Below are 57,671 nucleotides of genomic sequence, written 5' to 3'. Positions count from 1 at the left end.
ACGGTAGGGGATAAATGTATTTAACCCGGCATTTTCCATTGCTCAAAATACTTGATAAATATATTTGCAATATTCCGGGCATCATCAATCCCCCGGTGATGGGTACCTGTCAACTTCATGTTTTCGTTTTGCAAGGCATTTTTCATCCCGATGGCTCTTCGTAACTTTTTAAACTTTGCATATTGATGTTTCAGGCTAATATGATTTTCTAACCAACCGGTAGAAAGCCCGTGCAACTGGCAGTCGCTTTCGAATTGTTTCTTATCGTAAAAGCCCCAGGAACATAATACATATTCCTCTTGGCCATAACCTATCCATGTTTGGAATTTTTCGAGAGCTTCTCCAAAATACGGAGCCTGGTCTACATCGTTTTGTCGGATAGAAGTGAGTTCTTTGCAAAAATCACTTAAACGGGGATGTTTCAGTGGTTTGACGAATTGTACGAATTCGGAAACGGTTTCTTTCTGCTCGTTGACCAACACCGCACCGATTTCGATGATCTCATTATGATGTGAGGTTGAGCCTTCCCAACAGGTGGCTTCCAAATCCAGAACTATATAATTCATAGGCTGTGTTTATTTTTTGTCATGGTTTATTCGATAAAATAAAGTGGGCTTTCCCTCCATCTTCCGTTCGCCCAATGCTTTCCTATGAAGTCTTTTTACAAAGATTTATTAAGTTTACATGGGCTTTGTCTGTACTGGCGATCAGGTAGTTGAAAGTTAACTGTTCAAAAGCATATCGAATAATTTTCGGGAGGCTTCTGTGGCATACCCTTTCCCCGTAAATTCAGGTAAAAAAGCGAATAATAAGGGAGGTTGAATCTCCTGAAAGGAGGTCCATAAACCTATATAGCCCACAAAGGTATTGCTATTTTGCTCAAATACCTTCCAAAGTCCCCATTTGTTCTTAGTAAAAGAGCGTTCATTTTCTTCCGGAATCTCCCGGGCCGTCTTTTGAGAAATGATCTGACCGTCCCAAAGAAACTTCCGCACAAAGGGATTTGTGTTGATGGCATGGAAGAGAGTCAGGTCTTGGCTGGTAAAGGGCATCAAGCGCAAATGCTGGGTTTTCATGCCTGCCACTGTTTAATGAAACATGTAGGAGCCGTTTTGTGCAACTGTCACTTTGGGCAAGGTATGCGTATTTTCAAAATGATCAAAGCCATCTTTCAGGTTTTGCCAAAAGCTTGTCAGAGTTTGGCGGGTTGAGTAGCGCTCGCGCAAGGCTTGTAGCTTTTGTTCGTTCAGGCGGGCCGGGAAAATATGCACCGGGATTTTGTGCTGACCATTGTTCTTTGCTTCCACGGCAAAGAGGTATAGTTCTTTGATTTTATCGTCTGTGACCGGGATACAACCAATAGTGATGCAATTTCCATGGATGAAAATATGGTTGCCAAGGCGTTGCTGCACTCCCAGGATTTTGTCCGAGGCATTGGGGTAGTTGATACCTAAGGACAAATAAAATTTACTCCAGGGATTGAATTGGTTGATATGATAAAACCCTTCGGGAATTTGCAAATCTCCCTCCTGTCTTTTCGGACCCAAATTGCCGGATGTAGTGCAAAAATCATAACTAGTGATCAATTGAAACTTCTCATCCGTTTTATTCTTTCCCCATAACTCCAAGCACTTTTCACTTTTGAATGCCCGGATAAAAATTTCCAAATGCTTGCTGTCAAGTCCTTTGTTTTTGAGGAGGGATTTGACCCGGTTTTCTTTTTCCAGATAGGCTGTCCGTACCCGGGAGTATTTCAGTTGTTCTGTTTTAAAACTTGTTGCTTTCCAAAAGAAGAGGCCAGCAAATAGCGTGAATAGGAGAATGCTGATTTTCATTTTTGTATATGTTAGAACAGAAACGGTTCATTTGTCGAGTTTTAAAAGGAAGGGGTTAGTAGTTTAAAAGCGGCAAGTAATAGTCCAACTTGGCTCTGTTTAAGGTTTATTAAGGAAGTAATCGTAAAGATGAAGATTATGAATACTTTTTAATTTTTCTTGCGTGGTATCCCTTTGACTTCAAAGGTTTCGATTCGGAATTTGGCCGAGAAAGTTATATTTTGCCCTTTGAACCACCTTCTACTCATACCCTCATTCCAATCAGGCGAATCTTCTATTATTTTACAAATCTTATTTCTCAACTTTTTGATTTTACAACCTGAACAATCTACATCGGTGATGTTGCCATACTTTTCCCTTGTGAATTTTATTGTTTCCCAACACTGTAAGTATTTCTCAATACGATAGCCTGTTGGCATATAGTAAAAAAAGTAATTTGTAAAACCTTCATACCCTCCTCTATAAGTCGGAAGCCTATCCATTATGATAAAAATTTCAATGGAGTCATCTTCTGTTTCTGCTCTTCTAGTTTGGCTGTAAAGAATATTTGAATAAAGTAAGACGATACCAAAACAAATAATTTTTGTGAACTTCATAAGTGGGAAGTAATCTCTTTTTAAGAAAAACATTTCAAGCACGGTTAGCTTTATAACTACTACTCGTTTCAATTCGAAAAATCATTATCTAAAGGGGTACTTTTGATATATTTTTCGAATTTCCGCCATATAATCCGGACCGATTCCGAAGGCGACTTCTACGGTAACGGCTTCCTTGTTGTGTGAAGCGGGGCGCCATTTGGGTGCTTGGTTGATGGTTCTTTTTATACTTCTTTTCACTGCCCCGGTTTTACATTTAGAGCAATTCATAAAAACCAAACACCCGTTTTTTTTTACTTTAAAATTCACCCGTTTCCAGCATTGTAGATAGTCGCTTATGGCGAACCTTCTTTTGAAAGAATTTTTCAGGCAATATTGCAAAAAGGCTTCTTTACCCTTTACCGGAGCCGGTGGTATTTGCACTTTTGTATATTCTTTTTTAGCCGTAGAATATTGGCTGTATACCAGGTTGGAATAACAAAGTATTATTCCTAATAAAATCGTTTTGATCAGGTACATATTTTTACTGGTTGAATTGCCTAATATACACAAAAGAAGGCATAAAAAAGGGCCTTGTGGTTAAAAGCCCTTTCCATAACGGTATCGTCTTGTTGATTTTTTCAGAAAGTGCTCCTATTCCATGAGTTTGATTTTTAAGCACCAGTCTTGTCGGGATACCCTGTCCTGTCCCGGAAATTCTATTAATTGCAGATTCCCTTTTGGGTCTGTGGTGATGCTTGTGGGCTTGGGTAGCCATTGGCCGGTAATAGGGTTGAACCATTCCACAGAGTATTTCTTTTCTGGAACCAGCTCTGTGATAAGAGGAATTTCCGATTGATTTTCGAAATAAAGGAAGCCAAGCTTTTTTGCCGGGGAAACCAGGAAAAAAGCCCATCCGTCCAGGCCGTCTTCCGGAGCTCCGGGCGCTTTGCAAGGAAGGAGCAATTGGCGTTGAGGAGTACAGTTCTGATAAGCTTTTCCTTCCGAGAGTATGAATTTGCCCAAATAAGGCATTTGGGCTGCGGAGGAATATTTTAAGGCTTCCCAAATATAAGGATGGTCTCCTTTGTGTTTGGGTTCTCCGGTGGTGTTGCCGTCATAACCGCCACTGCCATACATATGCCCTGCCAAGCCACCGGACAATACGCTTCCGTACATTTGTGCCCTGCCAAAGTAGTTATCTCTTTGAGAGTTTACTTCAGGGCGTTCTCCGGCAATGATATTAAAGTACTTGGAATCCAGCCCGGGGTAGTAAGGTTCGAGGTTGGCAGCCGGGTAGGGAGGGGAGAGGTGGTAGATTTTTTCGATCATGGGATAAATACGGTGGTCACGGGGTTTGTTGCCCACGGAATGCATGGTAAGCCAAGGAGCATTATCCCCATGGCCAAAAGCATCGTAGGTAGAACCGTAAATCAGGATAGTATGCGGTTGTCCGTAAGGCAAGCCTCCGTATTTTTGATAGTGAACTTTGAGTGCGTCATTAAAGGTTTCGGCACTGAGTCCGAATTTTAGGGTGATCCAATCCAAGTGAATTCCTGTAAAGATGATATTATAGGCCCCGTACCGGGCAAAAATATATTGTACATATCTGACAAAAGTCTCCGGCCAGTCAAAGTATTTTTTCCAGGAAGGTCCGTGGTCTCTTCTGACCGTTTCCAGAAAGGTCACAAAGCCATGTTGGTGAAGGTACTGGATTTTCTTGTCCAGGTTTTGAAAGTATTCCGGATTCAGTTGATTAAAATCCGCAATCACTTCCGATTTGTCCCAAGGCGCAAAGGGCATGTTTCCCTCTTCGTCATGCATGTCTTTGGCGGTGTTCTGGCCATTCTTTTTCCAGGCTTGCCGCACATAAACGGAATCGGCATTCATATGCCGTTGGGAATAACCGTCTGCTTTCCAATTGGGGAAACAAGCGATCATGGCAATGGTATTGTACCCTTGTTTTTTTCTAAAAGCCAAGGCTTCCTCAAAACTGATTCCTTCTTTGGGTTGGTAGTCAGGGTCCGGTTGGATGCCTTTGAAAGGAAAACGCCAGGTAGATGCCGCCCACCAAGTGTCTCCGATCATGAAATAAGGCGTCCCGTCTGCATATTCCAAGGCATGTCCGTTGGCCGTTGGCCGGAGGAATCCGCGGCGATTATAATTGATCTGTTTGTCGGACTCTTTCCAGTCAAGGGCTTTAAAAGTGCCAAACTGTTGGTTTAAGCCTTCGTCATTCTGATTGGAGCCGCTTCGCCATGTCCATTTGCCCGGAGCTGTAGCCACTACCCTGACCCTGAATTCATTCCCGCCATTCCAAAAGCCATAAATCCTTTTTTGAAATCCCGGCCCTGTTAAATCCACCCAGCATTCAACTTCTGTGTAGGGGCTTTGGTAAGCTTGTTTTGCATACAGGGTAATTTCTTTTACTTCATAAAGGTGCAAGGTATTTCTTTGAGAAGGAGCACGGGCTTGAGACTTGGATTCCGGGAAATAGACAACACAAGAGAAGATGTACAGAAGAATGGTAAGTCGTTTCATGGTGTTTATTTCTGGTGAAGTGTGCTGATGTTCAGAGAGATAAAAGTTACGTTTCCCTCTTTACAAATCAAAGAGGGAAACTGTTGGTTTAACTTAATTCTATTTTTAATACATACGCATAGTTACAGGGTTTTTGATTCTCTAAGGATTCCGGGATTTCGACAATTACTTTTTTGCCGTCATAGCTCCATTGAAGAGGGGTGTCTGAGCCCAACATGTTGATTTTCGACTCTGTACCCAGGAACACCGACTCAATGATGACTTGCCGACCCGGCCATTCATTACAAATGACATATACATATTTTTCATCCTTACTTTGGGTAAACCGGAGGTTGTCTCCTTCATGTGATACCAGCCAGGGTTTGGTTTTATAAATCGCTTCTCCGTTGATTTTTAACCATTCACCGATTTCTTCCAGCCTGGTACGTTGATAATCCGGAAGTGCCCCTTTGCCGTCTAAGTTGACAATCAGTAGCAAATTGCCGTTTTCCGAGACAATCTTGACAAACATCTCGATAAACTCATCCATGCTCAGTACATTCTCATCCGTATCTTGCCAGTTGTAGCCGTAGGACTGACTGATACCGCGAATCTCCTCCCATTTATGTACGATTTTGGGTTGGTTGGATTCCAGGGAGTGGTATTCACTGGAAAAAAAATCTCCCACTCTGAACCGTACCCCTTTTCCCATGCGGTCATTGACGGCCACTTCTTTCCGTCCTGCAGCCTGGTTGTAATAGTAGCTTACGATTTCCGGGGTTTTCATATCCTCAATAGGGGTGTCCCATTCTCCATCAAACCAAATCAAATCGGGGTCGTACAGGTCGATAAACTCATTTGCCTGAGGGATGATATAATCGCTGAAAAAATTGTCGACAGGCTTTTTTCCGGAGATTTTACCTTCCATTTCTTTTTCATCAAACGGTACATAAATGGGAGGCACTCCTTTGTTTTCCCAAATACGCACCATGCTTTCCCCATTCTGGATAACCGGGTATTCCCATTCTTCCAAAGAAAAATAAAAACCGAATTTCAAGCCTCTTTTTTTACATGCCTCTACTATCGGTTTGATCAGGTCTTTTTTAGGTCCCATGTCTTTGGCATCTCTTTCGGTAAAGCTGCTGGGCCATAGGCAAAAGCCATCGTGATGTTTACAAAAGGGAACGACATATTTCATTCCTGCCTTTTCAGCCAGTTGTACCAAGCCTTCCGGGTCGAAATTTTCGGCGGTGAACATGGGAATAAAATCATCGCGATGAAAGTCCTCCCCCCAGGCTTTTTTGTGATAGTCGATCCACTCCTCCTTTCTATACATATCGTGTAAGTACCAATCGGGGTACATAGGGCCATCGTCTTCCCGTTGATGAGCCCAGCCGGGAACCGAGTAAATTCCATAATCGATGAACATTCCGAATTTGGCATCGTCAAACCACTCGGGGCTTTGGTGGGCCCGGATGGATTTTAAAGTAGGTTCATACAACTTTTTAGGAGGCTTGTATTGCTCATTGGGCGTACAAGCAAGTGAAAGAACGAATAATAAGACAACTATTTTTTTCATGATTCATAAATGGTTATTAAGTAGATGATCCATAGTTAATCGCTAAAACCCTTGAAGGTTTTTTGAATAGTGAAAGGCCTTTCTATTGCCGTTTTGTGCTGTTATTGGCTGTCTTCCGCTTCCTTTTCCTTTAAGTCCAATAGACCGACCTGGCCTTTTATGCCGGCCTGCGAAATGATTTCTTGATTTTGTGTATTGTTATTGATCAAGACATTACCCCAGGTTTCCGCCCCATCCGCGCATTGTTCTTTGATGCGGAAAATATCGGGGGCAAAGTTGGATAACACGTTGTCCTGTACCAGAATATGAGAGCTATGGTTATCCAGGAAAATGCCATTGACCGGAAAGTCATCTGCCCATGGGCTTCGGCCATAATCATGGACCCAATTGCGGAGGATTTTCGTCCCGGGTTGAGGACTGAGGGTATAGATGGCTCCTCCGTCATCGTGTAGCTGCATTACATGATGGATATTATTAGACCTGATAAGGTTGTCGCTTAACAAACTCAGGTGGTTACCCCGGTGGTTGCCTATTTGTATTCCGGTGTATCTGCCATAGCGGATTTCATTGGATTCCACTACAAGGTTTTCCACGAAGTGGGCAATTACTCCCATGCCATTGGTGTAATGCAAGCCAATATTTTCAATCAGGTTGTTATCAATGCGATTGTTTTTACAGGCCAAACTATCAGGAGGAGTATGTCGCTTATATGTGTCGATAATAATTCCGTTGGCACTGATCTGATCGAGATGACAAGAAACAATTTCACTGTCTTGCACGCCTTTGTTCCACACAATGCCATTGGCTCCTGCCCCGGTAAAGTGGCAATTTTTAATTTTTAAATTCCGGACAAAGGCCGCTTGTACCAAGCCTGGAAAACCTCTTTTCCCATAATACCCCCTTGCTTGAACTCCTTGATTGGAGAGAACCCCTTCTTTACCGGGCAATGTCCAATTGCCATATGCAAATTGTAAGTTTTTCAATGTGAGATTGTAGACAGGGGCCTTGCCTTTTCCATTAATGGCAAAAAGTGTATTCACCCGGGGGTAAACCACTTCAAGGCTATGGATATCTTCTTTGGGGCGAGGTTTATAGTACAAGGTATTTTCTGCTTTGCTTAAATACCATTCCCCTCCCTGGTCTAAAAATTCAATGGAATTTTCAAAGTAATAGGGTTTGCCGGGTTCCATCATAGAAGGGTACAATTGCAGTACATATTCCCCGGTGGGGGGGAGCGGGGTTATCAAAGCTTTTTCTCCTGTGACTTCAAACGAAGCAAGCTTGATCCGGCTATGAAACCAATGTTGGTGCAAGACCAACTCCACTTCTTGGAAGTCGCGCCATGCACTGATTTCGGAGGCATTGACCCAGATGGTTTGTTTGTCAAACCCTAGCACCCGGTAATAAGGGCCGAAATGCTGATCGTTATCCCGGTTGGGAGTTCTGGCTCTGATGGCCATTTTGCCATTTACATATAATTGTCTGAACTCAGCGGATGCCGGAAGTTTAGCCTTGTAAATCCCCTTTCCGGCTTTTTGCCACTTCGTCACTCTTTGCCCCCCGTAGATGCTGACTTTTTCTCCTTTTATGCCTTCAAGAATAATTGTATTAAGTTCATTCCCCGCTTCTTTTTCAGTGAGGTGCCAGGTTGCTGACAAAGCATATTCTCCTCCATAAAATAAAACCCGGATAACTCCTTCTTCACGTTGATTCAAGGTCCGGAGTTTTTCCGGTAAATCCAGTAAGTTGCCAGGTTGCTCTTTGCCGAATTCCTGACCATTACCGGATGGAGATACATACAAGGTGGTTTGTCCGAAAGTGACCATTCCGTTGAACCATATGGTCAGTGTCAAAAGTATTAATTGCTTTTTCGAGCGGAATGACAGTGGATTAATGAGCTTTCGAATGGAGTTTCTTTTTTTGGGTGAAATCTTATGAAGCTTCATAGTCTCTACCGGGTTGATGAAATAAATGTTGTTGTATTTACTGTTTTAGGAGCTTTCCAACGATCAAGAGGCTGACCGGATACCAGTTGGTTTCGGCGAATTTTTCCGGGTTTTGCATTTTGACTCCCTTCTTCCGAAGTTCTGCGGCTTTGTCAATGGTTTTGTCAAGTACCTTTATTTCCACTTTGTGCACCCCCTCGTGGAGTTCTTTTACAAAGAAATTATGTTTTCGAAAGTCTTTGCACCAGCGGTCAAACCGACTGATTTCCTGTTTTTCTCCATCGATGCTTAGCTCGATGAGTCCGGTTTTTGGACCTACACAATCGTAAAACCCCAGGATATGTCCTTTGAAAGAAAACGTCATCACGGCTCCGGGTTGCCCTTTATACACAAGAGGTGGGTAGCCTCCCACAAACGCTTCAAATTCTCTGTTGAGATCTTGCTCTTCCGAAAGGCTTGTCCAGTCTCCTTGTAATTCGGTTTGCGACACTTCCAGCATACGAGCTTGTTGCCAATGGTCTTTTACATAAGGAGAAGGGAGGAAATACTTTTTTTTCCTGGAGTCTTTACGCATTTCGTTCAGGTATTTTACAACGACACTGGCGTATAAGGGATGGCCCGATTCCGTCAGAGGGTGGTAGTTATCATCGGTAAAAACGATGGTCCGGGCATTCTCCTCTGCGGGGGCGGTGAGGGTTAGCTTGCCTTGGGCATATAAGCGGGCAATTTCCATTCCCATATGAATGGACGGAATGCCATAATGCCGGGCAAGTTCTTCCATGGCTTCCGAAGCAAGATGGGGTTTGCCTTTTGCCAAGTCTTCACAAAAAGGAGTTGCAGTAGTATATACCAGGCAGATATCCGTATGAGGAAGGGCAATCCGGGTTTTGCGAATCAGGCCTTCCATGGAACGGAGTATACTCTCCCGGGTTTCACTGGCATCATTGACGGCAAATTCCACAAAAAGCAGGTCCGGCTTTTGAGAAAGTACATCCCTTTCCATGCGAAAGACACCCAAGCCGGAACCTGTCCCTCCAACCGTTGCATCGACCTGATAGAATGCCGTATGGGGAAACGTCAGTTGGAACCAGTGAAAGGTAAGCGCACGCCAGCCGTTTTCCGCTGCGGTAATGCTGCCGCCAATATACCCGATACGGACTTGCCTTTGATGTTCTATTTTGTGGAAGATATTGGGCAGTCCGTTACGTAGATGAAACTCCTGCATTTGAAAGACCGGATATTCTTCCTTAATACCTGATGCTTGAGAGGTTTGTTGCCCCATTGCTGAAATGTATAGACTTGAGGCGGTCAGGAGAAGTATTGTTTGTTTTATGAAGCATTTCATACTGATGTTGATGCAATGGTAAAATATTTAGAGAAGTCTGGAATTGGCTATTTGGTTGGTAGAACAAATCTTTTCAAACGGATTAAGGTCCATCGGTATCCCTGGTTCAGGTTCCTGAAAAAATAAGTTCAAAACTTCCCCTCCTATATAGAAAAGGGCAAAGGGGGCTGTGAAATCAACGGTTGTACAAGGGTTTGTTCTAGCCCCCTTGCTAATTACCTTTTGTAAATATGCCCCTGACCAAGGAGAGGAAGTTAGTTGATTTATAATTGCAAAAAGCGCTTGACAAGCTTGTTTTTTCTTATCAAGGAAAGGAAGGTTGAAGTGGCTAACATTCTTACTTTTCTCTAATTATAGGTACCGACTTATATGTGTTTTATTAACCACCCAACACTCCCTTTCTCTTGCTTCAAGGGAATTGTAGTTTAATAACCAGGGTTTTGTGTCATGCCGGAAACATCAATCTCATAGAGCGGAATAGGCAACAGATAGTTTCGTTCGGGATAAAAAGTGCGGTCTTCTAGCTTGATGAGTTCGGAAGACCAGGTTACTTCACCGGTGTTATAGTTCAAGGAACCCAAAGGGCTGCCGTATACAGGGCCATTCAGTGCTGTAGCACCGATGTCCCATCGTTTGATGTCAAAGAACCTCAAACCTTCCAAGGCCAATTCTACCCTTCTTTCTCTGCGCACCAATGCCTGGGTGAGGTTGGCGGCAGGTGGTAGTCCCCCTCTGTCTCTCAGTTGGTTAATCAAGGTAAGGGCATAGTCGGTATTTTTGCCCAGTTCTACCGCGGCTTCGGCATAGGTAAGATACATTTCCGCCAGCCGGATGACCTGTACATTGACATCGTACAGTTGGTTGTCAGATAATGAAATCGGTTTGATATATTTTTTGATATTCATTCCTGCCCGGGAGGCATTTCCTTCGTTGTGATAATCAGGGTTTTTACTGCCATCCGGTAGAAATTGATCCAAGGCGTTGTAGTACCTGCCATTCCATTCTTGCCCGGTATAGTTCAAGGTCATGGCCAGCCGGAGGTCGCGGTTGGCAAAAGGTTGATCCGGATCATAGCCGGAAGTAGGGTCGTCAATGGGTTTGCCACTGAGCATTTCATAGGTATCGACCAAACTTTTGGTGCCATTCAGAGTAGACCAACCCCCTTCTGTCCGGGGCATAAATAACTGAGGGAAAAAGCGATTGGGAATGAAGTTTTTGATATAGTTAATTTGTAAAATCGCTTCCTTGTTATTTTCTCCGTTACCCGGTAAAAACAGGTTCCTGTAGTCCGGATACAATTCATAATCCATGTCTATGACTTTTTGCGCATCTTCCATAGCTTCTTCGTACATACCCAGGTACAATTCCAAGCGGGCTTTTAAAGCAAGGGCCGCACCGGCAGTAATATGCCCTCCCGATGCAATGTTATTTTGTGCCGGTAACAGCGTGCTGATCTCTGCTAATTCCTCTAAGATAAATTGATTGACTTCCGCAACAGGCGTTCGTGCAACAATGGCATCCGGTGGCAATATTTTTGTGACCAAAGGAATGTCTCCGTAGAACATGGCTTTGTTGAAATAGTCGTAAGCCCTGAGGAAACGGACTTCGGCTTTGTACTGTTCTTTCAGATCTTCATCCATTTCTACTCCGTCAATTTTTATCAAAAAACTGTTATACTTTCTGATTTTAGTGTACAAAAACCAACGGGCTGTATTGGAGTCGTACCAATTGGGGAAATAGGTAGAAGGCAGGAATTGGCCGTTCCCAAGCAATTGCCAGGCAAAATGCTGATCGTAGGCATTGTCGCTCATGGCATCCAGAAAGATAATGTTACTCCAGGTTTCCCACATATTGTAACATCCGGCCAAGGCCAATTCCGCATCTTCTTCGGTCTTCCAAAAAGTTGCATCGGAAACCTCATTTAAGGGCGATACATCCAGGTAATCCGTAGTACAGGCATTAAGTACGATGATAGCCATGTATATGCATATATATTTTTTCATTGTCATCGGATGTTTAGAAGGTTAGATTGAATCCCATCATATAAAATTTCACTTGAGGGTACCGGTAGTTGGCCGAGCCGCTTGCAGTGGTCCAGTCGCCATACACTTCCGGATCGAAATCCGAAGGAAACGAAGTAATGGTGAACAGGTTTTGTCCGCTTACATAGATCCTGGCTTTGGACAAGTGAATTTTTTCAAGCAGTGTTTTGGGAAGGTTATAGCCAATCTGCAAGTTTTTCATCCGGAGGTAACTGGCATCGTGCACGACAAAAGAACTCATCTGGGCATTGAGATTTCTGGGTCCTCCCAATAAGGTGCGGGGGTAATGTCCTTCTTTTACAATGGCTCCGTTTTCTACAAGGGTACGGTCCAAATGGGCTGCTAAAGCAGAACCTCCGTCGGCAAAAGGCCATTCTATATTACCTCCCAAGGTACGGTATACCTTTTCGGCTCCTTGAAAGAAAGCTGAGAGGTCAAAGCCCTTATAGTCCATGGTAATACTCAATCCGTAGGTAAATTCCGGAATGGTATTTCCCAACACTACCCGGTCGTTGTCATCAATTACACCATTGCCGTCCTGGTCTTTGTATTTCAAGTCTCCGGCTTTCACTGGCAAGCCGGCAATATGCGGTTCTGAATCTGCATCGTCATCCGTCTGATGAAAGCCGATATGTTCGTATCCGAAGTAAGAGTTCCAGGGTTCTCCTTCTACTCGAATCAAACCGCCTTTGGAGGGGTTTGCCAGGCGTATCACTTTGTTTTTATTGTAAGTGCCGTTTACGGAGACACTGTAGTTCAGTTGGCCAATGGCATTTCGGTGAGTCAATAAGACTTCTATTCCCCGGTTTCTCATAGAACCGTCATTGACAGTGGGGGCCGGCAGGCCATACACTACGGATACCGGTACATTGACTAAAATATCTTCGGTAAGGCGGTTGTAGTAATCAAGACTTAGAGAAAGCTTGTTGTTGAAAAAGCCGGCATCTATTCCGATGTTAAATTCGGTGGATGTTTCCCAGCTAATGTCCGGAACATCTGCAACTACTTGGGCGGCACCGCTGTGCATCCCTCCGCCAAAGGGGTAGTTTTGACCGAGGGCAAACCGGGCAATGTAGAGATAGTTGTCGATGTTGTGGTTTCCTAATTTTCCCCAGGAAGTCCTGATTTTCAGTTCTTCCACCCAGTTGATAGCTTTCATAAAACGCTCTTCGGAAACCCTCCAACCAACGGAAAATGAAGGGAAGGTTCCCCAACGGTAATCCGGTGCAAATTTTGAAGAGCCGTCTATCCGGGTGTTGATTTCGAAAAGGTATTTGCCTGCCAGAATATAATTGACCCTCCCGAAGTAGGAAGCGAGCTTTACTTCAAAGGCATTTCCTCCGTTGCGCATTCCTTCAATATCTCCTACATCCAGTTGATTGAGCTCGTTGGACGGAAAGTTATTCCGGAAAGCGGAATTTTCATTGTACTCTTCCGACTGGCTGGAAACCCCCAACATCACTTTGAATTCATGGGCCCGGATGGTTTTTTCATAATTGAGATAACTCTGTAAGTAAATGGTCCGGTTGCGCCTGTTGACATCGGTGACTTGGGTAGGGCCTTGTGTAGTACCGTCTCCATAGTGCACTACCTTTTTATGTCTTTTGTCATCATCCAGACTAAAGTTAGCACCCATTATTCCTTTCAAGGTAAGGCCTTCCATTAAGGTTACTTCTCCGAAAATACTGCCTAAAAAATTGTAGTTTTTTCTTCGTAAATTACTTCCGGCATCTAACCAGGCAATAGGATTGCCATTGGACCAGGCTTGAAAGGTGCCATCCTCATACTTGTTGGCAACAGTAGGCGGGATCATATTGGCCTGTCTGAAAAACTCTCGCACTCCGTTCTGAATGGAAGGCACGGGCTCCAAAAAGTCATTGTGTGTGAGACTGGCATTCAAACCCATGTTCAACCACTTCGTAACTTTATTGTCGAGATTGATCCGCAGGTTGTAGCGTTTGTGATTGCTGACTTCCATAATCCCATCCTGATCAAGGTACTCCAGCGAAATTCTGTATTTTGACATGTCGCTTCCTCCGGAAAGGCTTACATCATGATTGTGATAAAAGCCTGCTTTGGAAAACATTAGATCAACCCAGTCAGTATTAGGGTAGTTAAAGGGATCTTCGCCGGTTTCAAATTTCCGGATTTCATCATCGGTGTATATCGGGGCCTTTCCTTCATTGATATTGGCTTCATTTAACAAGCGGGCATAGTCTGCGGAAGATACGTGGTCGGGAAGCCGGGTGGCTTTTTGCACGCCAAAGCTGGCATTATACGAGATGGTGGGTTTGCCTTTTCCCCGTTTGGTCGTCACCAGTATGACTCCATTGGCGGCCCGGGTGCCGTAAATAGAAGCTGCCGCGGCATCTTTTAACACACTCAGGTTTTCGATATCATTGGGATTGATGGCAGACAAGGCGGCTTGTGTAGACTCCAGCCCGTCAATTAAAATCATGGGGTTGGAATTGTTCATCGTGCCCACTCCCCGGATCAATATATCCACACCTTCCCGCCCGGGCAAACCGGAGCTTTGGGTGATATAGACCCCGGGCATACGTCCTTGCAGTGAAGAGGCGACATTGATCGCCGGCTGGCCTTCCAATTCTTCGGTATTTACCGTGCTGACGGCTCCTGTGAGGTTTACTTTTCTCTGTGTTCCATATCCGACGACCACAATCTCGTCTAGCGTTTTCGTGTCTGTATCCATCACCATATCAATCACTTTCCGGTGATTGATTTCCACTTCTTTGCTCATGTATCCCACAGATGAAAAGACTAATGTGGTTGCATCCTCCGGTACACTTAAGCGGTAATTGCCATCGATATCCGTCACCGTTCCAATGGTCGTTTGCTTTACCAAGATATTGACCCCGGGCAAGGGCTCTCCGCCTTCATCCGTTACTTTTCCTGAAATACTTACTTCTTTTTCCGTGGGCAGTTCTATAATGATTTCCCCGGCTTTTTCTATTGGTTTTACATAGATAATGTTGTCCACCCGTTTGAAAGCCACTCCGGATTGCCCGGAAATGGATCGGAGCAAATCGGCCAAAGACCTTTTCTCTTTCTTAATCGTGACGGTGGTTTTTGGGATTTTGCTTTCGCGGTAAGTAAATTGAAAACCGGTAGCTTTTTCAAGTACCCGGAGAGCTTCTCCGAGTTTTACTTTATCAAAACCTATGGAAGTTGTGATTTCTTCCAGGCTTTCTTTGGGGGAAACTTTGTCGGTGGCAATGGCAAATGAATGAAACAGAACTTGAAACACGATGCTATACAAAGCACATTTATTGATTCTGAATAGAACACCTGGTAAGTTTGTTTTCATGGGGTTAGTTTTTTAAGTAATTTGATATGATCAGAGACATCTAACGCTTTTACTTGTAGAATGAGGCTGTCTAAAAAGCCGAGATATAACCACAAAGGCACTAGGTTGGCCGATTGTAAATCAAAAATTTGTGATTTAGAATCTTCGTGGCATTTTATGTACTTTTGGCTTTTTAGGTAGCTCCTTTCAGCCTTATGCGTTTTTCCTGTTTCCTTAAAAGCGTGACTTTCTTTCGCTCTCCGGCCTCTGTTGCGTCTGGCCTCCATTACAGTATTTTTCCTACTTTAACTGCTGTCATAGATCAGGTTCATGGTTTTCAATTTATGATGACTACATTATCTTGTATTTCAAATTCAAACTCATAGATAAAAGAGAGTCCTTCTAACACATCCTCTAAGGACTTCTTTTGAAATTCACCGGAAACATCTTTTTTCATATCCACTTTTTTATCGATTTGAAACCGGACACCATACCACTTTTCTAACCGTTTGATGATTTCCGCAAAATTTGCCTTCTCAAAATAGAGTACTTTCTCTTTCCAACTAAAAACTGCTTTCGGGTTTTCACAAGGGCTTTTTTCTGTAGTTTTCAGTATTTTATCATAAATGGCCATCTCCATATCTGTCAGAATGATCGTCTTCTCTGATGGTTTTGGCCTGACCGCCACTTTTCCGTTGTTAACAGCCACCTGAATGTTTTCTTCTTCTTGGTAGGCCCGGAGGTTAAAGGAGGTTCCGAGTACGGTTACTTCCAGTTCTCCGGAGCGTACGGTAAAAGGCTGTCCGGCATTTTTTTCTATTTCAAAATAAGCTTCTCCTGTTAGCTTCACTTTTCGGACATTGCCTGTAAACTTTTCCGGAAAGGATAATTTGCTCCCTGCATTGAGTTGCACTTTACTTCCATCGGGCAACTGAAGGCGGAGTTGTTGGCCATAAGAACAAATCTTTTCGATCCGTCGAACGGATGCTGTTTCAGGTGGAGGTTGGTTGGCATACCGGATCATGAAGATCGATACGGATAATGCAATGGCCAGAACTGCTGCGATACGGAGTAAGTTTACTCCCAAGCGGATCCTGATTTGTTTTCCCGTTTTCTGTGTTTTATGGATGCGGTTGTTTAGCCGTTCCCAAACCTCGATTTTGGCCTCTTCCGTCTCTTGTTGCCGTGTTTCCCAATAGTGCTTGAGCATGTTGAGAACTTGCCGGTTGTTTTGGTTTAGTTTCAGCCATTCTGCCAATTTATATTGGTCCTCAATACGCATGTTATTTCGAAGGTATTTTAGAATGATCTCGTCCATTAGAATCTACATTTGTAAAAATGTTCAGGAGTTATTTTAAAAAGTATAATGGACGTAAAAAGGCATACCCTTCTTTGAATAAATACAATGGCAGAAATTATTTGGTGGGAGGATTAGATAGTTCGTAATAAATAGGTATATTTTTTATGAGATGTTTATTTTTTTATTACCCTTTAAAAGGTAGTTTTTTCTATATCAAGTCTATGATTTTTGTGAAAAATACTGCTAGTAAGCCTAAATATGCGGAGCGTTCATACATAGGTTGTTGGTCTTGTTCCAGGTAAGCAGTAACCCTGTTTCGGATTCGGTTTAGGGCTTTGATGATATGGTTTTTTACCGTTCCTTCCGATATGCCTAATTCATTGGCTACCTCACTGTATTTTAGGTGTTTGCCCTTTACCAGGTCAAACACAAGCTGGCATTGATCCGGTAACGTATCAATGGCTCCGTCCATGACTTCCATCAATTCCTTCTCCAACAGCAATTTTTCCGGGTTGAGTTCTTCTATCCATTGTGTCGCATGATGCCGGTTCAGACTTACGGCTCTTTTCGTTTTTTTAGCTACCGCCCGGATGGATAAGTTTTTGACTGAAATAAAGAGGTAGGCATCCAGTTCCTTGATGGAAGTGAAATCGGGTTGCCTTTTCCAAAGGTAAAAAAATACATCAGCGACAATATCTTTGGCCATTTCTTCCGACTTGGTGATGATTTTGGCATAGGTATACAATTTGTCAAAATGTTGATTGTATACAGCTTCAAATCGCTTTTGCAATGTCTTTTGACCAAAGAGTTTCTTCTTTACACTATTTGCCGTCTTGTGTTTCAATATTACGGTGCTTGAAAGACGATAAATGTTTGTAAAAAAAGCGACAATTTAAATTCCGGTGTACTACCGCTTATACGTTATAATTTGAAATTATCACTCTTCTTTCTTACTTCTTATTAGACAAGTACTATTTTGGCGGATTACTAAAGCTTATTTGTTTAATATACAATTTTTTAGGGATCTTTACTTGTTTTTATTGAATACAATTTTTCAGAAAATCACTTTCTTTTAAATAGCTTTTTATCCAAGAGAAAAGGTATGTGCTTTTTCCTTATTTTAGCGACTGTCCGGGAAGCTTGAAAGCTTTATTAGGAAGATTGATTGAAGGGAAGGAGGCATGTAAAAAATACGCTCACCTTTTCTTATGCATTTGGAAGTGATTTTTACATCTAAACCGGTATCGGTACAAGAGAAAATCAAATCATAGAATAATGATGCAAACCGAAAAAACAAAACAGGTTGTCCGACAATTTTTACAGCATTTAACCCATCGGAATTTATCCGGATTGGTCAAGCTGTTTTCAGAAGAAATCGATTGGTATATCCCCGGCAATCAACAACGCGCAGTCTGGCTGGGGAGAAGGAAGAACCGGGAAGATATTGGCGCGTTTTACGAGTTGTTATAGAGTAATGCGGAACCGGTATCTGCTAGCATTGAACATTTATTTATAGATGCTGATAAGGCGGCCATTGTTGGAGCGTTTTCAACAAAAGTGCTACAAACCCAACAGGTGGTAGATTCGCCTTTTTGCATTCAGATGACGGTAGAAAATGATCAAATTGTAAAATACCGCTTATTGGAAGACAGCCATGCCGTATCGGAGGCTTTGGCGGAATAAGGATGAACACACTCCGGTTTTTGAATAAGACTTTCGACAGACCTGTCAATCTTTTGAAAGATGGTAGAAATCCGTACAAGGGCATAATAACTTTCCAGCAAATGCTTGAAGGAATGCCCTTGCTTACATTTTCAATCTGATTATATTTGATGATTGTAACATGAAATAGTACTTGTACCTCAGGGAGAAGCCGAGATAAAACTTACAAAGTATACCCGGTAGCTACTCATGAACCAAGCCGTTACAATTGGGATCTTGAGTAAAAAGCCATGGGAAAATCGTGCTTTCTCCCAACGGATCTAAACTAAATTGAATGAATACCAAAAGAAGAAAACGGACTCTGCTGATACATTTTATTCTGGCTACTTGGACGGCAGGGTTGTTGGCTTGTAGCCATAGAGAGCATTCGCAAAATGAACAAACAGGTGAAGCACATCCAATCGTAATTGCCACTGCGGCCAATATGCAGTTTGCCATGCAAGAACTGACCGGGCAATTCACCAAGAGCACCGGTATTGACTGTGAAGTAGTGATCAGTTCGTCCGGCAAACTTACGGCTCAAATCAAAGAGGGAGCTCCTTATGATGTGTTTGTCTCGGCAAACCGGAAGTACCCTGATGAACTCTACAAGAGTGGTTTGGCCAGAGAGCCAACCAAAATTTATGCGTATGGGAAGCTGGTCTTATGGTCTATGTTTAAGGAGATCACTCCGTCGGTGGAGTCGCTTTCCAGTGAAATGATTGAACATATTGCCCTGGCCAATCCAAAAACAGCTCCTTACGGGGTAGCCGCAATCGAAGTTTTAAAGCATTACCAACTGTCGGATAAATTGGAAGGCAAATTAGTCTACGGAGAAAGCATTGCGCAAACCAACCAGTTTATTATCTCCAAATCAGCCGAACTGGGCTTTACGGCCATGTCTGTGGTTTTATCTCCGGACATGCAAGGAAAAGGGCATTGGGTGGCTTTGGAAGAAGGTATTTACACCCCCATTGAACAGGGCGTGGTGGTGATTCAACGGGAAAAAGCGGTGGATACTGCCCAGGCACAAAAGTTTTACGAATTTCTGTTTTCGAAAGAAGCCAGGCAAATACTGGAAAGTTTTGGGTATTCGGTAGATGAATAGCTTACACGGACATATAGAAGAAATAAACGTCAGTGGATGTCTTTCGCTGGTTTTTATTCGCCTCCATCCGGAGGTAAAGGTAGAAGTCATTGTGATCGAAACCCCTGAAACCGCTTCTTATTTGAAAACAGGCAACCCCATCAAGCTTTTGTTTAAAGAAACAGAGGTGATCCTCGGAACAGATGAACATCCTGCTATCAGTCTACAAAACAAAATCACCGGGCCGGTAAAAAAGATAGAACGGGGCACGATTCTCAGCAAGGTGGTTTTATATACTGTTGTAGGAGAGGTCACGGCTATAATCAGTACCAACGCCCTGGAACAATTAGCATTGGAGGAGGGCATGGAAGTGGTGGCAATGATCAAGTTAAACGAAATTATGCTTTCAGAATGATCGATTGGGAACCTTTATTCTTAACCTTTCAACTGGCTTTGGTGACCACCGGCATTTTATTGCTGCTGTCCATTCCTTTGGCATTTTGGCTGGTGAGTACACGCTCACGGATCAAGCCCGTCATCGAAGCCTTGGTCAGCATGCCCTTGGTACTTCCCCCCACAGTGTTGGGTTTTTACTTTTTGCTGGCTTTTAGTCCCGGCAATGCTTTTGGCGCTTGGTTAAACGAATGGTTGGGCATCAAGTTGGTCTTTTCTTTTACAGGGCTTGTCATCGCTTCGGTTTTGTACAGTTTGCCATTTATGGTGCATCCTATTCAATCCGGTTTGGCCGGCCTTCCGGCTTCACTCACCGAAGCGGCTTATGTGATGGGAAAATCAAAAATCACTACCTTATGGAAAGTACAGTTACCTAATATCAAAGCCTCTTTACTGACCGGAATTGTCCTTGCCTTTGCCCATACGGTGGGTGAGTTTGGCGTAGTGTTGATGATCGGAGGAAATATTCCGGGAAAGACAAAGGTGGCTTCCATCGCCATCTATGACGAAGTAGAAGCCTTGAATTATCAGGCAGCCAATGTGTATTCCACCATACTTTTTATCATTACATTTTGTATTCTTCTCACGGTTTACCTGGTGAATGGGGGACACTTAAGAAGATTTTGGAAATGATTACACTCGATATTGAAAAAGTCTTACAAGCGGCTGACGGGAAAATGAACCTCCGGGTGAACCTGAAGGTGGAAAACGGACAGTTTATTACCCTGTACGGAGAATCGGGTGCGGGCAAAACTTCTACCTTGAGAATTCTTTCCGGTTTGTTAAAGCCCGACAAAGGAACGATCACCGTTAACGGAGAAACTTGGTTTGATGCCAAAAGAAATATTCATCTCAGCCCACAACAGCGCAGGATCGGCTACGTATTTCAGGATTACGCCTTGTTTCCTAACATGACTGTGCGCCAGAACCTGGAATTTGCTTTGCGTACCAAACATTCGGATCGCCAGACTGGCCGGGAGAACATCTCGGATTTGATAGAGATCATCGAACTGGGTGAGTTACAAAACCGCAAACCGGAGACCTTGTCAGGAGGGCAAAAGCAACGGGTCGCTTTGGCGAGAGCCTTGGTTCAACGGCCCGGGATTTTGCTACTGGACGAACCTCTTGCCGCATTGGATATGAAAATCCGCTTGAAATTACAGGATTATCTGTTGACTGTACACCGTGAATTTCAGTTGACGACCCTTTTGATCAGTCATGATACGGGAGAAATTATCAAACTGTCAGACCGGGTGTTTATGATTGAAAACGGAACCATCACCCGGCAAGGGACCCCGGACGAAATTTTCATTAACCGGAGAATTAGCGGTAAGTTTAAATTTACCGGGGAAGTACTGAAAATCGAGCAACAGGAAGTGGTATTTATCGTCACTGTACTGATTCAAAACAACGTGGTCAAAGTTATTGCCCAGGAAGAGGAAGTAAAGGGCTTGGCCGTGGGAGACAAGGTAATGGTGGCTTCCAAGGCATTTAACCCTATTTTATATAAGATGGAATAGGTGATGAAATACTGAATAGAAGCTTGCTAAGTGTTGAAAGGCGATGGCTTGTATTTTTTAGTGTTTGAGATGATTTTTTGAATTATAAATAAGCTAAACGCATAGACAAGGCCTGTCTTATCCACCGGGTGAAAAGGCTTGTGCAACGAATTATGGATACTTTATTGAAACTAACCTTATTACAACTTCCCAAAATAGGCAGACAAACGGCAAGGGCGATCATCGGGTTTTCCAAGCCGGAAATAAAAAGTACGGAAGACCTGTGGGAGACTTTGCTTGAGGCACACCAGGCAAACAGGCGAATTCCGCTTCCTGAAAAAAATGTCTTGGAAAAAGCGCATGGACAAGCCCGGGAAATTATGGAAATGGCTGAAAAGAAGCATGTGAAAATTATCTCTGAAACGGATGATGCCTATCCTCAAAGGTATCATACAATTCAAGACAAGCCACTGGTATTGTTTGTAAAGGGAAACTTGAAGGCGCTGAACAGTGAACATGCCTTGGCTGTGATCGGAACAAGAGGACCCAGCAACTTTGGCATCAAAGCAGGAGACAAGTTGACGAAATATTTTGTGGAGGCAGGATGTACCATTGTAAGTGGCCTGGCCATCGGATGTGATACGGTAGCACACAATGCTTGTCTTAAAAACAAGGGAATAACTGTAGCGGTGTTGGCTGGGGGAGTGGATCAAATTTATCCTAAGCAAAATGGCTATTTGGTAGAGAAAATATTGGACCATGACGGAACCATTCTCTCCGAATACGCCATGGGGACGCTTCCCCGGCATAATTATTTTGTAGAACGTGACCGGCTGCAAAGTGGCCTGAGTGATGCCATTTGTATTGTGGAAACAGCTGTGAAAGGAGGTACTATGCATACGTTCCGGTTTGCGACAGAGCAGGGAAGACTCACTTCCGTACTGCAACATCCCGTGGATAAATTGAATGAGAAGTCCATGGGAAACCAATACCTGATTGAGCAAAAAAAGGCCATTCCATTAGGCAACAAAGAGGATATATTGCGCTTTATTGAAAAAGTAAAATCTCATAGGGTGAAGAGTATGGTACAAGGTGAAAATAAACAGATCAAGCTGGGTTTTTAGGTATTGGGATAGATACAAGGATGTTCAACTTATGCTCTGTAGAGAATTGCCTATGGTCAATGGAAGGAGTTGATTTTCAGTGAGCAAAGCTCCAAAAATGATAGGAGTACTTGATATATAGCTTTAGTGTATGTCGGTCAAAAGGGAGAGGAGACCATCGAAGCAAAATCCAAAGGAGCATTCCTTATGTCTTCACATTTGTACAAATCCTTATGAACGTCTTTTGTAAAAAATAAACAAAAATGCGAGACCTGTAAGCACTGCCATGATTGAGAATAGGGTTTTCCAAGGGATGCCAAACCCCTTGTCTGAGAGATATTGGTTTTGATGTAATACAAGTCCCGCCCAATAATAAGGGTGTTGGCTTGCCTCATCGTTCGTTGTCAGGTATTCCCTTTTGGCACTTTGTAAGGCCTGGGGCATTGCCTCTCCTTGCTTTCGCCAATGTTTATAAAAGTCTTCCAATACCGCTGTGTTTTCTCCTTCGGGTACTGGCCAATGCGTAAGCATTAGCTTGTTGACGCCTGCCATATAAAAGCCTGTAGCCAGGCTAGTGAGTCCTTCCCCTTTGTCTTGGTTGATTTGGTTACAGGCACTCAATACGACCAACTGGGCTTGTAAAGGCAAGGTAAACAATTCGTGAATATAGAGCTTGCCATCGTGCAGGGAATCCTTTGCCAAAAGAATCCGGCTAAACAAAGGATTTTCATCGTCTAAGAGTGTATGGGTCGCCAAGTGGATGATATCCTGTTTCGCTAACGATTGCCGGAAAGCGAATTCGGTGGCTTGTGGGCCTTGGAAGTACGAACTTTCGAAAAAACCTCCGGTAAGGGTGATTTCATCCTGACTATTGTGAAGTGTCAGGTAAACGGGTTGAGCGTGATACGCAACACCAACCTTTCCGATGGAAGTTTTTGTACCGGAGGAGTAGAAGGGAGCAAAACCCAAAAAATATCGTGGCTTTCTCTCTGGGCCTGCGGTTCTGGCCAAGCTTTGCAGATAAGCGATGCTATGGTGCTGTATTAAATAGTCCTCGCGGATTTTCAGCGCTTCAAAAGGCAAGTGATGCAATGGCCCATGGGGCATGATCACCAACTCTTCCGGTTGTACGTTCTTTAAAAAAGGAAGAAGAACTCGTCCCAAATCACTTAAACGGTCGTACGTCTGTACTTGAGGATTTCTCAGCATTACCTGTACCTCATGTAATAGTTTTTTTTGCTCGCTTTCCCATGGGATGGCGTACCATTTAAATTGCGGTCCGGTAGCAAAAATGCAATGCAATACATCCCCTGCAAAAAAGTATTGGACCAAAGCTTTGTTCTCAGAGAGCGAACCGGGCAAGGGTGCCGGAATGGTCGTACTTTCTTCTATTGCCAACCGGTGATAGTTACCGAATTGTTGTTGAAATTGTATATCGGTCGTGTGGAGTATTTCGGTTAGGGAATCGTAAGTAACAGACGAATCGGATGCGTTTCGGCTTGCTTGTATTCTTAGCGCTTCATTGAGGTATTGCCATTCCTTTTGCAGGCTGTCAGCTTGTGGGTTTTGTAAAATCAACTGTTGGTAAATCAGGTTTTTCCTAACGGAATTGATCCTTTCTATTTCCAACAACCGGGAGAGGGTTTGTAAGGAAACTTGTTCTTTGTCCAGCCGGTACAGTTGATACAATAGAGAAAGGCTTTTGTCCACCAGCCTTTTTTGATGGTAATAAACAACCGGGTCGGATATGCTGCCAGGGTGCCTGTACATGTACCGGTTCATATATTCCACCGCCTTTTCCATATTGGCAATGGCGGCCAACAGAAATGTTTTGTCTTTTTGACCTGTATATTGTTGATCCAGTGCATCCGCCTTGCTCTCCAGGGTGTTGATTAAAGAGAGGTCAGGTTGTAGGGGTATATAAAGTGAATCGGGAAATAAAGCGGATCCTTTTATAAAGGAAGTATCCAGGGTGTGAAGAGCAAGGTTATAATATCTGATTGCATTGTCCACTTGTTGAAAATGCATACTCATTTTTGCTTTTGAGACATACAGGCGGCTTTCAAGTGCAGGATTTTTATTTGATTGAATAAAAGGAGTAACCTCCTCAATAAAGGCTTGAGCCAGTTGTCTGTTTTCGGAGTTCATCAGTATATCGATATGATCCAACACCGCCATTTGCATCGTATCTACTTTAAGAGATTGGTATTGTGCCCGTATGACTAATGCATTTTCCGAATACTGTAACGCAGAATCTTTTTTCCCCAGTTGGAAATAGGCATCTGACATATGTGTCGATAATGTGGCGTGGATTAAAATCTGCTCATCCAGGTTAGAATGGCGAAACTCAAGACCCTTTTTCAGCCATACAATCGCCGAATCATAGCGCTGAAAGTGTAAATACATCAAGCCTATATCATTTATGACGGAAGGTAGCGATTCGGGTGCATGTTGCGCACGGAGATCATAGCATTGCCGGAAGTATTCCTGTGCAGCCCGTTGGTTAAATAAGTGAGAATGTATGAGTCCCATCATGTTCAATACATGGGCTTTTTGCAGTGGGGTTTCCTTTTCATCAGTCATTTGTAACCAGCGGTCGCAATAGTGCAAGGCCTCTTCCCGGTAACCTAATTGCTTGCTTGCCGAAGCGAGGATTTGGTAGTTATTTCTTAAAAGAGCCGTATCCGGTTCCGGTAAATTTTCAAAAGCCGACAGTACTTGTTTGCCATAACGATAACAGGCCTGTGCATTACCCATGTGCGCTTCTGTAGTACTTAATTGCTGCCGGATCCGGGCTTGAAAGTAATCGTTTTTAGAGGGGGCTTTGTCAATTACGTCCTCGATACTTTTTAAAAAGTGACGACATTCTTGATACTTGTTCAGTACTTGCATTTGCTGTGCTCTTTCCAGAATTGTTGCTTGTGTACTGTCTTGAAGAAGCCGGCCGGGTTGTGCATTAAGCGAATCCAACAATATACTGTCTTGTTGCGAGATACCTTGAGCGGCGGCCTGTAAAGAAATGCCCATACCAAAGCACAACAGGAAAACATAAACCATCTGTCTCTTATGAAACTTCAGTAATGGTATTGAATCCGTGTATTCCGTTAATTCTACCCCTTGATTGAAGAACCTCATTTTACCACTCTCAAATTTTTTTTAAAAAAATACCATGTTTGTGCCTTCTCATCTGATGACATTGCACAAAAAAATACGCATCAGTGAGTATAAAACCATTTATAAGCTATTTCCCGTTAATTAGCAGGCCCGTTCCATGGTTTGCCAAAGCATCTTTTGATGATTCGTTTAAAAATACTATAAAATGCTTAGAAAAATAGTAATATTCCAAGTTAAATTATTTTTTATGTGGTTCAGGGACGGGCTTTTATCGATTCGGTATGGTAAGAAAAGCGCAATGGCTTATGGGGAAGAAAATGAGATATATGAAGTCCTTCAAATAACAATCTTATTTCCAATCTTTAGGTAAAAGTTTATTTTTACAAGTCTTATTTGTATTAAAAATTATCAAAAACAACTCTATGGAATCAACTGGCGAAAGTGTAAGCAAACTAATATATGCGGATTATGACGAAGAAGGAGTGTATGTTTATCAGGCGTTCAAACCCCAGACAGTACAGACAGCTGTAGCGTTAGGGACTTTTGGCAAAGGCTTTGGGTTGGATAGAATCAGTTGGATTAAACCTTCGTTTGGATGGGTATTGAGAAGGACCAAATACGGAACGAAAAACCGCATGCAGGGAATTGCCAAAATCAAACTCTCTCATCAAGCCTTTCACGAAATTATAAGCCAGTCCATTGAGTCTCACTGGAATCAGAATGTGTTTGCAAGTGAAGATGTATGGAGAAACCGTCTCAACTCCTCGGATGTGATTCACCAGTGGGACCCGGAGCGGGATTTAATAGGGAGAAGGCTGGAGCGTCAAGCTATACAAATTGGCATCAGAGGAGAGGTAATCAAAAAGTATGTAAGCGATTATATCATAGGAGTGGAAGATGTTTCCTCATTAGCACATGAAATCAGCCGGATCAAAAAGGGAGGGGCCACCAACTTTCCCGGTGTGCCGGAAGAAAAAGAATATCCCATTTCCGAAGAGCTATTTTTCCGCTTAGGCTGTGTAAGGTGAGACGCAACAATTGGGAGAAGGAATGATGAAACGAACGGAATAACTTTTAAGGCTTTTTCCTCCCTTTTTCACGCATTAAATATTGGCGCTAAGTTTTTGCAATATGCCTTGAATGACAAATTCACCTACTCTGCCTCGTTGGAGAATAAATTCTTGGGAGAAATGCTTGTATAGATAGCCCGGGTCGCTATATTTATATAGTGGAAATATGTAATGGAAATTGATCTTTACTGTTCCAATGACTCCATCTCAAATGACATCATCGTTTATTCCCGGTTTTGCTGAATTGACATTGTTGTGATGAGATCGTGACTTGCATCAATAAACTTGAAAATCTATACTTATATTAAATCCAATACCATGGAAATCAAAGAAACCATCTACAAAAACGGAAAAAGTGTATTGAAAGGCGAACTCGACAGCAAAGCCTTGCTCCAACAGGTGCTTTCCCTGGCCCATAAAAACAGCCACTCAGCCGTAAAGACCTACCTGAGTGAGTTGGACAGTGATCATTTGGACACAGTCTATCACCAAGGGGACCTCACCCTCACAGAGGATCTGAATTTGTTTGAATGCAATATTTGTAATCTGATCGTGGACGGAAACTTAATTGTGGATGGTTGTTTGTCCATTTATGATGACCCGGAAACCTTTGTTTTTGTAACGGGTAATGTCCGCGCTACCAATATGGTGACCAGCGGGACTTTACATGTCAACGGGAACCTGGAGGTTGGACAATGCCTGTTGGGTGACTATAATCATGGAATGACCGGGGTTTACGGAAGTGCCAAGGCCAGATTCTTCTGTCCGGAGGAGTATTTTTTTCAAATAGAAGGCCCTATTCATTTTGACTACGCTTTGGGAAACACGTACCGGTTAAATGACAATGCCCAAAAGAAGCTGTTCAATTTGAATGATAAACCACTCGCGGAACTGATCGATATATTACACCCTGATGTACTTGCCTTATTGGATCCGGAGTATTTGGAAATCTTAGAGGAAGCGGAAACGGACGCCATATGGGAGTTTATGGAGTGGCGCAACTTTTTAAAATATGTGAGGAGTGGAAAACCCGTGTTGAAATAAAAAATACTTCTTCACAGCAAACACTGATTCTCTCACCCGGCCGGATCTATCGCAGATTCGTTTGTACCGGATCGTTGAGGCGTGTGTATAAATATCTGTCAAAATCACCTTTAGTATCATGACCGCAAACAAGTTGATAAAAAAAGCTCAAAAACTTCAACAAAAGGGAGAATACAATCCCAAAGAGGTTTTAACTTATTACTACCAGGCCATCGACCTTTGTAAAACGGAAGACGATGACTACAACCTGCTGTTTTCGCACTATTCGATCATGCATATGTGCACGCATTTGGAATACAATACCGGGTATAAAAAGAAACAGCGTCAGGATTTTCATCAACAGGGGGAGGCTGCTGCGCGGAAATGCATGGATATTTTAGCGCCTAACGGCCATTTACGCACTGTCTGGCATTTTACCGAAATGGGGCAGTTTGAAGAAGAAGTCATCAGGGTGGCCGGCAATACCCTGGCCTGGAATCAACTCCAAAAAGCCAAAACGCCTGAAAACTTGGAAACAGCCTTGGGCTTTGCGGAAATGGCTTGTTCTTATGTGGAAAGTCCGGAATATTTCTATGTGATTGACACCAAAGTGCGGATATTACTGGCCCTGGACAGAAAAGAAACAGCCTATGAAGTGATCAGGGTCACGCTTATCAAAGACCGGGATTTCGGTGACTTTCAAGAATTCAAATCCGACCCGGATTATCTCCAATGGTTACGCGCGAAAAATGAAGGGCTATTGGCAAACTTAAAGGAGGAAGAGAAAGCTTTTTTGAGGAAGATGGAGGGGATGATCGAGCAGATCCGACAACAGGCTGAGCCGGCCACTCTACCGGAAACACCTTCCAAGGAAATTTCCAAACAAGTGATGTCATACCAGGAAGCCATTGGTAAATACGGTATTGTTGAATTTCCCTATCAACGAAAGGATTGTTCTGTAGTCGTACTCATGGGAGATGTGACGGTCAACGGGGACCTGGATAGCCAATGGCTGAAGACACAGATAAAAGACCTTGACAAGGACAGCTATATGGTACTGATAGATGGCAATGTAACGATTGAGGGTAATTTGATAGATGACGGGTTAAATTTTTTATTTATCACGGGTAACCTCCGTTGCGACTATATTTTCTCGGCTGATGGATATATCGATGTCCTGGGAAAAGGAGACATCAAATACGGCCTTGCCGGTGAATACAATGACGGACATATCGGAATTTACGGAGAAACACAGGTGCCTTTCGTATTTAATAATGACCATGATATCAACATCGTGGCCTCTGAGGAAACCATTGTCATTGACAGCTTTTGCAACAGCCGGGAGAATGTTTTCTTTTACCCTTACGTAAACCCAAGAGAGCGCTTTGGATTAGAAAACCCGCAACTACTCTTAGCTCCGGCCGTGTGGAACGAGGAGGATGAGTTTGACCATGTTAAGTTTGTGGAACTACTGAAAAAGGGAGAAAGTCCTTTTGTGAAGATTAAAGAATAAGCGCTTGATAGGTAACAGGCAAAAATCAACTGTTTTCCACCGGAAATCTAATCCCTACAAACATTTAATACAGAAAACGATGGCCTTCGAATTAAAAAATGTTGTCCCCTGGGGGAGAAACCTGGAAGAGTACACCAATATGTTTGCGTTGACAGCCCATGACTTAAGTAAACGGATCATCAGCTTTGGTGACGGGCCGGCTAGTTTCAATTTGGAAATGCACCGGCAAGGTAAAGAAGTGACCTCCTTGGACCCGGTTTACCAGTTTACAGCCGATGAGCTGCGGGAGCGGATCCACGAAACCAAAGACACGATCATCCGGCAGATGCAAGAGAACCGAGATAACTTTGTCTGGACAAGCATCAAAAGCATTGACGAACTGGAAAGAATACGCATGGAAGCGATGGCGAGTTTTTTGGCTGATTTCGAAAAGGAAAGCAGTAAAAGCAGGTACCTTTATCATGAATTACCGGCTAAAACCGAGTTTGCAGATCAAGCCTTCGACCTGGGGCTTAGTTCTCATTTTTTAATACTCTACGCACAACTCGGGCTTGATTTTCACCTGCAATCCATCCGCGAAATGCTGCGGCTTTGTAAAGAAGTGAGAATCTTTCCGATCGTGAATCTGAATGCCGGAAAATCAGAAGTACTTGACGGTATATTGGAAACATTCGGGACCGATTATGAATTGATCGTTTCAAAGGTGAACTACGAGTTTCAAAAGGGTGGCAATGAAATGCTCACGCTGCGGAATCACTCGGTTTGACCCGTGGAGCTACGGCATCATGATACACAGCAAGAGTCCTACGGCTCTTGCCTTCTTGTTTTGTGAGCCATTCATACGGGGCCATTCTTAACTATAGATGGGAAACGGAGTTAGATTTCATCTTAAGGCTTTTTACTGGTAAAAAGAAGTTGTTTTAACAGATAAGAAATTCCGAACGACTACTAAACATACGCTGACATTTTTCAACGAGAATAAGTCTTTCCTGGTAGTGCCTCAAAGTTTTTTTAACAAACTGTATCTCCCTACTGACATAGGGCTGTCACCCGGCCATTTTACTTTTGAATAGATCAATTTTAAACAAAAATTCAATGGCTAAATCATCCGTCTTACGAGGACTTTCAACGGTGAGTTTTTATGCATCCGACCTGGACGCAGCTAAGAAATGGTATACTGAATTACTGGAGGTCTCTCCTTACTTTGAAGTGCCAGGCTATATAGAATTCCGTCTGGGCGACTATCAACACGAGTTGGGCATTATCGACAGCAAGTACGCGCCAAATGGAGCCATGCATTCTCCGGGCGGGGCTATTATCTACTGGCATGTGGAGGATTTAGAGGGAATCATGGAAAAGCTCATTGCCATGGGGGCCAAGGAATACCAACCTGTTATCGAACGGGGAGAGGGCTTTGTGACGGCATCAGTTATAGACCCTTTCGGAAATGTGTTGGGCATTATGTACAACCGCCATTACCTCGAGATACTCAATTCAACCGATAAAAATTAAACGTAACCGGAAAGCATCATGGAAACCAACAGAGGTATTGAAACTTTTTATGCCAAAACCCGCTCGCAATGGCGCAAATGGCTGGAGCAAAATAGCCAATCCAAAAAAGAAGTTTGTCTGATTATTTGCCGCAAAAAAAGCAAAATGGAAGGAATCCCTCACCACGAAGCAGTGGAGGAAGCACTGTGTTTTGGCTAGATCGATTCTTTGGCAAACAAACGGGACGATGAAAGTTTTTATCAGCGGTTTTCTCCCCGCAGACCCAACAGCCATTGGAGCAAACCCAATATAGAAAGAGTGGAAAGACTGACTCAAGCGGGCTTGATGACCGAACAGGGACAACGGCTAATTGATATTGCCAAACAAAAAGGGAAGTGGCCGCCTGTTGAATAAAGTGTTTTTGCCCGGTCTTAAAAAAGGCGACATAATCTTCGGCAACTATACAAAGCCATGAAAACCATCAACATCATAGGGGCCAGGCAGAATAATTTAAAAAATATTTCCCCGGTGCTCCTTATCTCATAGCCGTTTGTTTTACGAGTATCAGTTTGCTTATCATGTTTGGAAATTACCGTAAATGGAAAAAACGAAGGGTGCCGGATGCGGTATCCGTATGACATGCCGATCCCTCTTTACTTCCAAAAAGAAACTACCTTTGTATAAAGTCTTTATAAAATATTAAATCCTTTTTGGGTAAAGTCAATGAAGGAAAAGCATCAAGCCTATCTCAACAGAAGAATTGCCGTTCCGGGAGAATTCGAAGAAGTATTTTCCCACTTTTATTATGCCGTAAACCAATCGGATCAGACGGTTACCAAAACGTTATTACCTTCTTATCAAACAATTATGGTTTTTAACTTCGGAGCCAAAGCGCTGTTGCACTCGCCACAAAATACGCATATCGAAATGGGCAGATGCCTGGTATTGGGGCCGATAAAACAGGCCTTTGCCTATTCCTTACCCGTTGCTTCGGAAATATTGGTGGTAAATTTTAAAAATGACGCTTTCTTTCGCTTTTTTGGAGTAGCGGCTGTGAGGGAAAGCTTACCGGTGAATCCGGATGAATTATCGGAGGAAAATTGCTTTACTGCCTTGTGGTATGAACTCAACAAAATAGAAAATACCAGTGACCGGGTGAACCGTATCCTTGCATTTTGCAGACCTTATTTGGGAGAGCAAAACTCCATTGTAAAACAGTTGTCTGGTTTTGAGAATAACTTGTTAAATCCGGTTAAAACCATTGCTTATCAAAACAAACAGAGCGAACGCAACATCCAACTCCGGCATAAAATGCACTTGGGCTATTCCGCAAAAGAACTGAGCCGTTATCAACGCTTTTTAACAGCCATCGAGCATGTGCAACATATGGCCTCCACCGCTTCCAAAGTCGATTGGCTTGAAATTGTCAGTAGGTGTAATTACTACGATCAAAGCCAGTTGATCCGGGATTTTAAGTATTATCTGAACCTCAGTCCTACCAATTACCTCAAATTCCAACAGGATATTTGTAATCCTAAATCCTGATTTCGTTTTCTTACAATTTTTACGAAAGGTGTCTGCCTACTTTTGGAATATCAAATTTTAAAAGGAACAATTATGAGACATCTGATCATTTATGCACATCCGTATCAAAACAGTTTGAATGGCTATTTGAAAGAGATCCTGGCCGAACATTTATGGAACTATGGCCACGAAGTAGTGATGAGGGATTTGTACCAACTAGGTTTCAATCCCATACTCTCCCCGGAAGACCTAGACGGACAACGCCAAGGGCAGGTAGCGGAGGATGTAAAACGGGAGCAAGAGTTTATCTTATGGGCGGATTGCCTGACCTTTATACATCCGATCTGGTGGACGGGATTGCCGGCTATTCTAAAAGGATATATCGACAGAGTCTTCAGTTATGGGTTTGCCTATCGTTACGATCAAGGCGTTCAAAAAGGTTTGTTGACGGGTAAACAGGTTTTGATCATCAACACTCATGGGAAATCAAAGCCCGAATACGGAGCGTCCGGCATGGATCAAGCATTGTCATTAACTTCGGATATGGGGATTTACACCTACTGCGGTTTAGAAATTGTCAAGCATTTCTTCTTTGATAAAGCAGACCATCCTTCGAACGAAATGGTGGAGCACTGGACAGGGCAACTCAAGGAGTTATTTTTTTAATCTCATTTTCGCTTCACCAAACGACCCTTGGACAAACCGGTTTATCTATCCGGTATTTTCAAAAATGATAAACTTGCGAAGCATCTACGGAACTGTAGATTATATGCAATGGTCATTCAAGTGGTCATGTACTTTAGTGAATGAGTGAAATGGCGAATGAGCGTGAAAGTGGCAAAACAATCGTATACAAGGCTCTGGTTAAGTTTTTAATTGACCCTTTATCAACTATTGTTCATCTTTTCAGAGAAAAGTTATCACTATTCGCTCACGATTTCACCCCATCACTCATTCACTGTTTCTTCATTGATCGTTGGCGACAGCTTGAATTTCTTATCCTTTTTTGGGTTCGTAATGCATTAACACAATACCGCAATCAAAAGGAATGGCTTTTTTCAGTTGTAAATTTTGTTTTTCTTCAATTTCTTTAAAAATGCTCAAGCCTTTTCCGATCACTGTCGGGTTGACAAACAAGTGAAACTCATCAATAAGACCTGCCTTAATCAGCGAAGCATTAAAACTGGCTCCTCCATATACGATGATGTCTTTCCCACTGCGGTTTTTGATCGCTTTTACATCTTCATTCAGCTCTCCTATGGCGAGTTCGGTATTGTCCCATTCTGAAGATTGTAAGGTTTGCGAAAAAACTACTTTAGAATATTTCACCATCTTTCTGGCAAAGGGATGTTGTTCCGGTTCATCCGGGTTGTTCATTGTATTGGTCCAGTGAGCGATAAACCCCCCGGCCATTTTTCTGCCTAAAAGAATGGTATCTACAGATTCTGTGAGTTCACTTACATAATTTTTGATATCCTCGCTCCAGTTCCAGGTCATCCAATCCATTTCTCCGTTAGGGCCTGCTACAAATCCGTCCAGTGACATTTGTACTTGTAATTTCAATTTTTTCATAGTATTTGGGATTAGAATAGTTTAAGTTTTTGAAATGTTGGTGATATAACAAAGGTAAGGGCTATTGCAATGCGTCTTGAGGGGCGAATACGACATTTAAGGGGACAAAAACACAAACTTCCGCTGTTCAAGTGCCAAAAGCGGTGATTTTATAAGGGAATTTTCTACTCTTCTGTAAAAGGAACTTCGGGTGATCCTCTATTTTTGTACTTTTAATGACACAGATGTTATACTAATATGATATCCAACCAAACAAAAGGAACAGTAGTCGTTGATGGCTTTTCACTAGATTACTGTATGGAAGGCCGTGGAATACCTACGCTCATTATCGGAAGCAATCGTTTTTATGCAAGAGCCTTTTCCAAAGAATTAAGAGAACACCTTCAATTGATTTTTATGGATCATAGGGGCTTTGTGGCTCCACCGGAAGAGCCGCTTGAAAACAGTGCTTACGCGTTGGACATTTTGCTACAGGATATCGAAGCGCTTAGACGGCATTTAAACCTTGAGCAATTTTTGATTGTCGGGCATTCGGGGCATGCCTTTATGGCCCTGGAATATGCCAAAAAATTCCCACAGCATGTACTGGGGAGCGTTATGATTGGTGTCAGTCCCGATTACAGCGAGGCCATGCACCAAGCCACCGATGCTTTTTTTGAAACTACCGCTTCGGCTGAAAGAAAAGATTTGTATGCAAAGAATATGGCAAAACTACCCGGCCTGATTCAAGCCAAGCCCGAAAAACGCTTTGTCGATTACTGCCTGTGTGCCGGACCCCGCAACTGGTTTCAATATGACTTTGATGCGGCAGCTTTATGGGAAGGCGTGGAAACCAATATGCAAATGATCGATTATGTATGGGGCAAAGTGTTCAGGGACATCGACATTACAAAGGACTTGGACAAACTCGAAAAGCCCGTACTTTTGGCCTTGGGTAAATACGATTACGTCACCGGACCTCCTTCTCTATGGGATAAAGTAGTACCTGTGTTCAAGCATATACAGGTGGAGCTTTTTGAAGAAAGCGCGCATTACCCGCAATTCGAGCAACCGGCTGAATTCGATGAAAAACTGTTGGCTTGGGCCATAGAAAATAAACTGATAGATAATTGAGTGAATTGATCTGAAATTAACCCTTCAAGGTTTTTACGATAGACTTATATACTTGCTATACCGTACTATTTTGGAAACCTTGAAGAGTTAAAAAAACACCGATATGCCTGAAGAAAACCCATTGGTAGAGCAAAGGTACTTGTTGGAAAAATTCTCTGGAAAAGGAGGATGGACCTATGCCCTTATTCCTGAAATTCCACAGGCTAAAAAAGTACCTTTCGGATGGAGGACCGTTAGCGGTACCATTGACGGATATGCCTTAAAACATGTAAAACTTATGCCCATGGGCAATGGCAAATTGTTTCTTCCGGTGAAAGCGGCCATCCGAAAGGAAATCAAGAAAGAAGCCGGGGACATGGTCAAAATTACACTGTATGCGGACCATTCGCCCCTGGAAATTCCGGAGGAGGTTATTCTCTGTTTTGAAAACGAACCTAAAAAGGTCTATGAAGCGTTTGTCAGCTTTACCGAGAGCGAACAAAAGGCTTATCTGGATTGGATTTATGCCGCCAAAACCGACGAAACCAAAGTTTCGCGCATCGTCAAGATGATGGAGAAGTTGTCGAAAAAGCAAAAGCTTTATGATAAAAGCGAATGATACAAGTAGATACATAAACCTAAGCTTCCCGAGCCGGATAGAGAATTGAGCAAGTTCCGGGTTTTTAACTGAGGCAATGCTTTCTACATTTGTCATAGAGAAAACCCAAGCACTATGGAACAGAACGAACATATCAATTATAAGCGGATTGCGCAAGCCATTGAATACATTCAGGCGAATTTTAAAACGCAACCCAACCTGGAAGAAGTGGCTGACAAAGTGCACCTGAGCCCTTTTCATTTTCAACGGATGTTTACCGATTGGGCAGGAGTCAGTCCTAAAAAATTTTTGCAGTTTATCAGTGTGAAATATGCCAAGCAAATTCTGAAAGAGAAGCAAACAAGCTTGATGGAGGCCGCATATGAAACGGGACTTTCCGGTACGGGCAGGTTGCATGATTTATTTGTGAAAATAGAAGGGATGTCGCCCGGTGAATTTAAGAACGGAGGAGAAAGCCTTTCTATTCATTACAGCTTTGCCGAAAGTCCGTTTGGCGATATCCTCGTAGCTTCTACGGCCAAAGGTATCTGCCATATGGCTTTTACAAACAGTGAGTCTCAATCGCTAGCCGATTTGCAAAAGCACTTTCCCAATGCCCGGTTCAAACAGAAAGTGGACCTCATTCAGCAAAATGCCTTGTATATCTTTTCACATGACTGGAATAAAATTGACCAAATCAAATTACACTTAAAAGGAACGGCCTTTCAGTTAAAAGTATGGGAATCCCTTTTGAAAATTCCTATGGGACAATTGTCTACCTATGGCAAAATTGCAGAAGAGATACAAAATCCCAAAGCTTCCAGAGCCGTGGGCACGGCCATAGGAAGTAACCCGGTTGCTTTTTTAATTCCCTGTCACAGAGTGATCCAGTCCAGTGGTGCAATTGGGGGCTATATGTGGGGCAATACTCGTAAAACGGCCATCATCGGATGGGAAGCTGCGAAAACCAATTCATAATTCGAAACGAAAACCATGGAAAACTTAAGGGCACAGCTTGTCAACATTGATTGGCAAGCCACTACTTCGCGTATTCATCAAAAAGGATATGCAACGATTTCCCGCATGCTGTCAGATATCCAATGTGAGGAGCTTCGACAGTTGTATGACAAACAAGGGATTTATCGCAAAACGGTGGCCATGGAGCGTTATCGCTTTGGTTTGGGAGAATACAAATATTTTGATTACCCTCTGCCGCCTTTGGTTCAAACCCTCCGGGAGGAAGTCTATCCCCGGTTGGTGCCTCTTGCCAATCAGTGGATGAAGAAGTTAAACATAAACCGGGTGTATCCCGGTACTTTACAAGCTTTGCAAGAAGCGTGTCATCAAAAGAATCAATTAAAACCGACTCCTCTGATTTTGAAATACGGGGAAGGAGGATATAACACGCTTCACCAAGATTTGTACGGAGAAATTTATTTTCCCTTTCAGCTTGTTTTGTTTTTAAGTGAGCCGGAAGACGACTATACCGGAGGAGAATTTGTGTTGACACAACAAAACTATATGGCCCAGTCCCAAGCTAAGGTATTACGTCCTCAAAAAGGGGATGTTTTGATATTCACCACCAACTTTCGACCCCATAAAGGGAACAGAGGGTATTATAAGGTTACGGTGAAGCATGGGGTAAGCGAAATCCATCAGGGTGAAAGGTACACCTTGGGAATTATTTTTCACGATGCATTGAGTTGAGTTATGATTTATCACAAGGAAATTCACTCTTTCGATTTATTGATGAAAATCAAGCATCAGGAGCTTTGCTATGGGGGAAATCAAAAGTTAAAAATTTATGGGAGTCTTCACTGTAAATCGGGCAAAAGAATGCGCAGGGAAACCCGTGTGTTTTTTGCCTCGGAAGCAGAAGCACTTGAGGAAGGATACCGCCCTTGTGGGCATTGTATGTCAGAAAAATACAAACAATGGAAAACAAAAAACAACCGATAAAAACGAGCTTATTTCATACCGGGCCTGCCAACAACTTACTGCCAAAGGACGGTACCGCACTCTACTTTGGAAAAATTCTACCGGTTGATAAGGCCCAACATTATTTTGAACGCTTGTTGGATACCATTGCCTGGAAAAACGATGAAGCGGTGATCTTTGGCAAACATATTATTACCAAACGAAAGGCCGCCTGGTATGGCGACCGTAACTATGCCTATACTTATTCCAACACCACCAAACAAGCATTGCCTTGGACAAAAGAATTGCTGGAGTTAAAAGCTTTGGTCGAATCCTATACCGGAACACCATACAATTCTTGTTTACTAAACCTGTACCACAATGGCGAGGAGGGAATGGCCTGGCATAGTGACGATGAAAAGGAATTGGGCAAAAATACAAGCATTGCTTCGTTGAGTTTGGGAGCAGACCGGAAGTTTGCCTTCAAGCACAAACAAGATAAAACGACCGTATCGGTAATACTGGAAAGAGGCAGTCTGTTGGAAATGAAAGGGAGTACGCAAACCCACTGGTTGCACAGTCTGCCCAAAACCAAAAAAGTAAAAACACCAAGAGTGAACCTGACCTTTAGAACAATGATCACGTCTACTTAAAATTCGCTTAACAAGCTTTTTTCCTTATTTTAGTCAGGTAAATTTTTAGTATCCGGAATATGATCAACCTGAAAACCTTTGAAGACTATGAGCGTTTGACCACGCCTAAACGCTTGATGAAATATGTGTTGATTTGGTGTGCCGAAGGGTGTGCTGAGTTGGTGGTGGATGAAATGGCATTGGACGTTCCCGCCAAGCATGTGTTAACCATTACCTCAGGACAGGTGCACTATTTTAAAAAGTTACAAGCGGGTACGAAGGGAATCATCCTTGAATTTACCTTGGATTTTTTCTGTAAAGATGACAAAGACATAGAGCTGATTTTTCACAATGGTATGTTTTGTCATTTTGCAATGAACGAAGTGGTTCCGGTTCGAAATTATGCGGTTATCGAAAGGCAATTGGAGCAAATCCGGGAAGAACTGCTTGAGCAACCCTATCAATATTTGATTTCCGTACATTCCAGAATCGAATTGATCTTGGTGGAAATCAACCGGTCCAAAGTGAACCGGGGAGATGAAATTTATAAACCGGATGCCTTATTCCTGAAATTTTTGGAGCTGGTGCGATCGAACTTTGAGCACAACTACTCCTTGAGCCAATATGCTGCATTACTCAGTACTACCGAAGCCAAACTAAACGAACAGGCCAAACTCCATACCGGCAAAACGGCTCAAAATGTGATTTACGGGTTGGTGGTTTCGGAGGCCAAGCGTTTGCTTACATATCAAAAGCTTTCCGTCAAAGAAGTGGCTTACTCCTTAGGTTTTAACGATCCTTTTTACTTTTCCAATTTCTTTAAAAAACATACCCTGCAATCTCCGAAAGCCTATCAGATCCAATACGCTTTGTAAATTTTACATGCTTTTCACCAAATTGTCTATGTTCTGAAGAGATGCTGCGGCCTACCTTTGTTTTCAAGTAAGATCTCCGGTACAGGTAGAAATAACAGGTGCTGAACAGAAATTTCAACATTAAATTATCAACCTTAATTGAAAAATCATGAACTCGAATATTGAAAATTATATCCTCCGTAGCCAGCAGCAAGATTGGAGTCCTTTACAAGAAGAGGGGATTAATACCCAGGGGATATTTGTGAAAGCATTGCGCTTTGATGAACAAACACAAAGACCTCCCTCTATCTTATTGAAGTTTGAACCCGGAGCCCAATACCCGTATCATAATCACCCGGCCGGAGAGGAACTGTTTGTGCTGGAAGGAGAGGCTATCATCGAAGGCGCAAAACTTACCGGCGGAGATTACCTGTACACACCTCCCCAATTCAAACATTCGGTTGCTACAGAAAAAGGATGTGTGTTGCTACTGATCGTTCCGGAGGAAGTGGAAATCTTGGAAAAGTAATGCGTATTTACAGTTCCGCTCTTAGTAGTGAATGGGCTTGAGTACAAGAGAGGTCTTTTAATCATCATCTGCGGTAATCCGGTATTAGTTTTATGTCTTTGAGGAAAGAAAAACAAGACTTTGAAAAAGGAAAAAGGGAATCTTTTTTCGATTCCCTTTTCATAAGTTATACGATCCTTGACTGTTACTTTTTATCTTTGATCAACACCCATGTATGCCCGGCATCTTCACTGATATAAACAAGCTTTCCACAAACAGCCTGAAAACGGTTATCATTTTTACTATCCACGTACAAGCCGCCACAGTCTCCCCGGGGAGCCCGCACTAATTCCCAATTGCCTGAATTTAAATCTTGTACATGTATAAATGCGCCCTTCTTTACAAAGTTGGTGGTTCTTGGCCCGATGACCAGTTTGTTTTGGGTTTCTTGCACTTCGGAAACTTTCTTGATTTCCGGACTGATTTCGACAGCTTCAAATTGAACCTTGTCATAAGGAGCTCTTAACAAACTCCAGTCATCTTCAATATGATAGGTAAAAATATAGATATGGTTTGCACCAAAACTGATATGAGGGCGGTTATAAGGATCATATTTCCTGTGGAAATCATCCTGTTTTTTCCATTGAAAGGGTTTTCCCTCCGAAACGTAAATATTGAAATTGCCGTCCACAACTAAAAATTTATTATTTCCAATGAATTTGAATTGAGAGTCCGTTGTGAGGCCTTCCGGATACTTAACCGGTTGAAGATCTTCATCGGGACCGTATAAATAGTGACCCTGGCCTAAATCCACAATCTTTTTTCCCTGATAGGATTGAGAGGATTGAACCTGTCGGTAAGTTCCGGTATGTAGCCGCTGGCTTCCCACAACGGTTCCGTTTTGATCTTTTTGCAGCTTGATCAACATACCCAACATGCCATAGAGATATTTTACGCCTTTTTGAGGATGTTGAGTTTCCCGTTCTACATAACTCTTTTCGAAAAAGGCAATCACCCTGTCTATGGTTTCTTGTTTGGTAAATTCCCAAGCGGTTTGAACGGGGGAAGTCCTGGATACATTAGGACTGACATACTTATTTTGCAGGTACCATTGAAGGTCTGCTTGGTTGTTAAGCGTCAAAAAGTAAATCTCATGGCGCTTTTTGTTCTTTTGGCTTCCTTTGCCAATAAACACCAATCCTCCGTTGGTAATTTTTCCATCCTCTATGGTAATTTTTCGTTTAAAGTCTAAAGTGAGTTTTTGGCCATACAAGTCTCCTCCGGTAAATTCCAATGATTCAATCTCATAATCTCCGGGCGAAAATTCTGCGATCAAAATATTATTTTTGGCAGTGATTTCTTTAAAGTTTTTGCTGATAATACTCCCCTTTGTAAAATTTACTCCAACTTTGTATTCCGGGTTGTAAGAGCCATTGTCCCAGGTAAATTGAATAGCAAAGAACCCTTTTCCATTAGCAAAGACATGCAGGGGAAGTAATAAAGTAATAAATACAAGCGCTACTACCAGTCGCCTGATTCCATTTTTTGATGGTTGCATAAGTGTACTTTTTTAGTGTAAATAATAAAGATTACCACATGTGAATGCGCGAGGTGTAATTTTTAGAATAAGCCATAGGGTATAATTATAAAAGCTTCCTGAACTATGGCGAATTTTCATACGTGATAACCTCAATACATTGTACTGTGATAATGGTTAATGTTTTGCATATTTTATACCAAGAGGGCCTTTGTTATCTTGAAAAAGTACAAAAACAGGTAAATGTTGTTACAAACTCTTTTAGCATCTAGCATAAGGCATAAACAATTGTATTGGAGATTTTGAAGTGCCTGGGGAGGGTATTGCAAAGCTTTATTTTTATGATTTATAAGTATCCGGTTTGCTTTTTGGGGATTTGTACCGATACTTTATCAAAATTAAAAATAGCCAAATGTTTGTACGTTTTTCATTTTAGCTTCTCTAACTTTAGGAGGCTATAATTGAAAGATGTCTAAGTTGTAACAACTGGATATTAAGTTTGAAACTAAATCTAATACAATGAACAGTTTAAAATTACTTTTGATTGCAGGGTTGTTTTTGATGGTGAGTTCCTGTAAAAAGGACGACCCATCCATTCGAGTTACGGATGAACAAGTCAATGAAATAGGTAATGTATTAGCAAAATGGGGGAACAGCCATTGTACAATGATTTCCATAGAAGAAAAAGACATTGTTTGGCAAGGGCCAAATGCCGGAGGGTGTAGTACTATCTATTTTGAGTACAAGACTCCTGATCGCGATTCTTTTTACGATTTTGAAGCCTTTGCAAAAGAAATGAAAAAGCTAGGTGTAGAAGATAGTTGGATTGAACGAGAAATTCTTTTCCGGAAAACGTATTTGAATCATGAAAACAAGGTAAAAGCCAACTTGAAAACGTTAATCGAAAGTTCCGGATGTGACGTTGAAAATCTTTATTCCCAGATCAGAAGTATGGACACTAATATTAACGAGGAAGAGTTGAGGCAATATTTGAATTGCTTGGGCAAGGTTGAATTTACGAAGGGAGCTTGGGGCCAGAGTAATGAAAATACTTCTTTATTAGAAGTATTTTAGAGAAATGAAACATATAATTTAGCGCATGTTTAAAATTCGTTGCGGGGGCTGCCCCTTTGGTGATAAAAATTTTCAGTTTAGGGTTCTCAGAAGATCATTTTTATGGTCCGACACTTCGGTGGTCCGACATATCGGTGGTCCGACATATCGGAAAATAATAACATTGTTTGACCGGAAAGGTGAGATCCAAAGGCTGGATGAGTGTAAAAGCCGCAGTGACAGCCCTGTAGGAATCAGAATATATGTCCGACTTGTTGAAAAATCGTAGTAGATTTACGATTTTGAAACCGGATAAGAAAACAAAGAGAAGTATGATCAAAGCCATAAGAACTCATTCGGGAAATCACGATTTTATTGCGCTTGTTCAACTGCTTGATGCAGAGCTGAAAAAAAGAGACGGAGAGGATCATTCCTTTTACGCTCAGTTCAATACCCTTGATCATATCGGCCATGTGGTGCTGGCTTATGAGGACGGAATCGCTTTGGGATGTGGAGCCATCAAAGTTTATGAACCGAATGTGATGGAGGTGAAGCGAATGTTTACTTTACCCACCGGAAGAGGAAAAGGAATTGCTTCCCGGGTATTGGCTGAACTGGAGAAGTGGGCAAGCGAAATGTCTTTTGAAAAATGCATCTTAGAAACAGGGCAAAAACAACCGGAAGCGATTGGGTTATATACAAAGAATGGATATAAGGTTATTCCGAATTACGGCCAGTATGCAGGTGTAGAGAATAGCGTGTGTTTTGAAAAAAGACTTGAAGTTCTGCAAAATGAAATCGGTTAGTTTCTGAGAAGAGATAGGCAGCCGTATGAATTACTTGAAAGGATTTCTAAAAACAAGCCGAATGAGTATTTGATAATTACCAATGGATATTGGCATCATCTCCGCTCTGTCGTTACTTAATGAGATTTTATTGATTGAAAATCTGTATGTCAGGGGAGGGGAAGAGCATTGAAGAACAAAATAGAACGTATAAGAATGATATTGAGTGAAAAGCAAATCAGATATGGTTTCAATTACTTTTTTAAAGAGGATACCGGTAAAGTTAGAAGCGTAGTTGCATTGTCTGAATATCAAGGTGAAACGAATTTAGTTATCCATTGTACCCAACTGGACGATCCTTCACTTTCTCAAAAAGAGAGGAAAAGAATTGTAATGGAATGGTGTGATTTCCTAAAAAGTAATCCTACACAGTTCACAGAGCTAACTTTTGGTACCCGGATGCCTCAGGAATTATTTGATGCGGTTTGTCATCAGGAAAATTTAACCCGTCTGAATATAAAATGGGGTGTTTATAAAGATATATCGGCTATTGCAAACCTCCAAAAACTGAACTTATTACATATAGGCTCCGGGGCCGGAGTGGAAAGTATTGTTCCTATCACCCAGCTGAAAAACCTGGTGGGTTTATCTGTCGAAAACTTCCGGAAAATTCCGGATTATTCACCTCTGTCCTCGATGAAGGGTTTGGAAAGCCTGAGTATTGAAGGGGATGGCTTAGGCCCGCAATACATACAATTGGATTCTCTTGAATTTTTAAAGGACCTTTCGCAATTGCGTTTTTTCAGGCTTTTGACCGCTCGTTTAAAAAGTAAAGATTACACTCCGGTGTTAGCCTTAAGGAATGTGGAGCATTTAAGCCTGAGAAGTGAACGGAACGTTAAAAAAATATACGAAGAACTGGTAGCGCTGCCTAAACTGAAATGGGGTCTTTTGAAAGAACGGCCGGAGAATTATCAAAAGAAATGACTTTTTAGAATCCACTGAAGATAATAGCCGCTGCAACCCGTAAAATGATGGAAAGGAGTGTTGAAAAGCGCAATATAGACAAAGTATTGTTGCGCTCAGGTATCTAACAAAGCGAACTTTTTATGTATGGAACAAATCCGAAAATACCTTGAACGAACCGCCCGGGTTACCGACAAGGATTGGCAAGTTATTTCTTCCAAATTGGTACGGCAAGAGTTTTCTAAAAAGACCTATCTTTTAGAAGTAGGACAGACGGAAAAACATTTGTCTTTTGTCGAAAAAGGTATTTTACGATTTTACGTACCAAAAGAAGGAAATGACCTGACGTTTAGTTTTGTCTTTCACAACAGTTTTGTCAGCGCATACGATTCTTTCTTGATGCAAATCCCTTCTACCTATCATATAGAAACGCTGACAACTACCGTACTTTGGCGCTTGACCTATGAGGATTTACAGGCAATTTACCAAGAAACGGAGATAGGGAATACCATTGGCAGGCATGCCAGCGAAGAATTGTTTTTGAAAAAATCCAGACGGGAGCTCTCCCTGTTGAACCATACTGCCGAGCAGCGGTATTTAAAACTGCTCACCGAGTACCCACATCTTTTTCAACAAGTTCCGTTAAAATACATCGCCTCTTATATAGGGGTGACTCCACAGGCATTGAGCCGGATCCGCAGACGAATTAATTAACTTGGGTTCATTGTTTCATTCCCCGTATCTGTTAACTTTTGTGAGGATAACTCAAATTGCGAAATGACTATAATAGGGCGGGGGCGTTTGAGTATTCAACCTGTTTTTAATTAATTTTATTAAATGAAAATCCTATGAACTACTCTTCAAAAATGCTTCGCGAAGATGCGCTTGAAAATAAGGTAATTGTTGTGACTGGGGGAGGAAGTGGCTTGGGAAAATCCATGACAAAATATTTTCTCGAATTAGGGGCTAAGGTAGCCATCACTTCCCGTAATTTGGAAAAGTTGCAAAATACCGCCACGGAATTGGAAAAGGAAACAGGTGGAAATTGCTTGGCTGTACAATGTGATGTGCGTCATTATGATCAGGTGGAGGCCATGCTTCAGGAGGTTTTAAACACCTTCGGTAAAGTAGACGTGCTGTTGAACAATGCTGCGGGAAATTTTATCTCTCCTACCGAACGCCTATCGGCCAACGCATTTGATACCATTATTGATATCGTACTGAAAGGAAGTAAAAACTGTACGTTGGCTTTTGGAAAACATTGGATCAATACTCAGCAGAAAAACACGGTGATTTTGAACATTGTCACCACCTACGCCTGGACGGGTTCGGGTTATGTGGTTCCCAGTGCTACGGCAAAAGCCGGCGTATTGGCCATGACCAAAAGTCTGGCAGTGGAATGGGCAAAGTACGGTATCAGAAGTAATGCCATAGCTCCGGGACCTTTCCCGACCAAAGGAGCCTGGGACAGGCTCTTACCGGGCAATTTGAAAGATAAATTTGATCTGGCTCAGAAGGTGCCGCTTAACCGGGTGGGAGATCATCAGGAATTAGCCAACCTGGCGGCTTATTTGGTGTCGGACTTTTCAGCTTACATCAACGGGGAGGTGATTACCATTGACGGTGGTGAGTGGCTAAACGGTGCCGGGGAGTTTAACTTTTTGGAGCATCTTGTTCCCAAAGATATGTGGGACAAACTTGAAGCAATGATTAAGGCGAAGAAGGGTAAGTAAGTTCAGGAGTAAGGCTTAGTTCTTTCCTACTGTGGTTTTGTTTTTGAATCGCATAGGAACATAAGATCACATAGTTTTTAAGGAGTTCGTTATTTTATTTCTATTGTGTTCTATGTACCTACTGTGGTTTTATTTTTGAATCGCATAGGAACATAAGATCACATAGTTTTTAAGGAGTTCGTTATTTCATTTCTATTGTGCCCTATGTGCCTACTGTGGTTTTGTTTTTGAACCCCATAGGAACATAAGATCACATAAGTTATTAGGAGCTTGTCATTTCATTTCTACTGTGCCCTATGTACCTACTGTGGTTTTGTTTTTGAATCGCATAGGAACATAAGGTTACATAGTTTTTAAGGAGTTCGTTATTTCATTTCTATTGTGCCCTATGTGCCTACTGTGGTTTTGTTTTTGAACCCCATAGGAACATAAGATCATATAGTTTTTAAGGAGTTCGTTATTTCATTTCTACTGTGCCCTATGTACCTACTGTGGTTTTGTTTTTGAATCGCATAGGAACATAAGGTTACATAGTTTTTAAGGAGTTCGTTATTTCATTTCTACTGTGTCCTATGTGCCTACTGTGGTTTTATTTTGAATCGCATATAGACGGTTTTTTAGAAATAAAAAATCAGGCTACCGACAAAATTTCGTCAATAGCCTGATTGATTTACAACAACATATTTAATCTATCACCGCTTTTCAATGGCTTCTTTAATGCCTTTCAGGTTTTCAGCAAAACCTTCCAGTTGTTCCAATAAAGCGGCTAATTGATTGTTTTTACCATAGCCTTTTTGCTTTTGGTTTTTCATAAATACTTGTTTGATCTCCTCCCAACGCATGGTAGAAGTTTCATCCAACCAACTCATCATATGTTTAAAGATCAGCATATTGGCTTCTGCACCGGTAGTGAGCGTTTGCGATTCGTTTTCATAATGAGAGAGCAATAAGGTTTGTAACTCCCTATCGTTCATCACCGGCATCACTTTTTCGGCCAGCTTGTTCATGTTACGGTACGAACCCTGTAATTTAAATGGAGGCTCGGTACGGTATTCGTCCGCTTGTGCGGCCGACTCAATATACTTCAGGTTAACCTTCAAAATGGCATCGCGAATTTTGAGCAATTTAGAAAGTACCCCTACATATTCGTTGAGCTCATCCGCTTCCATGTTGGCTTCGAAGTCCAATCCTTCCCGGTTTCCGGTTTCCGCATAGCGAACCACGGTATGGATATCTTTACGACTTCTTACGGCCAGTTTGGTTAATACCGGATTGGAAGTCAATGCATTTTCGATATAGCTCAGTCTGAATTGTTCTTCCGTATCTCCAATGATATCTCCCAGGTTGTATGTATCTGCACGGTTGGCCAACATATCCGGGATTCTGAATTTTTCTCCACTTTCCGTATACGGGTTACCTGCCATTACCACACATACCCTTTTTCCTCTCAGATCATAGGTTTGAGGCACGCCTTTGTATACCCCTTCGATCTTACGCTGACCGTCACAAAGGGAAATGAATTTTTGTAAAAACTCCGGGTTACAGTGCTGAATATCATCCAGGTACACCATGACATTGTCACCCATTTCAAAGGCCAGGTTGAGCTTTTTCAATTCTTCTCTGGCACTGGCGTTGCCGGCATCATCGGGGTCGAGAGAAGTGACCTGGTGTCCGATAGCCGGTCCGTTGATTTTCATGAAAATCAATCCTACCCGGTTGGCAATGTATTCCATCAGGGTTGTTTTCCCGTATCCGGGAGGGGAAATTAACAAGAGCATCCCCATCAAGTCCGTACGCTTGTTATGGCCTACCACCCCGATTTGCTTGGCCAGGTTATCTCCGATAAGGGGTAAATACACCTGGTCTACCAATTGGTTTCTTACAAAAGAACTCAACACTCTGGGCTTAAACTCATCTAACCTGATTTGTTTGCGGAAATCTTCTACCATCGACTTCTTCAGCGACTGAAATTTCAGGAAGTCAGGGACTACATGTGTTTCAAAATGCTTAAGTTTATCGATGAAAGTGTGATAATTGAGTGTGTAATTCCCTTTTTCGATAGAAGTATGTTCGCCACTCAAGCCTTCAACCATCTGTTCTACTTCTACATTCAAAACATTTAGGTTGTTGAAGGTATTGGTGAACAGCAGTACCGCCGCTTCTTCAAGGCTGTTTGCCAGATGTTCTTTGCCTTCTGTTTGTTGCATTTGCAGCCAAGCTTTTAGCCAATCAACGATCAGGCTAAAGGCATCTTCAGGCGTGTTTTTCAGCGCATTTACCGATTGAACATAGGCCTCTTTTGCATTTTTGGCTTGCAAGTCATTGGTAAATCCTTCATAGATGATGGCTGCTTCCCTACTGATCGTAAAGGTGTCTTTTTCCGCTAATTCAAGGCTCAGGTAGGTAGCGGCATCTTCCACAATAGTAGGTGAGAACAATCCGGAACGTTCCACAAAAGCCTCTATTTCTGTAGCCAGATCGCCAATTAGCTCTTGCTGGTCTTCACTATTAGGGAAAAGCTTTCTGATGACTGCTTGTCCACGAATCCGGTGTAACAACAGTTCTTTAGAGTTGGCTTGTTCCGTGTTTTCGGCAAATACCTGCCACCATAAAGCCGCACAAGCGCGGGCTACGGGTGTAAATCGCAACAGGGCAATCCGGCTTTCCAAGTCAATCAACTTTTGAAGCAGAATGGCGGCATCCGCATCATGAACCCCTTTCTGATAACCTTCTTGGTAACGAGGAGCCATAAATGCCTGGATTTTTTCCGCAAGCTCTTTTACAGGTAAGCCTGCATGTGCGTCCAAGGTTTGCTCTTGCTTGATTTGTTTCAAATATTGATAAGCCAAGTATTCCCCCCGGTACACCTCCCGGTTTTCGGAAACAATCTCCTGGGTGAGGATGGCCGGCTGAAATTGATGGTCAACCAAATCCGCTTTTTCGAAGAAGTTGGTCCCGGAGAGGTGGTAATACAAATCACCGTCACGTTGCACCAGACTCACATCCAAGGCTTGTACATTCACGGAGAAGCGGTGCTTGCCCAGTGTGATGACATTTTCACCTTCGGCAAATAAATCCTTCCGGTCTTTTAATTGTCTGACAGCTTCTTCCTTGGTGGCATTCAACTTACTTTGCAAGTCATCTGCCTTCACGTTATCCTCCAGCGATTGCAGTTGCGTAATCATTTCCTGCACTTTGTGCACCATGATGTCAGCGGCAAAGTAGGCATTGATTTCGCTTACCTCTTTAAAGGATTTTACCTTGTGTTCAATGCTTTTTAAGATTCGTTCGGCAGCTGTTTGCAGCGAAGTTGCTTTTTTGTTTCGCTGTTCAACAAGGTTGAGTTTTCTACTTTCAAAAGCTTGGTAAACTTCGTCTCTTTTGTCTGCCAGTTGCGGGATGAATTCATCGAAATCCGCAAACTTACCTTCCAATTCCTCCAATTGTACCATTAGCCGGGTCATGTATTCCTCACAGCGCTGAGGAGAGTCACTTACATCCAGGTAGTTGACTACAGACTGACCAATCAGGCGGAGTTGTGCCGCAAACTCGGCTTTGGCTTCGGTGCCCAACAGGTTTTTGCGCACCTGTTTTAACTTGGCTTTTACCTGGTTGAGTGAGGCATAAATGTCGGAAATGCTATCGATGATTTCGGTAGTCTGTGTCGCATCTTCGATTTTAAGATTACTGACAATCTCGATTAACATTTCCAGTTCCTGGCCGATCTGGTCATTTTCCCCCTGAATGGCATCCGCTTCAGCGACTTTACTAACCTCTTCGATCTTGTCGTTTTGTCCGGCTACTTTTTGCTGATAAGGAAGTAAGGAGTCTTCCTGTAAAAGGAAGAGTACGCATTTTTGAGAAACATCTTCATTTTTTTCGGCCAGTTGTTGCTCTAAAGCTTCAATGGCCGGAATATCCGCATAGCGCAGTTCTTTTAAAGAGATCGTGTCTCCCCGAAGTTTGCGAATGCTGGCAAGAGTTTGCACAAAATCATCTATTTCCTTGTATTGTCTTCTTCTGACCTTATCGATCAGCTCCTTTGCCTGCTGCGATATTTGCCCTACGGCTTCGAGGGTCGCCTTTTTTATTCTCCTTACCTTTTCGAATTCCTCAATAGCCACTACGGCATTCTGGTGGATTTCCGTCAAAACCGTATCGATCTGATAGGCTTCCTCATGACTGATCCAGTAATAACTGTCACCGATCTCGCTGGATTTTTTGGCTACATCCTGGTAAAGGGTGGCGTAAGCATCTTCTTTTTGTAAGAGTTTCATCAACTCGTTACATTCTGCCATCGCCCTTACAATATCTTTGTTTCCTACCTTGTACAGATAGCTTTCGTTTTGGGTAGGGACTTCGTAGTCAGGGTGTACATACGGAGTTTGCCAAAGCTGAAGCGCATGGTGCTTTTTAGGCTCGTGGTCAGCTCTGAAGTATATCAACTCTCCATTTCGGAAGAAGGAAAAACCGCTACAAGTCACCGGACTTTCCACAGCTTGTTCTATCCTGTTGTAAGAGAGCAAAACATAGTCGCCTACTGCCGGGTTGTAATAGACAAAGAGAAAGTCTTCTCCATTGGGAGAAATGATTTTTTTCTCAAAGCGCATTCCGGTAAGGCTTTCGTCATATACCTTTAATTCTCCGGTTTGCAAGTAATAGCCTTGGGAAAAGATAATCCCCTGCTCATCGGGTAGCAGTACGCAAGTGTCTTTAATGCTGTCGATCCGGTGTACTTCGCCCAGTTTGTGGTTAAACACGAAAAAGCGAAAATGTTCTTCCATGTACGGCTTGATCTTCAGCAAGATCAAGTTACCCAAATCGGCAAAGTAAATTTCCGCATCGTCCAGTGTTTGCTCGTGATGGCTGACCTCTTCCTGATAAATTCCCTCGCCTGACTCGGTGTTGTCTTCAATTTTGATGGTGAGGTCACCACCAATAGTTTCCACAAACACCTTGTCCAGAATGGAAATATGAGGGTGATCCCCTTCCCGGTGGTGGTCACGGCTGGCCCTTTTCCATTCCAGTTCGTGTTGCTCCGGGTATTTTATTTCATGGTCGCTACGGTTGTCGATGTACTGTAGCTCTCCGTCTTCCATTAAAAACTTGAAAGCTTTTACACTGTTGGTGTTTTTGGAAGTCTGAAACTTGAGATAAAGGTGTGGCCCGATAACCACAAATTTTGCAAAGGTTGTATGTTTATAGTACTTGTAGAGTTGGCGGAAATCTTCGGAAAAACGCTCGTCAGATAATAGTGACAGCTCTTTTAGATGGAAACTATGATCTTCCGAACGGAATTGATACACACTGAAAACATCGGAGACTTCCACTTCGGATTTTAAACCGATATGCACATTGTACCCAAAAAGGAAATGGTCTCCAACGGCAATCATATCACGGGGGATACAGTTGTTTTCCGTACTGATCCGCTCGTTTTTAAGTAAAGTAGTGGGGATATTTCCGAAGGTATCTTTCCGGACCTGGTTGAGTTGATTTAATTTTTCCTGTAGTGTATTGCCACTTTGCTTCAGCCTCTGCCTCAGGATCTCATAGGTACCCGCATCAATTTGTGGCGCTTCCGAAGCTTGTGGTGTTGAATTTTCTTCCATTAGCAGATGATAAATATAAGTACCATTATCAAATTTTAAGTACTGTAAGAAGTGTTCTAACAGGTTAAAAAGACAGTTGTGCCGGCATCCAAACCGGCATCCGGAGGTTTACGAAGGGCCGGTTTGAATGCACAACTGTTACTGATGGTTAGATACCCAAGGTCTTCACCGGTATATCGGCAAGGCCCGTATTTTTAGCGTGTTCCATCAGATTTTCCAACATATTCTTCTCCTTGCTGTCATTGGTATAGCTGGAGAGCTTCAGTAACAAAGCGGATACACTCAGGTTGCGAATATCTTCGGAGGTCAAGCCAAATTTTGCAATCATGTTTTTTACATTTTCAAGCATGTTGCCATTCTCAGAATCAAGCAAGTTATGTTTGATTTCCTGAACCGTCTGGCTGTGATTGACAAACCGGTCTACGGACTTGCTGCTGGTAATGGATTGAATGATTTTCTCAAAGAACATGCTATCTCCACCCACAATATCGATGTTGGCGGCTTTCAAGCCTTCACTCATGATTTGGGCTTGTGCCAAGGCAATGTCTTTCTGTACGTTGACTTTTGCCATTTCCAAGTCTTTTTCCATTTGCAATTTCAAGCGGAACTCTTCCAAATCTCTACCGGCTTCATCCAGCAATTTGTTGGCTTCTGCTTCGGCTTTGATTCTTTGTGCTTCCACCAAGGCTTTCTCTTGTGCCACTTTGGCTTCGGCCATTCCTTGTTTTTCGATGGCCTGAGCTTTGGCTTCCATTCCTTTTGCTTCTGCAATGGCGGTTTCTTCGATGGTTTTCGCATCGGCCGTGGCCTGCAATTCCTGCGCTTGCGCTTTGGATTCGATCACTTTGGCTTCGGCCAGACCTTGGGCAGCTTCGTCTTCCACTTTCGCTTTGGCCAGTACTTTGGTCGCTTCCGCTTGCTTTTCGGCAATCATGAAGTCCGCATCTGCATCAATACGTTTTTGTTTCGCTTTGATTTCAGCCGCTTGCCTTTGCGCTTCCGCAGATTTTACTTCTTTCAGTAACTCTTCTTCGGCTTCTTGTTCTGCCTTGGTGATGGATACCTTTTTGAGACGCTCTGCTTCTGCAAAGGCTTGAGTATCTTTGATTTTCTCTTGCTCTTCCACTACGGATTTTTCAAGAATGATCCGCTCTTTAATGACATCCTGAATATTGCGTTTTTCCTCTTCGAGCGCTTTTTCTTTGGCAATTTGTGCCAGCGAAACGATTTTTTCTCTTTCGGTTTCTTCCAGCATTCTTTCTTTTTCCAGGCGCTCGGACTCTACCGCATCTACTTTCTCTTTGTTCTTTTGCGCAATGATTACCTGCCGTTCTTTATTTTGGTTGGCAATTTCCAGCTCTTCATCTACACGGATACGGGCATTCTCAGCTTTCAACCTTTCCTCTTGTTCTACCATGGAGGCCGCAGAATTTTCTCTTGAGCGAATGTTGGCAATTTCCCTTTTTTGCTTCTCTTCGGCTTCCGATTGTTGTTTTTCCAATTCCAATACGGCTTCCTTTCTTTCCACATCCTGCTTTTTGATGGTTTTCACCTCATCGTTCCGGATTTTGTTGGCCAATATTTTTTGTTCAGCCGTTTTTTCGGTAATCTTTTTGATACCTTCGGAATCCAGAATATTGTCGGGATCCAGGAAAGAAGGAGGTGTTTGCTCTAAGTGATCAATGGCACAGTCTTCCAAAATGTATCCGTTCAGATCGGTACCGATGGCTTTTCTGACCATGTTGTTCAACTCATCTCTGGAGTTGTATAGATCGATGAAGTCGAATTGTTTACCCACGGTTTTTAGCGCTTCTGAAAACTTTGCTTCAAACAGATTAATCAACAGACTGGTATCCGAAGCCCGTTCGCAACCGATAGCTTGAGCCACATCCATCACATTGTCGCGGTTGACCCTCACAAAGAATGCGACCCGTATATCTGCACGGAGGTGATCTTTACAAATCAATCCGTTTTTGCCTTCCCTGTTAATTTCAAAATTCTGCACGGAAATATCCATCACTTCCATTCTGTGCAATATTGGTACAACCATCCCTCCGTTAAAAAAGACTTTAGAACCGCCAACCCCTGTACGGACAATGACTTTTCCCTGTGGGATCTTTTTGTAAAAACTGGCGACTAGGGCAATCGTACCAAAGACAATGACTGCAGCGACAATCAAAATAATAATTAGAGTTTCTCCAAGCATACGTTTTAGAAATTAAAAATTTGTAATTCAGTTTGATATAAGTAAAATGTTTCATTCAAATTGAAGCGTGATACGCCTCTACCACATAGCAGTTTTTGCTTTCTTTGCGCAGAAGCACCAGTGCCTGATCGCCTTTGGAAAGCGGCAAACCATCGTGAGTAATTACATATACTGTTTGGGTGATTCCATCCAGTTTTACTTCTGCCAAGCCCATATTTTCCCCATCGGCCTGACTGCGTAAAGTACATACCTTTCCTACCACCTCTATATCATCGGGCTTGTTGATGTGTTGAAAGACTTTTACAAAAGGCATACAGGCCACTTTGGTGATCAACAAACTCCCGATACAAAGCGGAATGCTTAAAAGTGCTGCGATTCCCCAGGAAGTATTGCCAAGGTAATAGTTGGCAAGGACCGACCCGACCCAGGCAAACAAGGCAAAGAAGCTGATGATGATCATAACGGGTATTTCACCGATGTGGAAAAAATGTAGTACACCACTCAGAGCACTTCCACCGGAAACACCTACGTCTGTATCTGCATCAATGTCTACATCTGCATCAGCATCCAAATCAAAACTGCTGAGGTCGAGTATGCCAATAAATGTAGCCAGCCAATACAGCGAGATCAGTATCATCAGAAAGGTATAAGGCAGGTTTACTGACTCTAAAGCATATTTTAAAAATTCCATTACCTTCACTTAAAGAGTTAGACATAGTATTTCCGGAAGAGGAGTGAGCCTCTTTTTATCAATGAATGACCCAATACGGTATTTAATGATTTTTCTCCTTGGGTGTGTATAAAAAACCGACCTTTCCGGAGGAGCTTGAGCGTACAAAAAATTTATCCATAGATTACTGTTAGTTAAAAGTTTTTAAACGTAAGTTTTATAAGATTCTGGTATGAATGATGACAATTACTTTTCTTTTTGTGAAATGAATGACAAAGTACTCCCCTATGAGACGGGTCCGTCTCCATTTATCACTATTTTAAGATGTTTGATGAGAGTATGTCCTTGGTAAGGGAAAGCCTTTTTACTTTCCAATCTGCAAAACTTGACGTATTGCAGTTAAAACAGATCTAATTGTTGTCGATCATTAATAAGAATTAAAATAATTCTGTTAAATACTTCTATGGCAAAAGAATGATGAGAGGAGTAGCCGTAATTTGTTTGCCCTGAATTCTTTCCTGTTTTACTACCATATTCACATTATTATTTTACTGAAAAAATAATACGGAGGTTACATAAAAATATAAATATTTACAGAAGTTCATATTTTGTTCATTTTCCCCAAAATGTACTGCTAAGTATCAAAGAACGTATTAGAGGTCATTGGAGTCTTTGTCAGGCAGGGTGGTTTCCAAGCTTACACCCTTTATTTCTTACAAATTGTGATCATTTCCCTATATGCCCCTTGTTCGCGGCTTCTCATTCAAAAAGCGAATTAAAAGTGCAATGTGCTAATTTAATATAAATTAACTATAATATGGTATTGCTTTATCTGGCTGTTGCAATGTTTCATGATTGTGCAAAAGAGAAATGTTCTTTATAGGCAAAAATCAGATTGCGCTTAACTGTTCTCTTGTAAGTTTTTTGTTTGAGGGCATTCGGTAAAGTACTTTATTTTACAATTCATCCTGTCTGCCCCGTTACTTGTTACAAGTAAAGAATTTTCGTCGGTTGATTGTTATATTAAGGCTTGTCTGTGTCGATAGAGGACTCATGAAATTTTGCTTCGTGGGTAAATAAACCCGTATCGTGATGTAAATTTGGACGGAGAGATCAGAAAAACTCAACCTCAAGCCTTGTAAATTATTGATAAAAGCGAATAAGTGCTTTGATGAAAAAAGTACTGGTATTTATGAAAAAAAATCTATGGTTCATCGTACTATACAGTTTCATCGTTTTTAACGGTGAAATATTGAACGCACAGTCTATTTCGGCTTCAACAGAATCGACCAAAAATACTTTTCTTGGAGAAAAAAGACTTACTGATTTCCTTGATAGTATTCAGGGGCTTGATCCGGAAACCTGGATAAAGGAAGTATCCGTTAAAGTCGATTCGACATTGAACGGGCAAGAGGTGTTGAATATGAAAATAAACGATGCGGATATGGCTCAATTAAAAGAAGCTTGCCGGAAGGGAAAGTTGGCATTGACCTTGGCAAAGAGAATTTTTCCGGACTTTGAAAAAGATAGCATATACTTGAATATGGTTCATGAGGGACATATCCCGGCCGAGTTGATTTCATTTGATAAAAACAGGTTTGACTTTGACAAATTTGCCATATCGATTGGTTATCCGGGTATGTGGGAAAATGATGTGTATTTCTTTTCCAAAAATACACTCATCGCCAAACACCAAGTCTATCACCGGTACGGATTGGCGTTGAAACACTTTAAAAATCAGAAAAATGAGACGCTTATTTATTATCCTGTAAATTATGGCAGTGGCTCGGGAACGTGGTGGTTTCAATTCAATTTTTATAAATATTCGGATAACGCATTGCTGCCTGTGTTGACGGAACTTAAAGAGGCAAACCTCCAATTTCCGTGGGGTATAAGAGCATACAGAATGCAAGCAACACTAATTAGTACCGACCCGTTACGCCTTCAATTTGTTTATGATTGTCAGTTGACAAGTAAGGAAAATCATTTTATTTCAATTGTCAATGACTCTACTGAAATACACTATCGCTTTGATAAGGCAGCAAACCGCTATGTAGGTGATTTTGCGAATGCGCATCTCGATGATCGAACATTATGTGCTAATTACCTTTACTTTGCCAGTAATAGTACGGAGCTTCTTTTCATTCATTCGCATTATGCCTTATTGAGGGCCCTTTTGATGGGGGAAGACCAAGAAAAAAGAGGAGCGGTCATTCACTACCTCAACAGGGTATATAAGCAAGAGATGGAAAAATTGAAACGCTGATTTTATCGGTTGTAAAGAGTTTGTTGGCCCTTGTTTCTACTGCTATTCTCAGGTAAATCATAAAATCCCCGGAAACAAGGAGGTATCTTTTCCAAAGGCTGTTTACATTTGAATTCTCAATTTCGAACCAAAACAAAAACTATGGATTATCTTGCCAAAGGACCCGCATCCACTGACGGACAGAGTGGTTATTTTTCGCAAACGCAAAGAACCCTCACAGTAGAATTGGTGCCTAGTGGCATCTACTTGGACGAGGATTTAGGAGTTATGGGGCATTTGATGGCTTATTTTGACCCCAAAGAATGGGATGTGAAACAGGAAGGGTTGATTTATACCGATGCACAGTTTGAAAAGGATGTCCGGGATTTGTTAAAAAACGCTGGCTTACAACACTATGAAGATATTTGTTACTCAGAACAGGGCATGCAAGGAGATGACTTTGTGGATTTTGATTTGGGACCTGATCTGGCCGAAGAACTGTATGTAAAAGGCTTTGTAGAAAGGCAGTTCTATTTGATAAGCGGCTCCGCATCTACCGATGGGCGGAGTGGGGGACATACCCAAACCCAAAAGACCATCGGGGTGTCTTTGGAAGCCAATACCTGCGTATCTCCAGAAAAAAAAGTAGTGGGGTCTCTGCACGCTATTTTTGATCCTATGGAATGGTATGTAAAACAGGAGGGGCTGATTTGCATGGACAAGCAGTTTTGGGAAGATATCCGGGACATGTTAAAACAAGCAGGAATTCAGCACTATGAGGACTTCTCTTATTCCGAGCCGGAAAAACAAAATGCCGTTTTTGTGCATTTCGATTTGGGGGATGCCCTGGCCCAAGAACTGTTTGACAAGGGACTGGAGGAATTAAAAAAAATACCGAAAAGTTAATTTGCCTGTATCATAACCAATCCCCCGGCTTAGGTCTTCCGGGGGATTTTATTTTTTACAGATCTGGCATTTATTTGTTTTTACAACTGAAAAACCCTCACCCTATACTTGGAGTTAATAAAGCTAATTACCAATTAATTCTTAAATAATTTAGATAGCTTTGAGTTTGTTACCTTTTGGAGCATATTCTTCTGACAACTTACTTCACGGTACCATGGAAATTAAAACTCATCTCTTTAACGGTTCAAAAATAGCCGAAATCATCTCAGACCGTATTGTAATAGCATCGGCAGAAGAGGGATTGGATGTATTAGGTAATGTGTATTATCAGGGGTTTGATAGCTTAGTACTTCATCAACAGAACATAACACCTGATTTTTTTGACTTGAAAACCCAAATGGCAGGTGAGATTTTGCAAAAGTTTTCAAATTACCGGGTCCGGCTGGCAATTGTAGGGGATTTTACGCAAGTGGATAGCCAAAGCCTTCGGGATTTTATATTTGAAAGCAATAAAACAGGGCTTGTCAATTTTGTCAACTCCACCCAACAAGCCCTCGAAATACTTTCCAGTTGTTGACTGAAGCCGCTTGCTGGCTTCAGTCATGAGAACGCTCTACCATCATAACTGCTATACAAATTTGTCTAGTGTTATGTTAATCATTAAATGACGGATAAAGTCTTTTTAGTTTCACTCTTGATTCCTTGGTGGTAAACTGCCAGTTTATCCGACTTTCTTTGTTGTTGCGGTCATTTTGCCAAGCATT

49 protein-coding genes and 1 pseudogene are annotated in these 57,671 nt (G+C 42.3%); 31 read left to right on the top strand and 19 right to left on the bottom strand.

Annotated features, from left to right (window positions below; genetic code table 11):
* Positions 1-20: 20 nt before the first annotated feature.
* The 13 genes from AAG747_RS27755 to AAG747_RS27695 form a co-directional block, all read right to left on the bottom strand.
* A complete protein-coding gene (locus tag AAG747_RS27755; RefSeq protein ID WP_346824525.1) occupies positions 21-566 on the bottom strand; it encodes a 3'-5' exonuclease in 546 nt (181 codons plus the stop codon).
* A 156-nt stretch (positions 567-722) separates the two neighbouring features.
* Positions 723-1,076: a GNAT family N-acetyltransferase gene (locus AAG747_RS27750; RefSeq protein ID WP_346824524.1), complete on the bottom strand. Its 354-nt coding sequence runs from the start codon at positions 1,074-1,076 to the stop codon at positions 723-725.
* A gap of 12 nt (positions 1,077-1,088) precedes the next feature.
* Positions 1,089-1,835: a L,D-transpeptidase family protein gene (locus AAG747_RS27745; protein ID WP_346824523.1), complete on the bottom strand. Its 747-nt coding sequence runs from the start codon at positions 1,833-1,835 to the stop codon at positions 1,089-1,091.
* 149 nt (positions 1,836-1,984) lie between these two features.
* Positions 1,985-2,503, bottom strand: a complete 519-nt coding sequence (locus AAG747_RS27740) for a hypothetical protein (protein ID WP_346824522.1) — start codon at positions 2,501-2,503, stop codon at positions 1,985-1,987.
* 12 nt (positions 2,504-2,515) lie between these two features.
* Entirely contained in the window at positions 2,516-2,950 is a 435-nt protein-coding gene (locus AAG747_RS27735) for a hypothetical protein (protein WP_346824521.1), read from the bottom strand.
* 114 nt (positions 2,951-3,064) lie between these two features.
* Positions 3,065-4,951 carry an apiosidase-like domain-containing protein gene (locus AAG747_RS27730; RefSeq protein WP_346824520.1) on the bottom strand — a complete coding sequence of 629 codons (1,887 nt, stop codon included), beginning with the start codon at positions 4,949-4,951 and terminating at the stop codon, positions 3,065-3,067.
* 88 nt (positions 4,952-5,039) lie between these two features.
* Entirely contained in the window at positions 5,040-6,509 is a 1,470-nt protein-coding gene (locus tag AAG747_RS27725) for an alpha-L-fucosidase (protein ID WP_346824519.1), read from the bottom strand.
* 101 nt (positions 6,510-6,610) lie between these two features.
* Positions 6,611-8,455, bottom strand: coding sequence for a right-handed parallel beta-helix repeat-containing protein (locus AAG747_RS27720; protein ID WP_346824518.1), 1,845 nt, complete (start codon positions 8,453-8,455; stop codon positions 6,611-6,613).
* A gap of 37 nt (positions 8,456-8,492) precedes the next feature.
* Positions 8,493-9,737 carry an SGNH/GDSL hydrolase family protein gene (locus AAG747_RS27715; RefSeq protein ID WP_346824517.1) on the bottom strand — a complete coding sequence of 415 codons (1,245 nt, stop codon included), beginning with the start codon at positions 9,735-9,737 and terminating at the stop codon, positions 8,493-8,495.
* Between the two features lie 488 nt (positions 9,738-10,225).
* On the bottom strand, positions 10,226-11,803 hold the full coding sequence (locus AAG747_RS27710) for a RagB/SusD family nutrient uptake outer membrane protein (RefSeq protein ID WP_346824516.1): 1,578 nt from the start codon (positions 11,801-11,803) through the stop codon (positions 10,226-10,228).
* Positions 11,804-11,816: 13 nt separating this feature from the next.
* Positions 11,817-15,167: a SusC/RagA family TonB-linked outer membrane protein gene (locus AAG747_RS27705; protein ID WP_346824515.1), complete on the bottom strand. Its 3,351-nt coding sequence runs from the start codon at positions 15,165-15,167 to the stop codon at positions 11,817-11,819.
* A gap of 316 nt (positions 15,168-15,483) precedes the next feature.
* Entirely contained in the window at positions 15,484-16,464 is a 981-nt protein-coding gene (locus AAG747_RS27700; protein ID WP_346824514.1) for a FecR family protein, read from the bottom strand.
* A 190-nt stretch (positions 16,465-16,654) separates the two neighbouring features.
* Complete coding sequence (locus tag AAG747_RS27695; protein ID WP_346824513.1) at positions 16,655-17,290, bottom strand: RNA polymerase sigma factor; 636 nt, start codon at positions 17,288-17,290, stop codon at positions 16,655-16,657.
* A 431-nt stretch (positions 17,291-17,721) separates the two neighbouring features.
* On the opposite strand from AAG747_RS27695, the gene AAG747_RS27690 reads away from it, so the two are divergent.
* From AAG747_RS27690 to dprA, 7 genes are all read left to right on the top strand, one after another.
* Positions 17,722-17,916: a nuclear transport factor 2 family protein gene (locus tag AAG747_RS27690; protein ID WP_346824512.1), complete on the top strand. Its 195-nt coding sequence runs from the start codon at positions 17,722-17,724 to the stop codon at positions 17,914-17,916.
* An 87-nt stretch (positions 17,917-18,003) separates the two neighbouring features.
* Positions 18,004-18,129, top strand: coding sequence for a nuclear transport factor 2-like protein (locus AAG747_RS27685; protein ID WP_346824511.1), 126 nt, complete (start codon positions 18,004-18,006; stop codon positions 18,127-18,129).
* Between the two features lie 313 nt (positions 18,130-18,442).
* Positions 18,443-19,255 carry a molybdate ABC transporter substrate-binding protein gene (gene modA / locus AAG747_RS27680; protein WP_346824510.1) on the top strand — a complete coding sequence of 271 codons (813 nt, stop codon included), beginning with the start codon at positions 18,443-18,445 and terminating at the stop codon, positions 19,253-19,255.
* Positions 19,248-19,649: a TOBE domain-containing protein gene (locus AAG747_RS27675; RefSeq protein ID WP_346824509.1), complete on the top strand. Its 402-nt coding sequence runs from the start codon at positions 19,248-19,250 to the stop codon at positions 19,647-19,649. Before modA ends, AAG747_RS27675 begins: the two co-directional genes overlap by 8 nt.
* Positions 19,646-20,320 carry a molybdate ABC transporter permease subunit gene (gene modB, locus AAG747_RS27670; RefSeq protein WP_346824508.1) on the top strand — a complete coding sequence of 225 codons (675 nt, stop codon included), beginning with the start codon at positions 19,646-19,648 and terminating at the stop codon, positions 20,318-20,320. Before AAG747_RS27675 ends, modB begins: the two co-directional genes overlap by 4 nt.
* Positions 20,317-21,207, top strand: a complete 891-nt coding sequence (locus AAG747_RS27665) for an ATP-binding cassette domain-containing protein (RefSeq protein ID WP_346824507.1) — start codon at positions 20,317-20,319, stop codon at positions 21,205-21,207. The genes modB and AAG747_RS27665 overlap by 4 nt, the downstream gene beginning before the upstream one ends.
* Positions 21,208-21,359: 152 nt before the next feature.
* Positions 21,360-22,310: a DNA-processing protein DprA gene (gene dprA, locus AAG747_RS27660; protein WP_346824506.1), complete on the top strand. Its 951-nt coding sequence runs from the start codon at positions 21,360-21,362 to the stop codon at positions 22,308-22,310.
* 210 nt (positions 22,311-22,520) lie between these two features.
* Here the strand turns inward: dprA and AAG747_RS27655 are convergent, their stop codons facing one another.
* A complete protein-coding gene (locus tag AAG747_RS27655; protein ID WP_346824505.1) occupies positions 22,521-25,424 on the bottom strand; it encodes a CHAT domain-containing protein in 2,904 nt (967 codons plus the stop codon).
* Positions 25,425-25,825: 401 nt separating this feature from the next.
* Here AAG747_RS27655 and AAG747_RS27650 point away from each other — a divergent pair, with 401 nt between their 5' ends.
* The 8 genes and pseudogenes from AAG747_RS27650 to AAG747_RS27610 all read left to right on the top strand — a co-directional run bounded on the left by AAG747_RS27650 (position 25,826) and on the right by AAG747_RS27610 (position 32,690).
* Positions 25,826-26,431 (top strand): DUF4291 family protein, encoded by a 606-nt coding sequence (locus AAG747_RS27650; RefSeq protein WP_346824504.1) that lies wholly within the window; start codon positions 25,826-25,828, stop codon positions 26,429-26,431.
* 327 nt (positions 26,432-26,758) lie between these two features.
* A complete protein-coding gene (locus AAG747_RS27645; RefSeq protein ID WP_346824503.1) occupies positions 26,759-27,517 on the top strand; it encodes a hypothetical protein in 759 nt (252 codons plus the stop codon).
* 118 nt (positions 27,518-27,635) lie between these two features.
* Positions 27,636-29,009: a hypothetical protein gene (locus AAG747_RS27640; protein ID WP_346824502.1), complete on the top strand. Its 1,374-nt coding sequence runs from the start codon at positions 27,636-27,638 to the stop codon at positions 29,007-29,009.
* A gap of 79 nt (positions 29,010-29,088) precedes the next feature.
* Complete coding sequence (locus AAG747_RS27635; RefSeq protein WP_346824501.1) at positions 29,089-29,775, top strand: SAM-dependent methyltransferase; 687 nt, start codon at positions 29,089-29,091, stop codon at positions 29,773-29,775.
* A gap of 329 nt (positions 29,776-30,104) precedes the next feature.
* A complete protein-coding gene (locus AAG747_RS27630) occupies positions 30,105-30,521 on the top strand; it encodes a VOC family protein (protein ID WP_346824500.1) in 417 nt (138 codons plus the stop codon).
* An 18-nt stretch (positions 30,522-30,539) separates the two neighbouring features.
* Positions 30,540-30,914 (top strand): annotated as a pseudogene (locus AAG747_RS29290) (YdeI/OmpD-associated family protein).
* Positions 30,915-31,223: 309 nt separating this feature from the next.
* A complete protein-coding gene (locus AAG747_RS27615) occupies positions 31,224-32,045 on the top strand; it encodes an AraC family transcriptional regulator (RefSeq protein WP_346824497.1) in 822 nt (273 codons plus the stop codon).
* Positions 32,046-32,117: 72 nt separating this feature from the next.
* Complete coding sequence (locus AAG747_RS27610) at positions 32,118-32,690, top strand: NAD(P)H-dependent oxidoreductase (RefSeq protein ID WP_346824496.1); 573 nt, start codon at positions 32,118-32,120, stop codon at positions 32,688-32,690.
* A gap of 330 nt (positions 32,691-33,020) precedes the next feature.
* Here AAG747_RS27610 and AAG747_RS27605 read toward each other — a convergent pair whose 3' ends face one another.
* Entirely contained in the window at positions 33,021-33,596 is a 576-nt protein-coding gene (locus tag AAG747_RS27605; protein ID WP_346824495.1) for a dihydrofolate reductase family protein, read from the bottom strand.
* Between the two features lie 237 nt (positions 33,597-33,833).
* Here AAG747_RS27605 and AAG747_RS27600 point away from each other — a divergent pair, with 237 nt between their 5' ends.
* From AAG747_RS27600 to AAG747_RS27565, 8 genes are all read left to right on the top strand, one after another.
* Positions 33,834-34,709 (top strand): alpha/beta fold hydrolase, encoded by an 876-nt coding sequence (locus AAG747_RS27600; RefSeq protein WP_346824494.1) that lies wholly within the window; start codon positions 33,834-33,836, stop codon positions 34,707-34,709.
* Between the two features lie 103 nt (positions 34,710-34,812).
* Positions 34,813-35,307 carry a DUF1905 domain-containing protein gene (locus AAG747_RS27595; RefSeq protein ID WP_346824493.1) on the top strand — a complete coding sequence of 165 codons (495 nt, stop codon included), beginning with the start codon at positions 34,813-34,815 and terminating at the stop codon, positions 35,305-35,307.
* Positions 35,308-35,421: 114 nt separating this feature from the next.
* The gene (locus AAG747_RS27590) at positions 35,422-36,264 is read left to right on the top strand and encodes a bifunctional helix-turn-helix domain-containing protein/methylated-DNA--[protein]-cysteine S-methyltransferase (RefSeq protein ID WP_346824492.1); all 843 of its coding nucleotides are present in this window, start codon (positions 35,422-35,424) and stop codon (positions 36,262-36,264) included.
* A gap of 15 nt (positions 36,265-36,279) precedes the next feature.
* On the top strand, positions 36,280-36,993 hold the full coding sequence (locus AAG747_RS27585; protein ID WP_346824491.1) for a 2OG-Fe(II) oxygenase: 714 nt from the start codon (positions 36,280-36,282) through the stop codon (positions 36,991-36,993).
* 3 nt (positions 36,994-36,996) lie between these two features.
* On the top strand, positions 36,997-37,245 hold the full coding sequence (locus AAG747_RS27580; RefSeq protein WP_346824490.1) for an Ada metal-binding domain-containing protein: 249 nt from the start codon (positions 36,997-36,999) through the stop codon (positions 37,243-37,245).
* Positions 37,221-37,856, top strand: coding sequence for an alpha-ketoglutarate-dependent dioxygenase AlkB family protein (locus AAG747_RS27575; protein ID WP_346824489.1), 636 nt, complete (start codon positions 37,221-37,223; stop codon positions 37,854-37,856). Before AAG747_RS27580 ends, AAG747_RS27575 begins: the two co-directional genes overlap by 25 nt.
* Before the next feature lie 59 nt (positions 37,857-37,915).
* Positions 37,916-38,710, top strand: a complete 795-nt coding sequence (locus tag AAG747_RS27570; protein ID WP_346824488.1) for a helix-turn-helix domain-containing protein — start codon at positions 37,916-37,918, stop codon at positions 38,708-38,710.
* A gap of 148 nt (positions 38,711-38,858) precedes the next feature.
* Positions 38,859-39,218: a cupin domain-containing protein gene (locus AAG747_RS27565; protein WP_346824487.1), complete on the top strand. Its 360-nt coding sequence runs from the start codon at positions 38,859-38,861 to the stop codon at positions 39,216-39,218.
* 184 nt (positions 39,219-39,402) lie between these two features.
* On the opposite strand, the gene AAG747_RS27560 is transcribed toward AAG747_RS27565, so the two are convergent.
* The gene (locus tag AAG747_RS27560) at positions 39,403-40,755 is read right to left on the bottom strand and encodes a hypothetical protein (RefSeq protein ID WP_346824486.1); all 1,353 of its coding nucleotides are present in this window, start codon (positions 40,753-40,755) and stop codon (positions 39,403-39,405) included.
* A gap of 498 nt (positions 40,756-41,253) precedes the next feature.
* On the opposite strand from AAG747_RS27560, the gene AAG747_RS27555 reads away from it, so the two are divergent.
* The 5 genes from AAG747_RS27555 to AAG747_RS27535 all read left to right on the top strand — a co-directional run bounded on the left by AAG747_RS27555 (position 41,254) and on the right by AAG747_RS27535 (position 45,271).
* Positions 41,254-41,808: a hypothetical protein gene (locus AAG747_RS27555; protein ID WP_346824485.1), complete on the top strand. Its 555-nt coding sequence runs from the start codon at positions 41,254-41,256 to the stop codon at positions 41,806-41,808.
* Between the two features lie 311 nt (positions 41,809-42,119).
* A complete protein-coding gene (locus AAG747_RS27550) occupies positions 42,120-42,593 on the top strand; it encodes a GNAT family N-acetyltransferase (protein WP_346824484.1) in 474 nt (157 codons plus the stop codon).
* A 279-nt stretch (positions 42,594-42,872) separates the two neighbouring features.
* Entirely contained in the window at positions 42,873-43,559 is a 687-nt protein-coding gene (locus AAG747_RS27545; protein WP_346824483.1) for a leucine-rich repeat domain-containing protein, read from the top strand.
* A gap of 126 nt (positions 43,560-43,685) precedes the next feature.
* A complete protein-coding gene (locus tag AAG747_RS27540; RefSeq protein WP_346824482.1) occupies positions 43,686-44,252 on the top strand; it encodes a Crp/Fnr family transcriptional regulator in 567 nt (188 codons plus the stop codon).
* 134 nt (positions 44,253-44,386) lie between these two features.
* Complete coding sequence (locus AAG747_RS27535) at positions 44,387-45,271, top strand: SDR family oxidoreductase (RefSeq protein WP_346824481.1); 885 nt, start codon at positions 44,387-44,389, stop codon at positions 45,269-45,271.
* A gap of 692 nt (positions 45,272-45,963) precedes the next feature.
* On the opposite strand, the gene AAG747_RS27530 is transcribed toward AAG747_RS27535, so the two are convergent.
* The 3 genes from AAG747_RS27530 to AAG747_RS27520 all read right to left on the bottom strand — a co-directional run bounded on the left by AAG747_RS27530 (position 45,964) and on the right by AAG747_RS27520 (position 53,777).
* Positions 45,964-50,880, bottom strand: a complete 4,917-nt coding sequence (locus tag AAG747_RS27530) for a DNA repair ATPase (protein ID WP_346824480.1) — start codon at positions 50,878-50,880, stop codon at positions 45,964-45,966.
* Positions 50,881-51,028: 148 nt separating this feature from the next.
* Entirely contained in the window at positions 51,029-53,086 is a 2,058-nt protein-coding gene (locus tag AAG747_RS27525) for a flotillin family protein (protein WP_346824479.1), read from the bottom strand.
* Between the two features lie 55 nt (positions 53,087-53,141).
* Positions 53,142-53,777 (bottom strand): hypothetical protein, encoded by a 636-nt coding sequence (locus AAG747_RS27520; RefSeq protein ID WP_346824478.1) that lies wholly within the window; start codon positions 53,775-53,777, stop codon positions 53,142-53,144.
* A 1,171-nt stretch (positions 53,778-54,948) separates the two neighbouring features.
* On the opposite strand from AAG747_RS27520, the gene AAG747_RS27515 reads away from it, so the two are divergent.
* From AAG747_RS27515 to AAG747_RS27505, 3 genes are all read left to right on the top strand, one after another.
* On the top strand, positions 54,949-56,022 hold the full coding sequence (locus AAG747_RS27515) for a hypothetical protein (RefSeq protein ID WP_346824477.1): 1,074 nt from the start codon (positions 54,949-54,951) through the stop codon (positions 56,020-56,022).
* A gap of 141 nt (positions 56,023-56,163) precedes the next feature.
* Positions 56,164-56,907, top strand: coding sequence for a hypothetical protein (locus AAG747_RS27510; protein WP_346824476.1), 744 nt, complete (start codon positions 56,164-56,166; stop codon positions 56,905-56,907).
* 214 nt (positions 56,908-57,121) lie between these two features.
* The gene (locus AAG747_RS27505) at positions 57,122-57,484 is read left to right on the top strand and encodes a DUF4180 domain-containing protein (protein ID WP_346824475.1); all 363 of its coding nucleotides are present in this window, start codon (positions 57,122-57,124) and stop codon (positions 57,482-57,484) included.
* Positions 57,485-57,671: the final 187 nt, after the last annotated feature.

Source organism: Rapidithrix thailandica (genome assembly GCF_039710355.1).
Lineage (GTDB): Bacteria > Bacteroidota > Bacteroidia > Cytophagales > Flammeovirgaceae > Rapidithrix > Rapidithrix thailandica.
Note: the sequence above shows the minus strand (reverse complement) of the source record. Positions and strands in the feature narration are given on the sequence as shown.

Excerpts from the sequence above, each read along its gene's own strand:
- AAG747_RS27700 (WP_346824514.1), bottom strand. The coding sequence starts at position 16,464 with ATGGACGAGATCATTCTAAAATACCTTCGAAATAACATGCGTATTGAG.
- AAG747_RS27705 (WP_346824515.1), bottom strand. The coding sequence starts at position 15,167 with ATGAAAACAAACTTACCAGGTGTTCTATTCAGAATCAATAAATGTGCT.
- AAG747_RS27560 (WP_346824486.1), bottom strand. The coding sequence starts at position 40,755 with ATGCAACCATCAAAAAATGGAATCAGGCGACTGGTAGTAGCGCTTGTA.
- AAG747_RS27505 (WP_346824475.1), top strand. The coding sequence starts at position 57,122 with ATGGAAATTAAAACTCATCTCTTTAACGGTTCAAAAATAGCCGAAATC.
- modA (WP_346824510.1), top strand. The coding sequence starts at position 18,443 with ATGAATACCAAAAGAAGAAAACGGACTCTGCTGATACATTTTATTCTG.
- AAG747_RS27755 (WP_346824525.1), bottom strand. The coding sequence starts at position 566 with ATGAATTATATAGTTCTGGATTTGGAAGCCACCTGTTGGGAAGGCTCA.
- AAG747_RS27600 (WP_346824494.1), top strand. The coding sequence starts at position 33,834 with ATGATATCCAACCAAACAAAAGGAACAGTAGTCGTTGATGGCTTTTCA.
- AAG747_RS27640 (WP_346824502.1), top strand. The coding sequence starts at position 27,636 with ATGACCGCAAACAAGTTGATAAAAAAAGCTCAAAAACTTCAACAAAAG.
- dprA (WP_346824506.1), top strand. The coding sequence starts at position 21,360 with ATGGATACTTTATTGAAACTAACCTTATTACAACTTCCCAAAATAGGC.
- AAG747_RS27605 (WP_346824495.1), bottom strand. The coding sequence starts at position 33,596 with ATGAAAAAATTGAAATTACAAGTACAAATGTCACTGGACGGATTTGTA.
- AAG747_RS27730 (WP_346824520.1), bottom strand. The coding sequence starts at position 4,951 with ATGAAACGACTTACCATTCTTCTGTACATCTTCTCTTGTGTTGTCTAT.
- AAG747_RS27690 (WP_346824512.1), top strand. The coding sequence starts at position 17,722 with ATGATGCAAACCGAAAAAACAAAACAGGTTGTCCGACAATTTTTACAG.
- AAG747_RS27580 (WP_346824490.1), top strand. The coding sequence starts at position 36,997 with ATGATTTATCACAAGGAAATTCACTCTTTCGATTTATTGATGAAAATC.
- AAG747_RS27550 (WP_346824484.1), top strand. The coding sequence starts at position 42,120 with ATGATCAAAGCCATAAGAACTCATTCGGGAAATCACGATTTTATTGCG.
- AAG747_RS27665 (WP_346824507.1), top strand. The coding sequence starts at position 20,317 with ATGATTACACTCGATATTGAAAAAGTCTTACAAGCGGCTGACGGGAAA.
- AAG747_RS27720 (WP_346824518.1), bottom strand. The coding sequence starts at position 8,455 with ATGAAGCTTCATAAGATTTCACCCAAAAAAAGAAACTCCATTCGAAAG.
- AAG747_RS27520 (WP_346824478.1), bottom strand. The coding sequence starts at position 53,777 with ATGGAATTTTTAAAATATGCTTTAGAGTCAGTAAACCTGCCTTATACC.
- AAG747_RS27745 (WP_346824523.1), bottom strand. The coding sequence starts at position 1,835 with ATGAAAATCAGCATTCTCCTATTCACGCTATTTGCTGGCCTCTTCTTT.
- AAG747_RS27725 (WP_346824519.1), bottom strand. The coding sequence starts at position 6,509 with ATGAAAAAAATAGTTGTCTTATTATTCGTTCTTTCACTTGCTTGTACG.
- AAG747_RS27710 (WP_346824516.1), bottom strand. The coding sequence starts at position 11,803 with ATGAAAAAATATATATGCATATACATGGCTATCATCGTACTTAATGCC.
- AAG747_RS27525 (WP_346824479.1), bottom strand. The coding sequence starts at position 53,086 with ATGCTTGGAGAAACTCTAATTATTATTTTGATTGTCGCTGCAGTCATT.
- AAG747_RS27555 (WP_346824485.1), top strand. The coding sequence starts at position 41,254 with ATGAACAGTTTAAAATTACTTTTGATTGCAGGGTTGTTTTTGATGGTG.
- AAG747_RS27595 (WP_346824493.1), top strand. The coding sequence starts at position 34,813 with ATGCCTGAAGAAAACCCATTGGTAGAGCAAAGGTACTTGTTGGAAAAA.
- AAG747_RS27510 (WP_346824476.1), top strand. The coding sequence starts at position 56,164 with ATGGATTATCTTGCCAAAGGACCCGCATCCACTGACGGACAGAGTGGT.
- AAG747_RS27565 (WP_346824487.1), top strand. The coding sequence starts at position 38,859 with ATGAACTCGAATATTGAAAATTATATCCTCCGTAGCCAGCAGCAAGAT.
- AAG747_RS27750 (WP_346824524.1), bottom strand. The coding sequence starts at position 1,076 with ATGAAAACCCAGCATTTGCGCTTGATGCCCTTTACCAGCCAAGACCTG.
- AAG747_RS27650 (WP_346824504.1), top strand. The coding sequence starts at position 25,826 with ATGGAATCAACTGGCGAAAGTGTAAGCAAACTAATATATGCGGATTAT.
- AAG747_RS27590 (WP_346824492.1), top strand. The coding sequence starts at position 35,422 with ATGGAACAGAACGAACATATCAATTATAAGCGGATTGCGCAAGCCATT.
- AAG747_RS27610 (WP_346824496.1), top strand. The coding sequence starts at position 32,118 with ATGAGACATCTGATCATTTATGCACATCCGTATCAAAACAGTTTGAAT.
- AAG747_RS27540 (WP_346824482.1), top strand. The coding sequence starts at position 43,686 with ATGGAACAAATCCGAAAATACCTTGAACGAACCGCCCGGGTTACCGAC.
- AAG747_RS27735 (WP_346824521.1), bottom strand. The coding sequence starts at position 2,950 with ATGTACCTGATCAAAACGATTTTATTAGGAATAATACTTTGTTATTCC.
- AAG747_RS27570 (WP_346824488.1), top strand. The coding sequence starts at position 37,916 with ATGATCAACCTGAAAACCTTTGAAGACTATGAGCGTTTGACCACGCCT.
- AAG747_RS27630 (WP_346824500.1), top strand. The coding sequence starts at position 30,105 with ATGGCTAAATCATCCGTCTTACGAGGACTTTCAACGGTGAGTTTTTAT.
- AAG747_RS27675 (WP_346824509.1), top strand. The coding sequence starts at position 19,248 with ATGAATAGCTTACACGGACATATAGAAGAAATAAACGTCAGTGGATGT.
- AAG747_RS27535 (WP_346824481.1), top strand. The coding sequence starts at position 44,387 with ATGAACTACTCTTCAAAAATGCTTCGCGAAGATGCGCTTGAAAATAAG.
- AAG747_RS27715 (WP_346824517.1), bottom strand. The coding sequence starts at position 9,737 with ATGGGGCAACAAACCTCTCAAGCATCAGGTATTAAGGAAGAATATCCG.
- AAG747_RS27515 (WP_346824477.1), top strand. The coding sequence starts at position 54,949 with ATGAAAAAAAATCTATGGTTCATCGTACTATACAGTTTCATCGTTTTT.
- AAG747_RS27615 (WP_346824497.1), top strand. The coding sequence starts at position 31,224 with ATGAAGGAAAAGCATCAAGCCTATCTCAACAGAAGAATTGCCGTTCCG.
- AAG747_RS27635 (WP_346824501.1), top strand. The coding sequence starts at position 29,089 with ATGGCCTTCGAATTAAAAAATGTTGTCCCCTGGGGGAGAAACCTGGAA.
- AAG747_RS27575 (WP_346824489.1), top strand. The coding sequence starts at position 37,221 with ATGGAAAACAAAAAACAACCGATAAAAACGAGCTTATTTCATACCGGG.
- AAG747_RS27655 (WP_346824505.1), bottom strand. The coding sequence starts at position 25,424 with ATGAGGTTCTTCAATCAAGGGGTAGAATTAACGGAATACACGGATTCA.
- AAG747_RS27585 (WP_346824491.1), top strand. The coding sequence starts at position 36,280 with ATGGAAAACTTAAGGGCACAGCTTGTCAACATTGATTGGCAAGCCACT.
- modB (WP_346824508.1), top strand. The coding sequence starts at position 19,646 with ATGATCGATTGGGAACCTTTATTCTTAACCTTTCAACTGGCTTTGGTG.
- AAG747_RS27530 (WP_346824480.1), bottom strand. The coding sequence starts at position 50,880 with ATGGAAGAAAATTCAACACCACAAGCTTCGGAAGCGCCACAAATTGAT.